The 56,999-nt window shown below is 29.3% G+C and carries 50 protein-coding genes and 1 riboswitch; of the genes, 40 read left to right on the forward strand and 10 right to left on the reverse strand.

Annotated elements, in window-relative coordinates:
* Window positions 1–113: 113 nt before the first annotated feature.
* Entirely contained in the window at window positions 114–932 is an 819-nt protein-coding gene (locus I6E15_RS03045) for a transporter substrate-binding domain-containing protein (protein WP_235244159.1), read from the reverse strand.
* A 295-nt stretch (window positions 933–1,227) separates the two neighbouring features.
* On the opposite strand from I6E15_RS03045, the gene rimP reads away from it, so the two are divergent.
* The 14 genes from rimP to I6E15_RS03115 all read left to right on the forward strand — a co-directional run bounded on the left by rimP (window position 1,228) and on the right by I6E15_RS03115 (window position 19,380).
* On the forward strand, window positions 1,228–1,704 hold the full coding sequence (gene rimP / locus I6E15_RS03050; protein ID WP_177161943.1) for a ribosome maturation factor RimP: 477 nt from the start codon (window positions 1,228–1,230) through the stop codon (window positions 1,702–1,704).
* A gap of 26 nt (window positions 1,705–1,730) precedes the next feature.
* The gene (nusA, locus tag I6E15_RS03055; protein ID WP_177161942.1) at window positions 1,731–2,783 is read left to right on the forward strand and encodes a transcription termination factor NusA; all 1,053 of its coding nucleotides are present in this window, start codon (window positions 1,731–1,733) and stop codon (window positions 2,781–2,783) included.
* Window positions 2,776–3,300, forward strand: coding sequence for a DUF448 domain-containing protein (locus I6E15_RS03060; RefSeq protein WP_235244160.1), 525 nt, complete (start codon window positions 2,776–2,778; stop codon window positions 3,298–3,300). Before nusA ends, I6E15_RS03060 begins: the two co-directional genes overlap by 8 nt.
* 14 nt (window positions 3,301–3,314) lie before the next feature.
* Complete coding sequence (gene infB / locus I6E15_RS03065; protein WP_235244161.1) at window positions 3,315–5,435, forward strand: translation initiation factor IF-2; 2,121 nt, start codon at window positions 3,315–3,317, stop codon at window positions 5,433–5,435.
* Window positions 5,436–5,465: 30 nt separating this feature from the next.
* The gene (gene rbfA, locus I6E15_RS03070; RefSeq protein WP_235244163.1) at window positions 5,466–5,828 is read left to right on the forward strand and encodes a 30S ribosome-binding factor RbfA; all 363 of its coding nucleotides are present in this window, start codon (window positions 5,466–5,468) and stop codon (window positions 5,826–5,828) included.
* Between the two features lie 12 nt (window positions 5,829–5,840).
* Window positions 5,841–7,529: a single-stranded-DNA-specific exonuclease RecJ gene (gene recJ, locus I6E15_RS03075; protein WP_235244223.1), complete on the forward strand. Its 1,689-nt coding sequence runs from the start codon at window positions 5,841–5,843 to the stop codon at window positions 7,527–7,529.
* Window positions 7,530–7,597: 68 nt separating this feature from the next.
* A complete protein-coding gene (gene tig / locus I6E15_RS03080; protein ID WP_235244169.1) occupies window positions 7,598–8,884 on the forward strand; it encodes a trigger factor in 1,287 nt (428 codons plus the stop codon).
* Between the two features lie 97 nt (window positions 8,885–8,981).
* The gene (gene clpP, locus I6E15_RS03085; protein WP_177161936.1) at window positions 8,982–9,563 is read left to right on the forward strand and encodes an ATP-dependent Clp endopeptidase proteolytic subunit ClpP; all 582 of its coding nucleotides are present in this window, start codon (window positions 8,982–8,984) and stop codon (window positions 9,561–9,563) included.
* A 14-nt stretch (window positions 9,564–9,577) separates the two neighbouring features.
* The gene (clpX, locus tag I6E15_RS03090; RefSeq protein WP_235244171.1) at window positions 9,578–10,846 is read left to right on the forward strand and encodes an ATP-dependent Clp protease ATP-binding subunit ClpX; all 1,269 of its coding nucleotides are present in this window, start codon (window positions 9,578–9,580) and stop codon (window positions 10,844–10,846) included.
* On the forward strand, window positions 10,836–13,151 hold the full coding sequence (gene lon / locus I6E15_RS03095; protein ID WP_235244173.1) for an endopeptidase La: 2,316 nt from the start codon (window positions 10,836–10,838) through the stop codon (window positions 13,149–13,151). Before clpX ends, lon begins: the two co-directional genes overlap by 11 nt.
* Window positions 13,152–13,175: 24 nt before the next feature.
* Window positions 13,176–13,793, forward strand: a complete 618-nt coding sequence (yihA, locus tag I6E15_RS03100) for a ribosome biogenesis GTP-binding protein YihA/YsxC (protein ID WP_235244175.1) — start codon at window positions 13,176–13,178, stop codon at window positions 13,791–13,793.
* Between the two features lie 33 nt (window positions 13,794–13,826).
* Window positions 13,827–16,484 (forward strand): valine--tRNA ligase, encoded by a 2,658-nt coding sequence (locus tag I6E15_RS03105; protein ID WP_235244177.1) that lies wholly within the window; start codon window positions 13,827–13,829, stop codon window positions 16,482–16,484.
* A 71-nt stretch (window positions 16,485–16,555) separates the two neighbouring features.
* Window positions 16,556–18,190: a Na/Pi cotransporter family protein gene (locus I6E15_RS03110; protein WP_235244179.1), complete on the forward strand. Its 1,635-nt coding sequence runs from the start codon at window positions 16,556–16,558 to the stop codon at window positions 18,188–18,190.
* 83 nt (window positions 18,191–18,273) lie between these two features.
* The gene (locus I6E15_RS03115) at window positions 18,274–19,380 is read left to right on the forward strand and encodes a Gfo/Idh/MocA family protein (RefSeq protein WP_235244181.1); all 1,107 of its coding nucleotides are present in this window, start codon (window positions 18,274–18,276) and stop codon (window positions 19,378–19,380) included.
* A 41-nt stretch (window positions 19,381–19,421) separates the two neighbouring features.
* Here I6E15_RS03115 and I6E15_RS03120 read toward each other — a convergent pair whose 3' ends face one another.
* Complete coding sequence (locus I6E15_RS03120; RefSeq protein ID WP_235244182.1) at window positions 19,422–19,607, reverse strand: DUF4250 domain-containing protein; 186 nt, start codon at window positions 19,605–19,607, stop codon at window positions 19,422–19,424.
* A 185-nt stretch (window positions 19,608–19,792) separates the two neighbouring features.
* Here I6E15_RS03120 and I6E15_RS03125 point away from each other — a divergent pair, with 185 nt between their 5' ends.
* The 12 genes from I6E15_RS03125 (at window position 19,793) to deoC (ending at window position 30,303) form a co-directional block, all read left to right on the forward strand.
* The gene (locus I6E15_RS03125) at window positions 19,793–21,142 is read left to right on the forward strand and encodes a butyryl-CoA:acetate CoA-transferase (protein WP_235244184.1); all 1,350 of its coding nucleotides are present in this window, start codon (window positions 19,793–19,795) and stop codon (window positions 21,140–21,142) included.
* Between the two features lie 220 nt (window positions 21,143–21,362).
* Window positions 21,363–22,220: a cobalt ECF transporter T component CbiQ gene (gene cbiQ, locus I6E15_RS03130; RefSeq protein WP_235244186.1), complete on the forward strand. Its 858-nt coding sequence runs from the start codon at window positions 21,363–21,365 to the stop codon at window positions 22,218–22,220.
* Between the two features lie 22 nt (window positions 22,221–22,242).
* Window positions 22,243–23,070, forward strand: a complete 828-nt coding sequence (locus tag I6E15_RS03135) for an energy-coupling factor ABC transporter ATP-binding protein (protein ID WP_235244187.1) — start codon at window positions 22,243–22,245, stop codon at window positions 23,068–23,070.
* Window positions 23,071–23,113: 43 nt separating this feature from the next.
* Window positions 23,114–23,836, forward strand: a complete 723-nt coding sequence (locus I6E15_RS03140) for an energy-coupling factor ABC transporter permease (RefSeq protein WP_235244189.1) — start codon at window positions 23,114–23,116, stop codon at window positions 23,834–23,836.
* A gap of 9 nt (window positions 23,837–23,845) precedes the next feature.
* Window positions 23,846–24,163, forward strand: a complete 318-nt coding sequence (locus tag I6E15_RS03145; RefSeq protein WP_235244191.1) for an energy-coupling factor ABC transporter substrate-binding protein — start codon at window positions 23,846–23,848, stop codon at window positions 24,161–24,163.
* Between the two features lie 109 nt (window positions 24,164–24,272).
* The gene (locus I6E15_RS03150) at window positions 24,273–25,016 is read left to right on the forward strand and encodes a GntR family transcriptional regulator (protein ID WP_235244192.1); all 744 of its coding nucleotides are present in this window, start codon (window positions 24,273–24,275) and stop codon (window positions 25,014–25,016) included.
* Window positions 25,017–25,219: 203 nt separating this feature from the next.
* The gene (gene udp / locus I6E15_RS03155) at window positions 25,220–25,999 is read left to right on the forward strand and encodes a uridine phosphorylase (protein ID WP_177161617.1); all 780 of its coding nucleotides are present in this window, start codon (window positions 25,220–25,222) and stop codon (window positions 25,997–25,999) included.
* A gap of 33 nt (window positions 26,000–26,032) precedes the next feature.
* Window positions 26,033–27,259 (forward strand): NupC/NupG family nucleoside CNT transporter, encoded by a 1,227-nt coding sequence (locus I6E15_RS03160; RefSeq protein ID WP_235244193.1) that lies wholly within the window; start codon window positions 26,033–26,035, stop codon window positions 27,257–27,259.
* Window positions 27,260–27,281: 22 nt separating this feature from the next.
* Window positions 27,282–27,680, forward strand: coding sequence for a cytidine deaminase (gene cdd, locus I6E15_RS03165; RefSeq protein WP_235244195.1), 399 nt, complete (start codon window positions 27,282–27,284; stop codon window positions 27,678–27,680).
* Between the two features lie 11 nt (window positions 27,681–27,691).
* A complete protein-coding gene (deoD, locus tag I6E15_RS03170) occupies window positions 27,692–28,396 on the forward strand; it encodes a purine-nucleoside phosphorylase (protein ID WP_235244197.1) in 705 nt (234 codons plus the stop codon).
* A gap of 24 nt (window positions 28,397–28,420) precedes the next feature.
* Entirely contained in the window at window positions 28,421–29,611 is a 1,191-nt protein-coding gene (locus tag I6E15_RS03175; protein ID WP_235244200.1) for a phosphopentomutase, read from the forward strand.
* 17 nt (window positions 29,612–29,628) lie between these two features.
* Window positions 29,629–30,303, forward strand: coding sequence for a deoxyribose-phosphate aldolase (gene deoC, locus I6E15_RS03180; protein WP_235244201.1), 675 nt, complete (start codon window positions 29,629–29,631; stop codon window positions 30,301–30,303).
* A gap of 50 nt (window positions 30,304–30,353) precedes the next feature.
* On the opposite strand, the gene I6E15_RS03185 is transcribed toward deoC, so the two are convergent.
* Entirely contained in the window at window positions 30,354–31,541 is a 1,188-nt protein-coding gene (locus I6E15_RS03185) for a M20 metallopeptidase family protein (RefSeq protein WP_235244203.1), read from the reverse strand.
* Between the two features lie 223 nt (window positions 31,542–31,764).
* Window positions 31,765–31,936, forward strand: a riboswitch (Lysine riboswitch).
* A 110-nt stretch (window positions 31,937–32,046) separates the two neighbouring features.
* On the opposite strand from I6E15_RS03185, the gene I6E15_RS03190 reads away from it, so the two are divergent.
* From I6E15_RS03190 to I6E15_RS03215, 6 genes are read left to right on the forward strand one after another with little or no spacing between them, the layout of a single operon-like run.
* Window positions 32,047–33,249: an aspartate kinase gene (locus I6E15_RS03190; protein WP_177161595.1), complete on the forward strand. Its 1,203-nt coding sequence runs from the start codon at window positions 32,047–32,049 to the stop codon at window positions 33,247–33,249.
* A 19-nt stretch (window positions 33,250–33,268) separates the two neighbouring features.
* The gene (locus I6E15_RS03195; protein ID WP_235244204.1) at window positions 33,269–34,264 is read left to right on the forward strand and encodes an aspartate-semialdehyde dehydrogenase; all 996 of its coding nucleotides are present in this window, start codon (window positions 33,269–33,271) and stop codon (window positions 34,262–34,264) included.
* Between the two features lie 9 nt (window positions 34,265–34,273).
* A complete protein-coding gene (gene dapA / locus I6E15_RS03200) occupies window positions 34,274–35,161 on the forward strand; it encodes a 4-hydroxy-tetrahydrodipicolinate synthase (protein ID WP_235244205.1) in 888 nt (295 codons plus the stop codon).
* Window positions 35,152–35,856, forward strand: coding sequence for a 4-hydroxy-tetrahydrodipicolinate reductase (dapB, locus tag I6E15_RS03205; protein ID WP_235244206.1), 705 nt, complete (start codon window positions 35,152–35,154; stop codon window positions 35,854–35,856). Before dapA ends, dapB begins: the two co-directional genes overlap by 10 nt.
* 10 nt (window positions 35,857–35,866) lie before the next feature.
* The gene (dapD, locus tag I6E15_RS03210) at window positions 35,867–36,571 is read left to right on the forward strand and encodes a 2,3,4,5-tetrahydropyridine-2,6-dicarboxylate N-acetyltransferase (protein WP_235244207.1); all 705 of its coding nucleotides are present in this window, start codon (window positions 35,867–35,869) and stop codon (window positions 36,569–36,571) included.
* A gap of 27 nt (window positions 36,572–36,598) precedes the next feature.
* Complete coding sequence (locus I6E15_RS03215) at window positions 36,599–37,741, forward strand: pyridoxal phosphate-dependent aminotransferase (RefSeq protein WP_235244208.1); 1,143 nt, start codon at window positions 36,599–36,601, stop codon at window positions 37,739–37,741.
* A 71-nt stretch (window positions 37,742–37,812) separates the two neighbouring features.
* On the opposite strand, the gene I6E15_RS03220 is transcribed toward I6E15_RS03215, so the two are convergent.
* Window positions 37,813–39,462: an FAD-binding protein gene (locus I6E15_RS03220; protein ID WP_235244209.1), complete on the reverse strand. Its 1,650-nt coding sequence runs from the start codon at window positions 39,460–39,462 to the stop codon at window positions 37,813–37,815.
* Window positions 39,463–39,488: 26 nt separating this feature from the next.
* Window positions 39,489–40,403: an ROK family protein gene (locus I6E15_RS03225; RefSeq protein ID WP_268827917.1), complete on the reverse strand. Its 915-nt coding sequence runs from the start codon at window positions 40,401–40,403 to the stop codon at window positions 39,489–39,491.
* Between the two features lie 413 nt (window positions 40,404–40,816).
* Here I6E15_RS03225 and I6E15_RS03230 point away from each other — a divergent pair, with 413 nt between their 5' ends.
* The gene (locus tag I6E15_RS03230; protein WP_177160243.1) at window positions 40,817–42,352 is read left to right on the forward strand and encodes a sodium:solute symporter; all 1,536 of its coding nucleotides are present in this window, start codon (window positions 40,817–40,819) and stop codon (window positions 42,350–42,352) included.
* A gap of 142 nt (window positions 42,353–42,494) precedes the next feature.
* The gene (locus tag I6E15_RS03235) at window positions 42,495–43,460 is read left to right on the forward strand and encodes a P1 family peptidase (RefSeq protein WP_235244210.1); all 966 of its coding nucleotides are present in this window, start codon (window positions 42,495–42,497) and stop codon (window positions 43,458–43,460) included.
* A gap of 37 nt (window positions 43,461–43,497) precedes the next feature.
* Here I6E15_RS03235 and I6E15_RS03240 read toward each other — a convergent pair whose 3' ends face one another.
* Window positions 43,498–44,865, reverse strand: coding sequence for an MATE family efflux transporter (locus I6E15_RS03240; RefSeq protein WP_235244211.1), 1,368 nt, complete (start codon window positions 44,863–44,865; stop codon window positions 43,498–43,500).
* A gap of 228 nt (window positions 44,866–45,093) precedes the next feature.
* Between I6E15_RS03240 and I6E15_RS03245 the strand changes: the two genes are divergently transcribed.
* Genes I6E15_RS03245 through aroF form a run of 4 tightly spaced genes read left to right on the forward strand, consistent with a single transcriptional unit; the run spans window position 45,094 to window position 51,225 of the window.
* Window positions 45,094–46,011 (forward strand): AEC family transporter, encoded by a 918-nt coding sequence (locus I6E15_RS03245; protein WP_235244212.1) that lies wholly within the window; start codon window positions 45,094–45,096, stop codon window positions 46,009–46,011.
* Window positions 46,012–46,023: 12 nt separating this feature from the next.
* Window positions 46,024–47,352: a Na+/H+ antiporter NhaC family protein gene (locus I6E15_RS03250; protein ID WP_235244213.1), complete on the forward strand. Its 1,329-nt coding sequence runs from the start codon at window positions 46,024–46,026 to the stop codon at window positions 47,350–47,352.
* A 19-nt stretch (window positions 47,353–47,371) separates the two neighbouring features.
* The gene (locus I6E15_RS03255) at window positions 47,372–50,146 is read left to right on the forward strand and encodes an ATP-dependent DNA helicase (RefSeq protein ID WP_235244214.1); all 2,775 of its coding nucleotides are present in this window, start codon (window positions 47,372–47,374) and stop codon (window positions 50,144–50,146) included.
* A gap of 56 nt (window positions 50,147–50,202) precedes the next feature.
* Window positions 50,203–51,225: a 3-deoxy-7-phosphoheptulonate synthase gene (gene aroF / locus I6E15_RS03260; protein ID WP_235244216.1), complete on the forward strand. Its 1,023-nt coding sequence runs from the start codon at window positions 50,203–50,205 to the stop codon at window positions 51,223–51,225.
* A gap of 45 nt (window positions 51,226–51,270) precedes the next feature.
* Here aroF and I6E15_RS03265 read toward each other — a convergent pair whose 3' ends face one another.
* Window positions 51,271–51,804 (reverse strand): helix-turn-helix domain-containing protein, encoded by a 534-nt coding sequence (locus I6E15_RS03265; RefSeq protein WP_177160249.1) that lies wholly within the window; start codon window positions 51,802–51,804, stop codon window positions 51,271–51,273.
* A gap of 359 nt (window positions 51,805–52,163) precedes the next feature.
* On the opposite strand from I6E15_RS03265, the gene I6E15_RS03270 reads away from it, so the two are divergent.
* Both I6E15_RS03270 and I6E15_RS03275 read left to right on the forward strand, forming a co-directional pair.
* On the forward strand, window positions 52,164–53,183 hold the full coding sequence (locus tag I6E15_RS03270; protein ID WP_177160250.1) for a PTS sugar transporter subunit IIC: 1,020 nt from the start codon (window positions 52,164–52,166) through the stop codon (window positions 53,181–53,183).
* On the forward strand, window positions 53,183–54,391 hold the full coding sequence (locus tag I6E15_RS03275; RefSeq protein ID WP_235244218.1) for an L-serine ammonia-lyase, iron-sulfur-dependent, subunit alpha: 1,209 nt from the start codon (window positions 53,183–53,185) through the stop codon (window positions 54,389–54,391). The genes I6E15_RS03270 and I6E15_RS03275 overlap by 1 nt, the downstream gene beginning before the upstream one ends.
* A gap of 53 nt (window positions 54,392–54,444) precedes the next feature.
* Here the strand turns inward: I6E15_RS03275 and I6E15_RS03280 are convergent, their stop codons facing one another.
* From I6E15_RS03280 to I6E15_RS03290, 3 genes are read right to left on the reverse strand one after another with little or no spacing between them, the layout of a single operon-like run.
* Window positions 54,445–54,846 (reverse strand): hypothetical protein, encoded by a 402-nt coding sequence (locus I6E15_RS03280; RefSeq protein WP_235244221.1) that lies wholly within the window; start codon window positions 54,844–54,846, stop codon window positions 54,445–54,447.
* Window positions 54,843–56,177, reverse strand: coding sequence for a sensor histidine kinase (locus I6E15_RS03285; RefSeq protein ID WP_177161486.1), 1,335 nt, complete (start codon window positions 56,175–56,177; stop codon window positions 54,843–54,845). The genes I6E15_RS03280 and I6E15_RS03285 overlap by 4 nt, the downstream gene beginning before the upstream one ends.
* Window positions 56,178–56,180: 3 nt before the next feature.
* Window positions 56,181–56,840, reverse strand: coding sequence for a response regulator transcription factor (locus I6E15_RS03290; RefSeq protein ID WP_177161485.1), 660 nt, complete (start codon window positions 56,838–56,840; stop codon window positions 56,181–56,183).
* Window positions 56,841–56,999 lie beyond the last annotated feature (159 nt).

The raw sequence follows: 56,999 nt of genomic DNA on the forward strand, positions 1-56,999 counted from the left end.
CTTTAAAAGAAAAATATAATATAGTACAAATTATTCCTATTAAAATACAACTATTAATTAAAAATTTAGAGAAAGATATTTTATTATCTGTAACTAAAAATAAATTTTTTATTTTAATCATCTCCTAAGTAATTTAAATCAAAAAACCACTTAAAACCAAGTTTATCAAAATTTTCTTTTTCTTTTGATAAATATTTTTCTGTTAATTTATCAAATCCCTTTTCTTTGTTAAATTTATCTATAAATTCATTCATTTTTTCAACTAACTCAATGTCATTTTTTCTAAAGGCAACACCCCACTTTTCAGGATTTTGAAAAGGAATAAAAATAGCTTTTGTAGTATCTTGATTTTTTTGCCAATTACGATATATAGTAAGTTGATCATATAAAAATACATCGGCTTTTCCTTGAACAACTTCTGTGACGCAAGCACTTTCATCAGTAAAAGAACTTATTTTTGAATTGGTTAAATTATTTTTTGCATAGATAAAACCAGTAGAACCTGTTTTTACAGCTATAGTGATATTAGGATTATTCAGGTCTTTAGCAGTTTTTATATCTGAACTTTTATTTACTAACATACCAAGTAGGGAATTTGCATAAGGTTTAGAAAATTCTACTACTTTTTTTCTATCATCAGTAATTGTCATAGAAGATACAATCATATCTATTTTTTTTGTTTGGAGTGAAGGGATAAGACCGTCCCAAGCTATATTTTCTACTTTTACCTCTTTACCGATAAATTTCCCAAATTCTTTTGCAAAATCAACACTTATTCCAACTGGATTTCCATTAGAATCTTTTGTCTCAAAAGGTGGATACGCAAGTTCCATACCAACGATTAAAATATTATTATTTTCTTTTTGATTGCAACTTATAAAGAAAGCTCCAAAAATCAAAGTTATAAATAAAAAAAATAATTTTCTTCTCATATTTTTTCCTCCTGTATTACACTGTTGAAATTAAAAAATGTTACAAGAATATTTTATCATTTAGAAGTTAAGTTATCAACAAAATACTTTGAAATAAAATTTTTTCTAAAAAGCAAATAAAAAGTTAAAAATAATAGATAAAAATATTGAAAAATATAAAAAAACTATAGGAATAGTTTGATTTTTTTGATGAAATATGTTATAATAACGATGAATTAGATTATACTGGCTTGTGGAGAGAGTGGGGCGACCCACTCTTTATTTATGGCTAAAAATGAAAGTGAGGTGACGGCTTTTGTCAAAAGAAAATACAAACGAAATAATAGGAAAAATTGAGAAGATAGTTCTACCGGTGTTAAAAGATTTAGGTTTAGAATTGGTTGATGTTGAATATCTTCAAGAGGGTGGATACTTTTATGTAAGAGTTTACATAGAGTTTTTAGACAAAGAGGTTTCATTAGATGATTGTGCAAAAGTAAGCACATTAGTTGAAGATGATATTGATAAGATTATTGATGAAAAGTTTTTCTTAGAAATTTCTTCTCCTGGAGTGGAAAGGCCATTAAAGAAAGAAAAAGATTACATAAGATTTACTGGGAATAAAATAAAAGTTAGTTTAAAACATAAATTAAATGATAACAAAAATTTTGAAGGAATTTTAGAAAAATTTGAAAATGAAACTGTAACGTTAGATACAGGAAAAGAAAAATTAGAGATACCATTTAAAGAAATTAGAAAAGCTAATTTAGTTTATGAATTTAAAAATATTTAAATTGAGTCTACTTTAGGAGGAAAAAAATGAAAGGAAAAGATGGAAAAATATTTCTTGATGCGTTAACTGCTTTAGAAAAAGAAAAAGGAATAAGCAAAGAAAGTTTATTAGAAACAGTTGAGCAAGCATTACTTGCTGCTTATAAAAAACACTTCGGAGAAGAAGAAAATGTTGAAGTAGAAATCAACAGAGAAAGTGGAGAAATAAACGTTTACGAAGTAAAAACAGTAGTAGATGACGTTTATGACGCAGCACTTGAAGTAACACCAGCTGATGCAAAAGAAGCTACTAAGAAAAATTATAAAATTGGAGATATAGCAAGAATCCCTGTTAACTGTGAAGAGTTCAGAAGAAATGCTATCCAAAATGGAAAACAAATAGTTATTCAAAAAGTAAGAGAAGCTGAAAGAACAAATATCTATGATAAATTTAAAGCTAGAGAATTTGATATTATGACTGGTATCATCAGAAGAATAGATGAAAAAAGAAGTATCTTTATCGAATTTGATGGAACAGAAGCTTTCTTACCAACATCAGAACAATCACCAGCAGATGTTTACAGAGTTGGAGATAGAATAAAAGTTTATGTAGCTGAAGTTGAAAAAACAAATAAATTCCCTAAAGTTGTGATTTCAAGAAAAAATGAAGGATTATTAAAAAAATTATTTGAGTTAGAAATACCAGAAATTGCTGAAGGGTTAATTGAGATAAAATCAGTGGCTAGAGAAGCTGGTTCAAGAGCTAAAATAGCTGTATATTCTCAAGATAAAAACATAGATACAATCGGAGCTTGTATAGGACAAAAAGGTCTAAGAATAAAAAATATAGTTGATGAATTAAACGGAGAAAAAATAGATATCGTTGAGTGGAAAGAATCTATGGAAGAATTTGTATCAGCAGTTCTTAGCCCAGCAAAAGTAAATAGCGTAGAATTGTTAGAAGATGGAACTACTGCAAGAGTAATAGTTGACCCATCACAACTTTCTTTAGCTATTGGTAAAAATGGACAAAACGCAAGACTAGCAGCAAAACTTACAGGAATGAGAGTAGACATAAAGGTTGCTGAAAAAAATGACTAATCACCCAGAAAGAACTTGCATAATATGTAAATCTAAAAAAATGAAATCAGAACTTTTTAGAATTGCAGAAAAAGATGGAAGCTATATCTTTGATGAAAAACAAGTTGTGCAAACTAGAGGACAGTATATTTGTAAAGAACATAATTGTATAGAAAGACTTTCTAAGCATAAAAAAATAAAAGTTCCAGTAGAGGAGCTTTTAAAGATGCTTAATTTATTAAAAAAAGAGTCCAAAGATTACCTGAACATTTTAAAAGCAATGAAAAATTCAAAAGAACTTGTTTTTGGAATAAATATGATATTAGATGAGATTGATAAGATACATTTTATAGTGATAGCTAGTGATATAAGTGATAAAAATAATACAAAACTTATAGACAAAGCCAGAGAAAAAAATATTCCTTTTGTTCATTATGGAAAGAAAGAGCAGTTAGGAGAGATTTTTGGCAAGAATGAAGTAAATGTTATCGCCATAAAAAATAAAAAGGTAGCCCGAGGACTTATTGAGAGATCGTAAGTAGGGAGGTATAAATGGTAGGAAAAGTAAGAGTACACGAATTAGCTAAAAAATATGAGATGGGAAATAAAGATTTCTTAAGCTTACTTCAAGAATTAGGGATAGAGGTTTCATCTCATTTAGCAGGACTTACAGAAGAACAAGTTGATAAGATAAAAAACCACTTTGTTAAAGAAGAACCAGAAGATGATGATGAAGAGGTTGCTGATCATAAGAAAAAGAAAAAATCTAAAAATAAATTAAAAACTAAAAAAAATGACGATTCTGAAGATAAAAAAGAAAAAAATAAGAAAAAGAAAAAAGGTAGAAGGACAGACTTTGTAGTTAAAAAAGTTGAGTCTGAAGCTGGAAAAGTTATCGAAGAAGACGGAATTAAAATAATAAAAATGAAAGGTGAAATGACTTTAGGTGATTTTGCTGAAAAATTAAATGTAAACAGTTCTGAAATCATAAAAAAATTATTTATGAAAGGAAAAATGTTTACTATAAACAGTCCTTTAGGAATCGAATTAGCTGAAGAGATTGCAGCTGATTATGATGTATTAGTAGAGGAAGAAGTAGAAGAAGAATTAGCATTTGGAGATAAATTTGCTCTTGAAATAGAAGATAAAGAATCTGACCTTGAAGAGAGAGCTCCAGTTATAACAATAATGGGACACGTTGACCACGGTAAAACTTCATTACTTGACGCCATAAGAAGTACACAAGTAGTTGAGGGAGAAGCTGGAGGAATTACACAAAAAATTGGTGCTTATCAAGTAGTAAAAAATGGAAAGAAAATAACTTTTGTTGATACTCCAGGTCACGAAGCTTTTACAGATATGAGAGCTAGAGGAGCACAAGTAACAGATATAGCTATATTAGTAGTAGCTGCTGATGACGGAGTAATGCCTCAAACAATAGAAGCAATATCTCACGCAAAAGCTGCCAATGTACCAATTATAGTTGCTATCAACAAAATTGATAAACCTGAAGCAAACCCAATGAGAGTAAAACAAGAACTTATGGAACACGAACTTGTTTCTGTTGAGTGGGGAGGAGACGTAGAGTTTGTTGAAGTATCAGCAAAAGCTAAAATAAATCTAGATGTATTACTAGAAACAATTCTACTTACAGCGGAGATCTTAGAATTAAAAGCTAACCCTAAAAAAAGAGGAAAAGCTGTTGTTCTTGAATCAAAACTTGATTCAAAAGTTGGACCAGTTGCTGACATTTTAATTCAAGAGGGAAATATCAAAATCGGTGACGTTGTAGTTGCTGGAGAATCTTATGGAAAAGTAAGAGCAATCATCGACGACAAAGGAAATAAAATAAACAGAGGGGAGATGTCTCAACCAGTTGAGATAATCGGATTCAACAGCGTTCCAGATGCTGGAAATACTGTTTATGTAATTCAAAATGAGCAACACGCAAAAAGAATAGTTGAAGAGATGGCAAAAGAAAGAAGACTTGGAGAACAATCTAAGAGAACTATAACTCTTGAGTCATTATCTGAAAGTTTAGAAAATCAAGAAGTAAGAGAACTTAACTTAGTAGTAAGAGCAGACTCTAAAGGTTCAGCTCAAGCGTTAAAAGATTCATTAATGAAACTTAATAACAACGAAGTTGCAGTTAATATTATCCAATCAGCTCCAGGAGCTATCACAGAAAGTGATATTAAACTTGCAGAAGTATCTCAAGCTATCATCATTGGATTTAACGTAAGACCTACAACAAAAGCTATAAAAGAAGCTGAAACTTCTGGAATAGAAATCAGAACTTCTTCAATAATTTACGAAATTATAGAAGACGTTGAAAAAGCTTTAACGGGTATGTTAAAACCAGAATTTAAAGAACAATACTTAGGAAGAATAGAGATAAAACAAATATTCAGAGTGGCAAAAGTTGGAAACGTTGCTGGTTGTGTTGTTGTTGACGGAAAAGTTAGAAGAGATTCTAATATAAGAATAGTAAGAAATGGTACAATCATATATGAAGGAAAACTTGCATCACTTAAGAGATTTAAAGATGACGCAAAAGAGGTTGTAGCAGGACAAGAGTGTGGACTTGGTATTGAAAACTTTAATGATATTAAAGATGGAGATATAGTAGAAGCATTCGATATGGTAGAAGTAAAAAGAACTCTATCAAAATAATAAAAAAACTAGTAAAGGAGGTTAGCTTAAATGAGAAAACAAAGATTAGCTGCCATAGAGAAAGAAGTAATGAGAGTTATATCTAAAACTTTACTAGAAGATGTAAAGAACCCTAAGGTAAAGGGACTAGTTTCTTTAGTAAAAGTTAGAGTAACTGAAGATTTAAAATTTGCAGACCTATATTTTACAATCTATTCTGGAGAAAATAATCAAGTGAATAGAGATAGAGTTGAAGAGGGTCTTAATGAGATAAAAGGATTTTTAAGAAAAAGAATATCTGAGGAGTTATCACTTAGATATGTTCCTGAAGTTAGAGTAAAAATAGATGATTCTATTGAGTATGCTGTAAAAATTTCAAAATTACTAGATGATCTAAAAAGTCAACAAGAGTAGGTTGATGTGAAGATGATATGGAAGGTAAGTGAAGTATCAGATTCTATCATAGAAGAAAAATCAAAGGAATGGGAAACATCAAAGATTTTGACAAAACTTTTACTGAATAAAAAGATTTTGGAGAAAGAGGAAGTAGAGAAATTTATTAATTCAGATATGTCACTACTAAGAGATCCTTTTGATTTTGAAAAAATGGAAGAAGCTGTTGAGAAAATCATAGATAAAAGAAATAAGAAACAAAAAGTATATATCTATGGAGATTATGATGTAGATGGAATAAGCGCAGCCTCTTTTCTGGTAAAAGTTTTTAGAGAAATAGGAATAGATACAGGATATTATATTCCTAGTAGAATGGAAGAAACTTATGGTTTTGATAAAAAATCAGCTGATTATATAAAAAGAAGAAATGGGAGGTTGGCTATAACTGTTGATACAGGAGCCAACTCCATTGAAGATATAAGATATGCAAAAAGTATTGGGATAGACCTTATAGTCACAGATCATCACAAATCTATCAAAGAAAAATTTGACGAAGAGTATGTGATGATAAACCCCAAACTGAGTGAGAACTATAAGTTCAAATATCTTTCTGGTGCTGGAGTGGCTTTGAAACTAGCACAAGCTCTACTAAAAAAACTAGGAAAGTCAGAAGATATATTGTACAAATATCTTGATATAGTAATGATAGGGACTGTGGCAGATGTAGTACCTATGATTGATGAAAATAGAATAATCATAAGCAACGGATTAAAAGTTTTAAAAGATACAAATGTAAAAGGTCTTACTTATCTTTTAAAGTATCTTAAGTTTCAAAATAAAAATATCACAACAACAGATGTAAGTTATTTTATATCGCCTCTTATAAATTCATTGGGAAGAATAGGAGTTTCAAAAGTTGGAGCAGATTTTTTTATTGAAGATGATGAATTTAAGATATATAATATAATCGAAGAAATGAAAAAGATGAATAAGATAAGAAGAAAGCTTGAGAAAAAAATATATGATGAGGCTTTGGAGTTTTTAGAAAAAAGAGATAAAACAAAGGAGCTTGAATATATTTTCCTATCTTCAAAAGAGTGGCACCCTGGTGTAATTGGAGTAGTTTCTTCAAGACTTTCTATAAAATATGAAGTTCCTGTTGTGTTAGTTGCTACTAGTAAAGGGGTAGGAAAAGCCTCTTGTAGAAGTGTAGCAGGGATAAATATTTTTAATATTTTTACAAAGATAAAGGATAGATTAATAAGATATGGAGGTCACGATTTAGCAGCTGGATTTATAGCAAAAGCTGATGAACTTCATAATATAGAGAGATTATTTTCGGAAGAAGTAAAGAAAATAGACAAAGAAAAAGAGGATAAAATAATAAACGTAGATATGGAACTTCCAATCACTTCAATAGATGAGGAACTTATAAATGATATGAAAAGTTTATCCCCTTATGGTTTAGAAAATTTACAACCTTTATTTGTTGATAAAGATATAAAAATCAAATGGATAGAAAAATTTGGTGTAGAGGATAGACACTTTAACGGAATGTTAGAAAAAGATGGAAAGGATTTTTCATTTATAGCATTTAATCTATCAAATGAGATAAAGAAAATAGATTTAGATAAAAAAGTAGATATAGTTTATTATCCTGAAAAGATAAATATCAAAGGTAGAGATAGATATAATATCAGAATAAAAAGTATTAAGCAGTAAAACTCAAAATTTTTTTGAGAGAAAAATATAAAAATAAATTTTTCATATAAAATAATTAAGGAGGAAAAATGAAACACGAAATCAAAAAACTTGAAAAATCAGCTTTAGAAGTTACTATGACTTTAACTAAAGAAGAGTACAACCCTATCGAAAGAGCAGTATTAGCAAAAGCTCAAAAAGAGGTAGAATTACCAGGATTCAGAAAAGGACACGCTCCAGTAGAGCAAATAAAAGCTAAATATGCTAAAGAAACAGAAGATGAAATCTGTGATGAAATCATAAAAAAATATTTTGGTGATGTTATAAAAGCAGAAAACCTAAGACCAGTTAGCCCATTATACAATGGAAAATTAGTTGAAGGAGAAGAAACTACTTTAACAGTTCACGTTGATATCTTCCCTGAATTTGAATTAGGACAATACAAAGGATTAGAAGCTGAAAAAGTTGAATTCCAAATGAACGATGAAAAATTAGAAGAAGAAATCCAAACTATCTTAAAAAGAAAATCTACTTTAACTGACTGTGAAGAAGGACATAAAGCAGAAATGGGAGATACAGTAGAATTAGCATTTGAAGGATTCATCGACGGTGTTCCATTTGAAGGTGGAAAAGCTGACACTCATATGTTACAATTAGGAAGCCACTCTTTCATCGATACTTTTGAAGATCAATTAGTAGGATATGTAGCAGGACAAGAAGGAGAAGTAAACGTTACTTTCCCTGAACAATACCATTCTCAAGAATTAGCTGGAAAACCTGCTGTATTCAAAGTAAAAGTAAAAGCTATCAAATATGATAAAACTCCAGAATTAAACGACGAATTTGCAAAAACTTTAGGATTTGAAAACGTAGAAGATATGAGAGTAAAAACTAGAGAAACTGTTGAAGCTAGAGAAACTGAAAGAGCTAGAAATCAATACAGAGGAGAATTACTTAAAAAAGTAGTTGAAGGAACTGAAATCGAAGTACCTAGATCTTTAGTTTACAGAGAAGTTGAAGGAAGATTAGCAGAACTTGAACAACAATTAATGGCTCAAGGAATGGATTTAAAATCTTACTTAGCTATGACAGGAATGACTCAAGAAGCTATATTTAATCAATTAGCACCAATGAGCGAAAGCAAAGTTAAAATGGATATAATCCTAGACAAAATAGCTGAAATCGAAAAAATTGAAGCTAGCGAAGAAGAATTTACAGCTAAAATGGAAGAAATCGCTAAAATGTATGGAATGACAGCTGAAGCATTAAAAGAAGAATTAGTAAAAAATAAAAACTTTGAAAACTTTGAAATCAACGTTAAAAACGAAATAATCTTAAATAAAGCTATAGATTTCATCGTTGCTAACGCAAAATAATTTTTTTAGGACATTGGACTTCCTCCAATGTCCCTTTAAGTGGAATCTGTTAAAAAATAACAGGTTCTTCCTAAAGCTAAAAAGGAGGTTAAAAAAGATGTATAATCCAATAGTTATAGAGAATACAAGTTATGGAGAAAGATCCTATGATATATATTCAAGACTTCTTAAAGATAGAATAATATTTTTAGGTACAGAGATAAATGATAATGTAGCCAACGCAATAGTAGCTCAACTTTTATTTTTGGAAGCTGAAGACCCTGAAAAAGATATCACTATGTATATAAATAGTCCTGGAGGAGTAGTTACTTCTGGAATGGCTATCTACGATACTATGAACTATATAAAACCAGATGTGCAAACTGTTTGTATAGGTCAAGCTGCTAGTATGGGAGCATTTTTACTTTCAGCAGGAGCTAAAGGAAAAAGATTTGCCCTACCAAATTCAAGAGTGATGATTCATCAACCTTTAGGTGGAGCTCAAGGACAAGCAACAGATATTGAGATACAAGCTAAAGAGATATTAAAAATAAAAGATAAATTAAGTGAAATATTGGCTCAAAATTGTGGAAAAACAAAAGAAGAAGTATTGAGAGATACTGAAAGAGATAATTTTATGACAGCTCAAGAGGCTTTAGATTATGGAATTATCGACAAAGTTTTTGTTAAAAGAGATTAGAAAGAGGTGATATAATGAACGAGGTAGTTTGTTCTTTTTGTGGAAGACCTCAGGATAAAGTTGAACAGATGTTTTCTGGAAAAAATGGTGTGTATATTTGTGATAGATGTGTAGAAACTTGCTATGATCTGCTTTTCCCAGAAGACGACTTAGATGATATAGATGAGGGTGTAAAAAATATTCAATCTCCTAAAGGAGAGGTAGAAATTTTAACACCAAAAGAGATAAAAGCAAAATTAGACGAGTATGTAATCGGACAAGAGGAAACAAAAAAAGTTTTATCAGTGGCTGTTTATAACCACTATAAAAGAATTAAAAATTTGGAAAATCAAGACAGTGGAGATATTGAGTTACAAAAATCAAATGTATTAATAATCGGACCTACTGGTTCTGGTAAAACTTTGATGGCTCAAACTCTTGCAAAAATTTTAAATCTACCATTTGCCATAGCAGATGCCACAACTTTAACAGAGGCTGGATATGTGGGAGATGATGTAGAAAATGTTTTAGTAAGACTTTTACAAGCTGCAGATTATAACGTTGAAGCAGCTGAAAAAGGAATAATTTTTATAGATGAGATAGACAAAATAGCTAGAAAATCAGAAAATATGTCTATCACAAGAGATGTATCTGGAGAGGGGGTTCAACAAGCTCTACTTAAAATAATCGAAGGAACAAAATCTCAAGTGCCTCCACAAGGAGGAAGAAAACACCCTAACCAACCACTTATAGAGATAGATACAAAAAATATTTTATTTATAGTGGGAGGAGCTTTTGAGGGACTTGAAAAAGTTATCAATAAAAGAACTCTTAATAAAAATATGGGATTTGGCGGAGATGTAACAAAGGAAAAAGCTGGAGAAGAGGGAAAAGTATTTGCTAAAGTTACTCCAGAAGATTTAGTAAAAAGAGGAATAATTCCAGAATTAGTAGGAAGATTACCACTTATTACAACTTTAGAAAATTTAAGCGAAGAAATTTTACTTAAAATCTTAGTTGAACCTAAAAATGCCATAGTAAAACAATATAAAAAATTCTTTGAGATGGAAAATATAGAGCTTGAAATTACAGAAAATGCTTTGAAAGAAGTGGCAAAAAGAGCTTTAGCAAGAAAAATTGGAGCTAGAGGTCTAAGAGCTATTTTAGAAAATACAATGATGGAGCTTATGTTTGAAATACCATCTATGAAAGATATAGAGAAAGTTATTGTAGATGTAGAGGGACTTGACGACTACAAAAAAGTAAAATTAGTAAAAAGAGGAGGAGAAACTATTGAGCAATAGATTACCATTTTTACCGACTAGGGATTTAGTTATCTTCCCAGGTGTGGTAACTCCTGTATATGTAGGGAGAGATAAAAGTATAAAAACTCTTGAGAGAGTTATGGATAACGAAGATAGTAAAATGTTGTTTGGTATGCAAAAGGATTCTTTAATAGAAAATCCAGAGTTACCAAAAGACGTTTACGAAATAGGAGTAATAGTAAATATATTACAAACTGTAAAAATGCCAAATAATACAATAAAATTATTGGTAGAGGCTGAAAATAGAGTAACAATCATAGATCCAAGAGAAGTTGATGGGGAATATGATGCTGAATACTCTGTTATTGAATGTATAAATCAAGATAATAAAGAAACAGTGGCTATTTACAGAAAAGTTTTAGAATATTTTGAAAGATATTCAAAACTAGGAGGAAAAGTTTTACCAGAACTTTTAATCAGTCTTAAAACAACAAAAGATATAAATAACGCTTTAGATATTATTGCAAATAATCTTTATGTTGATAATCAAGAAAAGCAAAAAATTCTTGAAACTTTTGATAGTAAAGAAAGAGGGTATTTAATTCTTGATATATTATCAAAAGAGATTGAAATAAATGAAATAGAAAAAAAAGTTGAAGATAAAGTCAGAACAAAGATGAATGATGCTCAAAAAGCTTATTACATCAGAGAAAAAATAAATGCGATGAAAGATGAAATACAAGATTATACTCCAGAAGATGATAATTCTGACTTAAAAGAAAAAATAGAAAAAGCAAAACTTCCAGCAGAGGTTAAGAAAAAAGTAGATGAAGAATTAAGAAAAATGAGTAAAATGCCAGCATTCTCAGCTGAAGCATCAGTTTCAAGAAACTATATTGATGTACTTTTAGACTTACCTTGGAAAAAAATGACAAAAGATGATCTTGATATAGAAAAAGCTAGTAAAATATTAGAAAGAGATCACTATGGATTAAAAGAAGTAAAAGATAGAATACTTGATTACTTAGCAGTTAAAAAACTTAATCCAAAAATGAGAGGAACTATAATATGTCTAGTAGGACCTCCAGGGGTTGGAAAAACATCAATAGCTAGATCAATAGCAGATGCTATGGGAAGAAAATTTGTAAGAGTTTCTCTTGGTGGAGTAAGAGACGAAGCTGAAATAAGAGGACACAGAAGAACTTATATTGGATCTATGCCTGGTAGAATAATGAAAGCAATGAAACTTGCTGGAACTAAAAATCCATTTATATTATTAGACGAGCTTGATAAAATGGCTAGTGATTTTAAAGGAGATCCAGCATCAGCAATGCTAGAAGTATTAGATCCAGAGCAAAATATACATTTTGAAGATCATTATGTAGATGTGCCATTTGATTTATCAGAAGTATTTTTCTTAGGAACAGCTAATGATCTTAGAAATATTCCAGAACCATTAATTGATAGAATGGAAATAATTCACTTGTCTTCTTATACAGAATATGAAAAATTACATATTGCAAAACAGTATTTAATTAAACAAATTCAAGAAGAAAATGGATTAAAAGATATAAAAGTATCTATTTCAGATAAAGTTATACTAAAAATAATAAACGAATACACAAGAGAAGCTGGAGTTAGAAACTTAAAAAGAGAAATAAATAATCTATTTAGAAAAATAGCTAGAAAAGTAGTCAAAGAAAATGTAGAAAAAATTACAATCAGCACTACTAACTTAGAAAAATATTTAGGAAAACCTAAATTTAGACCAGAAAAATTAAAAGAAAGAGAATATAAAGTTGGTATAGTTAACGGACTTGCTTGGACAGCAGTTGGTGGAGTTACATTGGAAGTACAAGGAGTTCTTATCCCAGGAAAAGGACAATTAAGTCTAACTGGTACTCTTGGAAATGTAATGAAAGAGTCTGGAGAAGTAGCATTTACTTATGTAAAATCTAATTTCCAAAAATATAATATTAACGAAAAAGATTTCTTAGAAAATAAAAATATTCACTTACACTTCCCTGAAGGTGCCACTCCAAAAGATGGACCATCAGCAGGAATTACAATAACAACAGCTATATTATCAGTTCTTACTGGTAGAGAAATAAGACAAGATATAGCTATGACAGGAGAGATAACAATCACTGGTGAAGTTTTAGCAATCGGTGGAGTAAAAGAAAAAGTAATAGGAGCTTATAGAGCAGGAATAAGAGAGGTAATTTTACCTGAAGATAATAGAGTAGATACTGATGATATTCCAGCAGAAGTTAAAAAAGATATTACTATCCACTATGCAAAAACTTATGATGATGTAGAAAAATTAGTTTTTAAACAAGATTAATTTTAGTTTAGTATAGGAGAAAAGATGATAGTAAAACAAGCAGAATTTGTAAAATCAGCTGTATATGAAAAAGATTATCCAGAAGAGCTTGGAAATATAGAATTTGCTTTTGTTGGAAGATCAAATGTTGGAAAATCTTCTCTTATAAATAGTATCACTGGAAGAAATAAACTTGCTAGAACAAGTAAAACTCCAGGGAGAACACAACTTATAAATTATTTTCTTATCAATAGGGAGGTCTTTTTTGTGGACCTTCCTGGATATGGATTTGCAAAAGTTCCAAAATCTATGAAAGCTGAATGGGGACAAACAATGGAAAGATACCTTGCAAGCAATAGAAAGAAAATGGTTTTTGTACTTTTAGATATCAGAAGAGTACCAAGTGGAGAAGATATAGAGATGTTAGAATGGCTTGACCATTTTAATGTTCCTTTCAAAATTATATTTACAAAAATAGATAAAGTATCAAATAATGAAAAATTTAAATGTCTAAAAGACATCAGAACAAAATTAGATTTTGCTAACGAAGATGTATTTTTCCATTCTTCACTAAAAAATACAGGAAAACAAGATATTTTAGATTTTATAGATGAAGTTTTGGAAGAATCAAAACCAAAAGAATTAGCAGAAGAAAATAAATAATATACAAAAACTTTTAATATAGGAGGCTATTGAATGAAGGAGTTAGAGAAGATATATTCTCCCAGTGAAATAGAAAAAAAATGGTATAAACATTGGGAAGAATCAAAGTATTTTAGAGCTACAATGGACGAGGGAAAAGAGAATTACTCTATAATGATCCCACCACCAAACGTAACAGGAATACTACATATGGGACACATATTAAATAATAGTATTCAAGATACTTTAATTAGATACAAAAGAATGTCTGGGTTTAATACTTTATGGATGCCTGGAATGGACCACGCTGGAATAGCTACTCAAAACAAAGTTGAGAAAAAATTAGCTGAAGAGGGATTAACTAAAGAAGATTTAGGAAGAGAAAAATTTATCGAAGAAACTTGGAGATGGAAAGAAAAACACGGTGGAATTATCACATCTCAACTTAGAAAATTAGGAGCATCTCTTGACTGGGATAGAGAAAGATTTACAATGGACGAAGGACTTTCTCAAGCAGTTAGAGATATATTTGTAAGATTATATAATGATGGATTAATTTACCAAGGTGAATATATGGTAAACTGGTGTCCAAGATGTGGTACAGCTCTTGCAGATGATGAAGTTGAATTTGAAGATCAAGCAGGAGGATTCTGGCATGTTAGATACCAAATAAAAGATAGCGATGATTATTTAATAATTGCTACGACAAGACCAGAAACAATGTTAGGTGACGTTGCTATAGCTGTTCATCCAGATGATGAAAGATATAAAAAATTTGTTGGTAAAAAAGCAATACTTCCATTAGTAGGAAGAGAAATTGAAATAGTTGCTGATAAATATGTTGATATGGAATTTGGAACAGGAGCTTTAAAAATTACTCCAGCTCATGACCCTAACGACTTTGAAATAGGAAATAAATTCCATTTACCAATAATCAATATTTTCACACCTGATGCAAAAATAGTCGAAGGATATGGAAAATATTCTGGACTTGATAGAGTAGAAGCAAGAAAAGCTATTGCTGAAGATTTAAAAGAACAAGGTTACCTTGTAAAATTTGAACCATACTCTCACAATGTTGGTACTTGTTATAGATGCCACACTGTAATTGAACCAAGGGTATCAAAACAATGGTTTGTAAGAATGAAACCATTAGCTGAAAAAGCTCTTGAAGTAGTAAGAAACGGTGAAGTAAAAATAATGCCTAAGAGATGGGAAAAAGTTTACTATAACTGGTTAGAAAATATAAGAGATTGGTGTATCTCAAGACAAATTTGGTGGGGACATAGAATACCAGCTTGGTATGGACCAGATAAAAAAATGTTCGTAGCTCACAATGAAGAAGAAGCTCATCAACAAGCAAGAGAATTTTATGGAAAAGATATTGAACTAGAACAAGAACAAGATGTACTTGATACTTGGTTCTCATCAGCACTTTGGCCTTTCTCAACTTTAGGTTGGCCACAAAAAACTAAAGAACTTGAAATGTTCTATCCAACATCAACTCTAGTAACTGGAGCAGATATATTATTCTTCTGGGTAGCTAGAATGATAATGTTTGGAGAATACACTCAAGGAGAAAAACCATTCAGTAATGTATATTTACACGGAATAGTAAGAGATGAAATCGGAAGAAAAATGTCAAAATCTTTAGGAAACTCTCCAAATCCATTAGATTTAATAGATAAATATGGAGCAGACGCAATAAGATTTACAATGCTTTATAACACATCTCAAGGACAAGACGTTCACTTCTCTGAAAAATTACTAGAAATGGGAAGAAACTTTGCTAACAAAATATGGAACGTGTCAAGATTTGTTATAATGAACCTTGATGGATTTGATGTTACAAAAGTAGATAGATCAAAATTAAAATATGAACTAGTAGATAAATGGATATTCTCAAGACTTAATGAAACTGCAAAAAATGTAGCTAGCGAATTAGATAAATTCCAATTAGACGAAGCTGCAAAATCAGTTTATGAGTTCTTAAGAGGAGATTTCTGTGACTGGTATGTAGAGTTAGCAAAAATTAGACTTTACAATTCAGAAGATGAAGATTCTAAAATGACAGCTCAATATGTTTTATGGACAATACTTGAAGCTGGAATGAGACTTTTACATCCATTTATGCCATTCTTAACAGAAGAAATTTGGCAAATAATCAAAACATCAGGAGAAACAGTAATGCTTGAAAAATATCCTGTATGTGATGAGAAAGAATTAGATTTAGAAGTTGAAAAATCTTTTGAATATATTCAAGAGATAGTATCATCTCTAAGAAATATAAGAGCAGAAGCTGGAATATCACCAGCAAAATTTGCAAAAGTAGTAATAAAAACTGCAAATGAAAAAGAACTTGAAACAATAAAAGACAACTACAAATTTATAACAAAACTTTGTAACCTAGAAGAGATTACTTATGGAAAAGATGTAGAAAAACCTTCACAAAGTGGATTTAGAGTTGCAAAAGATTCTGAAGTATATATGGTACTTACTGGACTTCTAGATATTGAAGCTGAAGTTAAAAAATTAGAAGCTCAACTAGAAAAAGTATCAAAAGAATTAGAAAAAATGAATGCAAAACTATCTAATGAGAAATTTACATCAAAAGCACCTGCACACATCTTAGAAAGAGATAGAAGAATTCAAAAAGAGTATCAAGATAAATACGACAAAATATTGGAAAACATAAAAGAGTTAAGAGGATAAAATTTAATTTTGGTATAGTTGATAATTTTCTAAATAAATAGGGATAAATGCAAAATAACTTGGGAGGATAAATGTTAGAAATTTTAATGAAGGTTGTAGGTGGATTGGGGCTGTTCCTGTATGGAATGGATAATATGTCTAGTGGAATGCAAAAGATAGCTGGAAAAAGACTAAAAAAAGTTTTGACAGTTATAACTAAAAATAGATTCCTTGCTATAGGGGCAGGAATTTTTACCACAATGCTTGTTCAATCATCATCAGTAAGTACAGTTATGGCAATAGGGTTTGTTAACGCATCTCTTTTGACATTAAACCAAGCTTTAGGATTGATTTTAGGAGCTAATATAGGGACAACAGTTACTGGTTGGTTACTTGCTTTAGATATGGGAAAATTTGGTTTACCAATAGCAGGAGTTGGAGCAATAGCTTATATGTTTTCTAAAAATGAAAAATTAAAAATAAAAGCTTCAACACTTTTAGGACTTGGACTTATTTTCTTTGGATTACAGTTAATGAGTGATGGATTAAAACCAATAAGATCTATGCCAGAATTTATAGAATTATTTAGTCTATTTACAGCTGATTCATATTTTGGAGCATTAAAAGCAGCACTTGTTGGGGCTTTAATTACTTCAATAGTTCAGTCATCAGCAGCAACTTTAGGGATTACAATAACTTTAGCAACACAAGGACTTATTAGTTATCCAACAGCAGTAGCACTAGTTTTAGGAGAGAACGTAGGTACTACAATAACAGCTTTCTTAGCTTCTTTTGGTGCTAATTCAAATGCTAAAAGAGCTGCGTATGCACATACAATAATTAATATTGTAGGAGTATGTTGGGCAATATCAATATTTCCATTTTATTTAAAATTTTTAAATTTTGTGGCAAATCCAGAAGTTAATATAAATCTTGCAATAGCCACAGCTCATACAATGTTTAATATAATAAACGTAATTTTGTTTATACCATTTGTAAACCAATTGGGAAGATTCTTATGTAAAATAGTAAAAGATGATGGAAAAGAAGTTATAAAAGTAACTAAACTAGATAAATTAATGGTAAAAACTCCATCAGTTGTAATAGGTCAATCAACTCAAGAAGTTATAAATATGAATACTGAGATAAAAGGTATGCTTGATATTTTATCAGCATTCTTTGATGATAATAATAAAAATCATTTGACAGCAGATAAATTACAGGAATTACAAGTTATCGAAGAAAGAATGGATCTGTATCAAAAAGAGATAACAGACATCAACTATATGATATTATCAACAGATATGAGTGATGATATGAAAGATGATACTAGAAAAAATATAGAAATATGTGATGAGTATGAAACTATCAGTGACTATGGAGTTAGAATTGGTAAAGTATTAAATAAATTTGAGGAGTCTGAGATAAAACTTACTGAAAATGAAAGAACAAGACTTAGAAAATTAAATAGAGATATTGTTAATCTTTATGAATTAATAAATGTAGGTTATAAAAATAAAGATAAAACAATATTTGCTATCGCTAACGAAAAAGCTAACATTATTCTTAAAGAGTTTAGAAAAGGAAGAGAAACTCACTTAGAAAATGTTTCTAAAATAGGAATATCAGTTACTCAAAGTATAGGTTATATGGATATATTAAACTACTATAGAAGACTTAGAGATCATATAGTAAATATTATAGAATTATATTTAATAGAAGGTTAATACAATAAAGAAAGTTATCGGGATTTTATCTCGGTAACTTTTTCAAAAAATAGAAAATTTTTATTATTTAAAAAAGGAGAATTATGGTAAATATAGGAATTGCAGGAATCGGAGCTATTGCTGAACAATATATAAAACTTATAACTTCTAATAAAATAAAAAATTGTAAAATAACAAGTTTTTCAAGCAGAAATAGACAACATATGGAAGGGATTTGTGAAAAATACAATCTCAAAGAAGTAAAGCTTTTTACTGACTATGAAGAAATGTTAAAAAGTAAAGAAATTGATATGGTTATGATATGTACTCCTCATTTTTTACATCCTTCAATGGCAATAAAAGCAGTTGAAAATGGAATACATACATTAGTTGAAAAACCAGTAGGAGTTTTTTCTGATGAAGTTGAAACTTTATTAAAAAAATTAGATGAAAATCCAAATATAAAAAATGGGGTTTTATATTGTAGAAGAACAAGCAAAGCATTTAACAAAATAAAAAAAATTATAGATTGTGGAAAAATAGGAGATTTAAAAAGAGTTTGTTGGATAATAACAAATCTTTATAGAACAGATAGTTATCATAAATTTCAATCTTGGAAAGGAACCTACAAGCAAGAAGGAGGAGGACTTTTAATGACTCAAGCTTCCCATCAATTAGATTTATTAGTTTGGTTATGTTCTATGCCCAAAAAAATAAATGCTTTTTGTTATTGTGGAAGAGAAAGAGATATTGAAGTTGAGAATGATGTTACAATTCAAATGGAATTTGAAAATGGAGCAACAGGACAATTTATAAGTTCTTCAAGAGAGTTTCCTGGTACAAATAGACTGGAAATAATAGGAAGTAAAGGTCAAATTATTTTGAATAATGATTCAGAACTTATAATAAGAGAACTTTCCCAAGATGAAAAAATATATTCTAAAACAACAAAAGAATTATACGGAACTATTCCTTATACAGAAAAAACATTATATTTTGATGATGCAGATAACTCAATTCAACAATCTGAAATTGTAAATAATTTTATAAATGGGATAGAAAATAATGAGAAAATATTATGTTCTGTTAAAGATGCTTTAGAATCTCTTTATTTGATAAATGGAGCTTATCTTTCTAGTTGGGAGAAAAAAGAGATAGAATTTCCAATGAATAACAAAGAATTTAGAAAAAAATTAGAAGAAAAATTTTAAATTAAAAAGACCTAAGTATTTTAACTACTTAGGCTTTTTTACTATTTTTGAATAAATTGGTTTGTATTTTCATTGTAGATAAAACCATTTTTTTCAAAATGTTCTAAAATATCAGATTTGCTTATATCCATATCATCACACATATCATCAAGAGATGAATAAAAATCTCTTAGTTTCATATTTATCATACTGTAAGCTATATTTATGTCCATACTTAAAAAATTCATTTTTCTGTTTCCTTTTTCAAAAAATATAAATTATTTATATTTTAAAATATATAATTTTATTTGTCAAATATATAAAAAATGATAAGATATAAACCTTAAATAAAATTGTATTATTGATTATTTTATGCTAAAATATTATTTAAGGAATTAAAAATATACATTAGATATTTAAGGAGGGTACTATCTTGTTAACAAATTATGAAAATGAATACAAAAGCAAATTAGTTTCTGCTGAAGAAGCTGCTAAAGTTATCAAATCAGGAGATTTCGTTGATTATAGCTGGTGTGGAACTACAACAGATGCAGTAGATAGAGCTTTTGCTAAAAGACTTACAGAAGTAGAAGATGTTAATATCTTTGGAGGAGTTTTATTAAAACAACCTGAAATATTTAAAGTTGAAGGTGGAGAAAAACATTTCACTTGGAATACTTGGCACGCAAGTGGAATTGAAAGAAAAAGAATAGCTGCTGGAAATGCTTATTATTCTCCAATGAGATACTCTGAATTACCAAGATTTTACAGAGATGGAGCTCAAAAAATAGATGTAGCTATATTACAAGTTACACCAATGGATAAATTTGGATATTTCAACTTCAGCGTAAGTCCAAGCCACTCTATGGCAGTTTGTGAAACAGCTAAAGTTGTAATAGTTGAAGTAAATAAAAACTTACCACTTTGTTTAGGTGGATTTGAAAATGGAATCCATATCTCTCAAGTAGATATGATAGTTGAAGGAGATAATCCAGAAACTTCTATTCTTCCAGGACCAGGAGCAGCTACAGATGTAGACAACGCAGTTGCAAACTTAATTGTTGAAGAATTAAATGACGGTTGCTGTATTCAATTGGGAATTGGTGGAATGCCAACAGCAGTAGGTTCTTTAATCGCTAAATCAGATTTAAAAGATTTAGGAGTTCACTCAGAAATGTACGTTGACTCTTTTGTTGAAATGGCGCAAGCTGGAAAAATCACAGGAGCTCACAAAACAATAGATAGATTTAGACAAACATTTGCATTCGCTGCTGGTGGAAAAGATCTATACGATTACTTAAATAACAACCCAGAAATAATGGCAGCACCAGTTGATTATGTAAATGATGTAAGAGTTGTTTCTCAAATAGATAATTTTATATCAATAAACAATGCTGTTGACTTAGACTTATTTGGTCAAGTAAATGCTGAGTCAGCTGGGGTAAAACATATAAGTGGAGCTGGAGGACAATTAGACTTTGTACTTGGAGCTTACTTATCAAAAGGTGGAAAATCTTTCATCTGTTGTTCATCTTCATTTATAGGAAAAGATGGAAAATTACAATCAAGAATCCGTCCTACATTAACTGAAGGTTCAATAGTTACAGATACAAGAGCAAATACTAACTATGTAGTTACTGAATATGGAAAAGCTAACTTAAAAGGAAAAACTACTTGGCAAAGAGCAGAAGCTTTAATTAATATTGCTCACCCAGATTTTAGAGAAGAATTAATAAGAGAAGCTGAAAAAATGAAAATCTGGAGAAAATCAAACAAAAAATAATAAGATTAAAGAAATGTGGAAACTGGTGAAAATCCAGTACAGGCTTACCCCTACTGTGTTTATAGATTTTTCTATATTAAGTCAGGTCGCATAATATTAACCATATTTTTGGGTGGGGAAATATGGGAATTATCATATTTAGAGAATTATTTTAGATATGAAATTTTTATAATGCACACAATTCTTATGGGTTGTGTGCTTTTATTTTGGAGATAGTTGAATGAAAATATCTGTATTTATATTAATAATAATTTTTTTATCTATTTTTTTTGTAAGAAGAAAAAAGAAAGAATTTTATAAAAAAGATGATGAAAAAACATTAGAATATTATAGCTATAATTCAAAAATAAATAGTTGGAATCCCCACTTAAAATTTTGGTATTCAATGGTGTTGATAGTTTTAGGAATAATTTTATCAAATATTTATATATCAATTTCAATTGTTTTTATCTGTGGTTTTATTATAATATTTCTTGGGAAAATCTCTTTAAAAAAATATATAGATTTTTTTAAAGTTCCAATAATTTTTTTATTAATTAGTGTGGCTGTAATAAATATAAATTTTTCAAAAAATATAACTGGCTTTTATTATTTTAATATTGGAGATTTATATATTTATACAACTGATGAAAATATCAAGAAAAGTTGTATTTTATTTTGGAGAGCTTTAAGTGGAGTGAGTTCAATGTATATGTTGGCACTTTCAACACCTCTGAATGAGATTATCTATGTGATGAAAAAAGTAAGAACTCCCAAAATAATTATAGAACTTATGTATTTGGTATATAGATTTATTTTTATTATGAGAGATAGTTATAAAAGTATGAGAAAATCTATTGAATCTAGACTTGGATTTAGAGATTATAGAATATCTTTATTATCTTTTGGAAAAATCATATCAAATATTTTGATTGTATCTTTGAGAAAGTCAAACTTTTTTTATGATTCTATGGAGTCGAGATGCTATAGAGGGGAGATAATATTTTTTATAAAAGAAAAAAGAATAAATAAAAAAGTTATTATTGGAATGGGACTATCCATTATTTATTTGATAGTTTTATATATTTTTATTAAATAAAATTTTGATTGGAATGGTATCTATGGAAGAAAAAATTATAAAAATAGAGGGATTAAAATTTTCTTATGAAAAGGGAAAAGAGATATTAAAAGGGATAGATGTTGAAATAAAAAAAGGGGAAAAAATAGCGGTTTTAGGAAATAACGGCTCTGGAAAAACTACTTTTTTTATGAATCTAAATGGAGTTTATCTATTTGATGAGGGAAATATTTATCTAAAAGGCAGAAAAATAGAAAAAAATAAAAAAGATTTGAATTATTTGAGAGAAAATATTGGGATAGTTTTCCAAAATCCTGATAATCAAATAATAGGATCTACTGTGTATGAAGAGTTATCCTTTGGACTTATAAATCTAGGACTTTCTAAAAAAGAAATAGGAGAGAGAATAGAAGAAATATCTCAAAAATTAAATTTAAAAAAATACTTAGACACTCCTCCTCATTATTTAAGTGGTGGAGAGAAAAAAAGAGTATGTATAGGAGATATTGTGGCTATGAATCCAGAAATAATAATCTTTGATGAGCCTACTGCTGAACTTGATCAATTAAATGTAAAAATTTTAGAAGAGATTTTAAATGATTTATCTATAGAGAAAAAAACGATAATCCTATCAACTCATGATATAGATTTTGCTTTTAGATTTGCAGATAGGATTTTGGTATTTTCAGATGGAGAGATAATAGGAGATGGAACATCAGAGGAGATATTTAAAAATACAGAACTTTTAAAAAAGGCTAATCTAAAAAAACCAATTGTATTTGAAATCTATGAAGAACTTTTGAAAAAAAATATTATAAAGAATTGTGGAAATATCCCAAGGACTGTTGATCACTTGAAAAAAATTATATAAAAAACTGAAGTATTTTATTTTAAATCTAAAAAAGGAGAAAAAAATGAAAAAAATAAAAATGATGAAGTTATTACCAATATTTATGGTAATGATGTTTTCAACTGCTAATGCAATGCACATTATGGAAGGATATTTACCTGTAAAATTTAGTATAGGTTGGATAGTTGCTTCACTACCATTTGTATTATTAGGAATGAAATCAATAAAAACAAAGCTTAATGAAAATCCAAGAAATATAACTTTAATAGCTATGGCAGGAGCTTTTATCTTTGTTATTTCATCACTTAAAATACCATCAGTGACAGGAAGTTGTTCTCATATGACAGGGACAGGGCTTGGAGCAATTTTATTTGGACCACTAGCTGTAAGTGTTTTAGGATTAATAGTTTTACTTTTCCAAGCTCTTTTATTAGCTCATGGAGGAATCACAAGCATAGGAGCAAATACTTTTTCAATGTGTATAGCAGGACCAATTGTTAGTTTTTTAATTTATAAACTTTGTATAAAAATGAAATTAAGTAGAAGAGTTGGAATATTTTTGGGAGCCATGCTTGGAGATATAATTACTTACTGTGTAACAAGCATACAACTTGCAATGGCTTTTCCATCTCAAGATGGTGGAGTAATGGTATCAGCTGTTAAATTTTTAGGAGTTTTTGCACCAACACAACTTCCACTAGCAATAATTGAGGGAATATTAACCGTTATTATTATGATTGGTTTAGAAAAATATGCAAGAAAAGAATTAAGAAATATAGGATTTTAGGAGGAAAAAATGAGTAAGGATAAAAAATTAGTTATTAGTTTATTAATAGTTGTAATGCTTATGGCAATAACACCGATATTTGTTTTAAAAGATGCAGAGTTTGGTGGTTCTGATGATGCTGGAAGTGTTATGATAGAAAGTATTCAAGAAGGATATGAACCTTGGTTTACTCCAGTTTTAGAAAATTCTATAGGGGGAGAATTACCAGGGGAAGTTGAAAGTTTATTTTTCTGCTTACAAACTGCCATTGGTGTAGGAGTACTTGCTTTTTGTATGGGACGTATGTATGAAAGAAAAAAACTAGGAAAAGAGGAAGAAGATTTATAAGAAATATTTTATTAATTTTAGACAACTGAAAAGTTTTCTTCTTGAAATAACCTTTTAATTGATGTATAATAGAACTTGTACTAAAAAATATGTAAAAGGTGTGTTATTTATGGAAGAAAAATTAGATGTATTTAATAGTGGAAATAAAAAGTTGCCAAGATGTGTAGCTGTTTATGATAAACTTTTTGAGATGATAAAAGAGGGGGAGTTTTCAAGAATAACTCAACTGCCATCTGAACCAGAGCTAGCAAAAATAATGGGAGTTAGTAGAATGACTCTTAGACAAGCTCTATCACTTTTGCAAGAAGATGGAATAGTAAAAAATATCAGAGGAAAAGGAAATTTTATAACAAGAACAGAAGTCTTTAGTGAAAAGGGTTTAGAAATTTTAGACCACCCTCTTTATACAAGTATTACTGAAAAAATAGATAGTGTTGAACTTGAATTTAAATTAGAGCCATCAACAGAATATACAAATAAAATATTAGAGAGAAAATCTCCTGTCGTAGTTTTTGTAGATAGATGGTACAAATCTCAAGATAAGATTGTAGCTTATACATTATCTATTATTCCAATAGAAACTATTGTAGAAAAATCAATTGACTTAAATGAAAAAGAAAATCTTATAAAATTTTTAGAAAAAGAAGTTTATGAAGAGGCTACTCATTCATCTATAAAACTTAATTTCTCATCTGCAGGGAACTTTTCTTCTATGAAAAATATATCAGACAGTAAGAAATTTTATCTTTTGGGAGAAACTTTATATTATAAAAATAAATATCCAGTTCTTCATAACAAACATTATATTCCAATAGAATATGGAAATATAATAATAGAGAGAAAAAGAAAATAAAAAATTAGGAAAGAAGATTTGAAAAAATCTTCTTTTTTGTTTGTAAACTCAGAATATAATTTAAAATCAGTACAAAAACTTCTGTAAAGACAATAAGAAATCAAAAAAAATATTGACATATAAAGGTTTCTTATGCTATTATTAAAATATAGACAAGTTATTAGACAAGAATAAAAATAATAAACAAGTAGATGGAGGTTTTTATGAAATACGCAGAAGAAGGATTACAATATCACATAGGTTTAAGAAATGGAGATGTAGGAAAATATGTAATATTACCTGGAGATCCAAAACGTTGTGCAAAAATAGCAAAATATTTTGATGATGCAAAATTAGTAGCAGATAACAGAGAATATGTAACATACACAGGATATTTAGACGGAGTAAAAGTAAGCGTTACTTCAACTGGAATTGGAGGACCTTCTGCGTCAATAGCTCTTGAAGAATTAGTAAACTGTGGAGCAGATACTTTCTTAAGAGTTGGTACTTGTGGAGGAATGCAAACTGAAATAATGGGTGGAGACTTAGTAATTGCAACTGGTGCCATAAGAATGGAAGGAACTAGTAAAGAATATGCGCCAATAGAATATCCAGCAGTAGCAAATTTAGATATAACAAATGCTTTAGTACAAGCAGCTAAAACTTTAAAAGAAACTTATCATGTTGGAGTTGTTCAATGTAAAGATGCTTTCTATGGTCAACACGCACCTTCAACAAAACCAGTAAGTTATGAATTAGAAAATAAATGGGAAGCTTGGATAAGAATGGGTTGTAAAGCTTCTGAAATGGAATCAGCAGCACTATTTATAGTTGGAGATTATTTAAAAGTTCGTGTAGGTTCATCATTCTTAGTAGTGGCAAACCAAGAAAGAGAAAAATTAGGTCTTGATAACCCAGTTGTTCACGACACAGATAAAGCTATAAGACTAACAATAGAAGCAATTCGTAATTTAATAAAAGCTGACCAAGCGGAAGCTAAATAATTTTGAGATTAGATTTAGGAGAAGATAAGATAGATGAAAACTGTTATAATAAGTATTTTAGGTATAGTTATTGTTTTAGCAGCAATGGTATTAATATCAAAAGATAGAAAGGCTATAAAAAAAGAGATAGTAATAAAAGCTTTAATAGGACAATTTATAATTGCATTTTTATTAGTAAAGTTTCCATTAGGAAAATTTGTAGTATCAAAAGTTTCTGACGTAGTAACACAAGTTTTAGACTATGGAAAAAATGGAATAGGATTTGTATTTGGTAGTCTTGGAATGGCTTCAGCTCCAACAGGATTTATATTTGCAACACAAGTTTTAGGAAATATTATATTCCTATCATCTTTAGTTGGTGGATTATATTATCTTGGAGTTTTAGGTTGTATAGTAAAAGTTATAGGAAAAGGAGTTGGAAAAGTTTTAGGAACTTCTCACGTTGAAAGTTTTGTTGCAGTGGCAAATATGTTCCTTGGACAAACTGACAGTCCAATCCTTGTTAGTAAATATCTAAGACTTATGACTGATAGCGAAGTAATGGTTGTTTTAGTTTCAGGAATGGGAAGTATGTCAGCAACAATTATTGGTGGATATGTAGCTCTTGGTATTCCGATGGAACATCTTTTAATAGCTTGTACTCTTGTACCATTAGGAAGTATAGCTGTATCAAAAATAATTTATCCAGAAACAGAAGTTGCAAAAGAAATATCAGAAGTAAAAATGGATAATAAAGCTGGAAATGAAAATCTTATAGAAGCAGTTACCGAGGGAGCTATGAATGGAATGAGCTCAGCTTTAGCAATAGGAGCATCTTTAATTGCTATAATAGGTCTTGTGGCTTTACTTAATGGAATTCTTTCAGGAATTGGAGCAATGTTTGGATTTAATGGACTTACTCTTGAGAAAGTATTCGCCTATGTATTTTCACCGTTAGGATTTATAATGGGACTTTCAGGAGATGAGGTTTTACTAGCAGGTCAACTTTTAGGAAGTAAATTAGTTTTAAATGAGTTTGTTGCTTTCCAAGAGCTTGGAAATGTAATCCAAACTTTAAATCCAAGAACAGCTTTACTTCTATCAATCTCTCTTGCAGGATTTGCTAATATCTCTAGTATGGGAATTTGTATAGCAGGTATATCAGCTCTTTGTCCTGAAAAGAAAAATGTATTATCAAGACTTGTATTTAAAGCAATGATAGGTGGATTTGTAGTAAGTCTTTTAAGTGCTATTATTGTAGGAGTTATTACAGCTTTTTAATAAAAAATATAAAGGTGATAAAATGGAAAAATATAAAGATATTTTAGATAAAGCTTATGAAGCAATGGATAACGCTTACGCTCCATATTCAAACTTTCACGTTGGAGCTTGCGTCAAAACAAAAGATGGAAAATATTTTATAGGCGCTAATATAGAAAATGCTTCTTATGGACTTACAAATTGTGCTGAAAGGAATGCTATTTTCCAAACATATTCACAAGGTTATCGTCAAGATGATATAGAAGCTCTTGCAATAGTAGGACAAGGAAATACTTTAATAACACCTTGTGGAGCTTGTAGACAAGTTTTAGTAGAACTTTTAAAAAGAGATACTCCAATTGTTCTTGGAACTGGAGAAAAAGTATTAGTAACAAATATTGAAGAATTAATGCCAATGGCTTTTACAAACGAAGCGTTATAGGAGGAAAAAATATGCCAACACCACATAATCAAGCAAAAGTAGGAGATATTGCAAAAAATGTTTTAATGCCTGGAGATCCATTAAGAGCAAAATTTATAGCAGAAACATTCTTAACTAATGTAAGACTTGTTAACTCTGTAAGAAATATGCTTGCTTTTACAGGAGAGTATAAAGGAAAAGAAATAACAGTTATGGCATCAGGAATGGGAATGCCATCAATAGGAATTTATTCATATGAATTATATTCACAATATGGAGTTGAAAATATAGTTCGTGTTGGTTCAGCAGGAGCTTATGCAGCTGATTTAGATATTTATGATGTTGTTTTAGCTGATAGTGCTTGGAGTCAATCAACATTTGCAAAAACTCAAAATGGATATTCAGAAGATAAAACTTATCCAAGTGAAGAGCTAAATAATAAAATAATTGAAACAGCTAAAAGATTAGAGATGCCACTTCATGTTAGAACTATTCATTCAAGTGATGTTTTCTATACAGAAGAAAGTGTTTATGAAGAAATAAGAGATAAACATAATTGTGCTTGTGTAGAGATGGAAAGCTTTGCACTTTTCCACAATGCAAAAGTTTTAGGAAAAAATGCAGCTTGTCTTCTTACAATCTCTGATTCATTTACATCTAGTAAACAAACTACACCAGAAGAAAGACAGACAGCTTTTGTTAATATGATGAAAATTGCCCTTGAAACTTTCTGTTAATTTTGAAAGAGAAGGAGAATTAAAATGAAAAAATATAAAAGAATATTTACAATAGTAGTAGATTCTTTAGGAATTGGAGCTATGGAAGATTCTTATAAATTTGGAGATATTGGTGTTGATACTTTAGGACATATATCAGAGTCAGTTGAGAATTTTAATATACCAAATCTTCAAAAACTTGGCCTTGCTAATCTTCATCCAATGAAAAATGTAAATTCTATTGAAAAACCATTAGGTTATTATATGGAAATGGAAGAAACAAGTGTTGGGAAAGATACAATGACAGGACATTGGGAAATGATGGGACTTAATATTGATAAACCTTTTCAAACTTTTACAGATACAGGTTTCCCAAAAGAGTTGATTGAGGAACTTGAAAAAAGGACAGGTCATAAAGTTATAGGAAATAAAAGTGCCAGTGGTACAGAGATTTTAGATGAGTTAGCTGAAGAAGAAATTAGAACTGGGAATATGATAGTTTATACTTCTGCTGATTCTGTTCTTCAAATCTGTGGAAATGAGGAAACTTTTGGACTTGATGAACTTTATAGATGTTGTGAAATTGCTAGAGAACTTACATTGAAAGATGAATGGAAAGTTGGAAGAATTATTGCAAGACCTTATGTAGGAAAGAAAAAAGGTGAATTTAAAAGAACAAGTAATCGTCATGACTATGCACTAAAACCTTATGGAAGAACAGCTTTAAATGCCTTAAAAGATAATGGATTTGATGTCATCTCTGTTGGAAAAATAAATGATATTTTTGATACAGAGGGAATAACAGAGGCTCATAAATCAAAAAGTTCTGTTCATGGAATGGAACAAACTATTGAGATAGCAGAGAAAGATTTTACAGGACTTTGCTACGTAAACTTAGTTGACTTTGATGCTCTTTGGGGGCACAGAAGAGATCCTATCGGTTATGCTAATGAATTAGAAAAATTTGACAAAAATCTTGGAGTATTACTTGAAAAACTAAAGGAAGATGATCTTTTAATAATTACAGCTGACCATGGAAATGATCCTACTTATACAGGAACAGATCATACAAGAGAAAAAGTTCCATTTATTGCTTATTCTCCATCAATGAAAAATAGTGGAGAATTAGAGAGTGTTTCTACTTTTGCAGTAATTGGGGCTACAATAGCTGATAACTTTGATGTAAAAATGCCAGAAAATACAATAGGAACATCAGTTCTTAATAAATTAATATAGGTTTAAGGAGATAAAAAATGGATAGAGAAAAAATACTTTCTGCTGTTGACCATACATTACTAGGACAAACAGCTACTTGGGAAGATATAAAAGAAATATTAGACGATTCTATAAAATATAACGCAGCTTCAGCTTGTATACCTACTTATTATGTAAAACCAGCTAAAGAATATGTAGGAGATAAACTACCTATTTGTACAGTAATTGGTTTCCCAAATGGATATAGCACAACAGCAACAAAAGTTTTTGAAACTAAAGATGCTATTGAAAATGGAGCTAGCGAAATTGATATGGTTATCAATGTAGGAATGTTAAAAGATAAAAAATATGATTTAATAGAAGATGAAATCAGACAAATACACAAAGCTTGTAATGGAAATATATTAAAAGTAATAATTGAAACTTGTCTTTTAACTGAAGACGAAAAAATAAAAATGTGTGAAATTGTTACTAAATCAGGAGCTGAATATATAAAAACTTCAACAGGATTTTCAACAGGAGGAGCTACTTTTGACGATATAGCTCTTATGAAAAAATATGTTGGAGAAAATGTAAAAATAAAAGCAGCTGGAGGAATTTCATCTTTTGATGATGCTGAAAAATTTATGGAACTTGGAGCAGATAGACTTGGAACAAGCAGACTTGTAAAAATAGCAAAAACAAATGCTCCAGTAAATGACAACTCATATTAATAAACAAAAGGGGATATTGTAATTTTTATTACATATCCCCTATTTTAGATCTATCTATTTTTTAAGAATTCATAAGCTTTAAAAATATTTAAAACTTGCATTTTTATTCCAAGAGGAATAGAAGTTTCATCTATTTTAAACTTATCATTATGAAGAGGTTCACAAGCATTTAATTCTTCATTACCAGTTCCTAATAAGAAAAATGCTCCAGGAACTTTTTCTAAATAATATGCAAAATCTTCAGCTCCCATTTCAGATTTAGGTATATTTATGACATTTTCTTTAGAAAGCAATTCTTCTCCAGAAGATTTGATTATATCAACAAAGGAGTCGTGGTTAATAAGAGCGTCATAACTATCTCTAAAATTAACTTCTGCACAAGCTCCATAACCTTTTGCAACGAACTCAGCCATCTCTTTAATTCTTGTTTTGGCAAAAACTCTCATATCTTGTGAAAGAGTACGAATAGTTCCTGTAAGAGTAACTTCATTAGCTACAATATTTTCTTTGGTTCCTCCATTTATAGTTCCAAAAGTAATAACCAAAGAATCTCTAGAATCTGTATTTCTTGAAACAATAGATTGAATAGAACTAACTACTTGGCAAGCAGTAACAATGGCATCTACTCCATCACTTGGAAAAGCTCCATGAGTGCTTTTTCCAATAATTTTTATATTTACAGTGGTAGAAGCAGCAAACATTGGTCCGTATTTTACACCAATTTTTCCAACATGAAGAGAAGGATGAACGTGAAGTCCAAATATTGCATCAACATTATCTAAAACTCCATCATTGATCATAGGTAAAGCTCCTCCAGTGGTTTCCTCTGCTGGTTGGAAAATAAGTCTTACATTACAAGGCAGCTTTTCTTTTATTGTTGATAAGACTTTTACTACTCCAAGTAGAACAGAACAATGTACATCGTGTCCACAAGCGTGCATTTTTCCAATATGTTCTGACTTAAAAGGGCAATCTGAATTTTCAAGAATAGGTAAAGCATCAATATCAGCTCTTAAGGCGATAGTTTTAGTTGTATCTTTTCCAATAAAATCAGCAACTATTCCACTTTTTCCGATATTTGTCTTATAATTGACACCAAGTTCATCTAGAATAGTTGTAATGTATTTTGTAGTTTTAGGTAAATCAAAATCAAGTTCAGGAATTTTGTGAAGTTCTCTTCTATTATTTATGAACCATTCGCTATTTATATCTATATTTTTTAAAATATTTTCTATCATAAGAGTCCTCCTAAATAATTTATTTATTAAAAATTATAACAAAAAAATTTTTTTAAAACAAATAAAAAATTAGGAAAGAAAAATATTTTTTAGAAATAAAGTTAATAAAAGATAAAGAATAAAAAGAAATTATCCGTAAGTATATATAAATTAAACATATAGTATATAAAATATATATTTTTATTTTTTTAGTTTTTGTTATAAAATGACCGCAATAAAATAAAAAACGGATTGAGGAGCGATTGACAATAGTAATTATATGGAGTTACCTAACGCTGATATATAATGAAAGGGGAGATTGCCGAAACCTAAAAGTAAGGGTGGTGCTTTTTGGTTGGGTTTATGGATAATATCTGTAAAACTGTCATTGGTAACAATGTTGTGCTTTCTGTTGAGTAATTTATTCATTCTTTACATATTCTTAAATGGAAATTATGAAAATATTAACCAACAGATAGGTCTGTTGGCTTTTTTATTTTAAAAATTAAAAAGGAGAGATATTTTTATGAGAGTAGTATTAAAATATGGTGGTTCAAGTGTTGCCACTATTGAAAAAATCAAAGCGATTGCAGAATATGTAGTGAATCTTAAAAAAACAAAATATGATGATGTAATAGTAGTTGCCTCTGCAATGGGAAAAACAACAAATGCTCTTATAGCTATGGCAAAAGAGATAACTTCTTCTCCAAGTCAAAGAGAGTTAGACTCACTTCTTTCTACTGGAGAACAACAAACAGTATCTTTACTTTCAATGGCTATAAATTCTATGGGACAAAAAGCTGTATCACTTACAGGATATCAAGCTAATGTAAAAACAGTGGGAGTTCATACAAAAAGTAAAATTAAAAGGATAGATACAGAAAGAATAGAAGAATATCTAAAAGATGATAATGTAGTTATTGTAGCTGGATTCCAAGGAATAAATGATCATGGAGATATCACAACTTTAGGAAGAGGGGGATCAGATACAAGTGCTGTGGCTTTAGCTGCATCTTTAAATTGTGAATGTAGAATTTATACAGATGTTGAGGGAATATATAGTGTAGACCCAAGACTTTATAAAAATGCAAAATTTTTAGATAAAATCTCTTATGAAGAGATGATGGAAATGGCAAACTTAGGTGCTGGAGTAATGGAAACAAGAGCAGTAGAAATTGGAAAAAAATATAATATTCCTATATTTGTTGGAAAAACTTTAAGCGAAACAGGGGGGACTTGGATAATGGATATGAACGATATTTTAGAAGATAAATTAGTAACAGGAATAAGTGTAACAAGGGAGATAATAGTAACAACACTATCTCAAATAGAATATTCTAGTGAAAGAATAGCAAAAATATTTACAATAATAAATGAAGTTGGATTAAATATAAATATGATTTCTCAAAATGTAACTAATGATGGAAAAGCAAAAATATCATTTAGTTGTGTAGAGGGAGAAAGATATTTACTAGAACAAGCAATTACAAAAATAAAACAAGATATAGAATGTGAATTAGATTATAAAGATGATATGGCAATGCTTTCAATAGTTGGAGTTGGAATGATAAATAACTCTGGAGTTTCTGGAAAATTTTTCTCTGCTCTAAGCAAAGCAGGTGTAAATTTTTATCAAGTAACAACATCAGAAATAAGTGTTTCTTGTAGTATAGGAAGAAATGATATAAATAAAGCTGTTGATGTAGTAGCAAGAGAATTTAATCTATAATTTTTGGAGAGGAAATAAAATGAGAGTAGCAATAGTAGGAGCAACAGGATTAGTAGGAAGTACATTTTTAAAAGTTTTAGAAGAAAGAGATTTAGGAATAACTGAGTTATACCTTTTTGCATCAGCTAGAAGTGCTGGTAAAAAAATAAATTTTAGAGGAAATGAATATACAGTAGAAGAATTAACTGAAACAAGTTTTGATAGAGGAATAGATGTAGCATTATTCTCAGCAGGTGGAGATATAAGTAAAAAATTTGCACCAATTGCAGCATCAAAAGGGTGTCTAGTAGTAGATAACTCTTCAGCTTGGAGAATGGATCCAGAAGTTCCTTTAGTAGTTCCTGAAGTAAATAAAGACGCAGCTTTTGGAAATCATGGAATAATAGCAAATCCAAACTGTTCAACAATTCAATGTATGGCACCACTTAAAGCGTTAGCTAATAAATATGGTTTAAGAAGAGTAATATATAATACTTATCAAGCTGTATCTGGTACAGGTCAAAAAGGTGTAGAGGATTTACAAAATGGTTTAAAAGGGTTAGAACCAAAAGTATATCCACATCAAATAGTAAACAACTGTTTACCACATATAGATTCTTTCTTAGATAATGGATATACAAAAGAAGAGATAAAAATGATAAACGAAACTAGAAAAATATTAGAATTACCAGAACTTCCAGTAACAGCTACTTGTGTAAGAGTACCAGTTATAAACTCTCACTCAGTATCAATTACAGCAGAACTTGCAAGTCCATTTGATATAGAAGATGTAAAAAAAGTTATTGGAGAATTTGAGGGAGTAGTTTTAGTAGATAATCCTAAAAATAATGAATATCCATTAGCAACAGATGCAACAGGACAAGATAAAGTATTTGTAGGAAGAATTAGAAGAGATTTTAGTACAGAAAATAGTGTAAACCTTTGGACAGTTGCTGATAATATAAGAAAGGGAGCAGCAACAAACGCAGTTCAAATAGCTGAACTTTTTAGAGATATAAAAAATAAATTGGCTTAAGGAGGAAATATGTCAATATTTGTTGGTTCAGGAGTAGCTCTTGTAACTCCTTTTGATAAAAGTGGAAATGTAGATTATGAAAAATTAGGTGAACTTTTAGAGTTTCATGTAGAAAATAAAACAGATGCAATCGTTATAGTTGGTACAACTGGTGAAGCATCTACAATGACTGAATCTGAAAAATTATCTGTTATAAAATATACAGTTGAGAAAATAGATAAAAGGATACCAGTTATTGCAGGAACAGGTTCTAATTGTACAGCAGGAGCTTTAGATTTTAGTAAAAAAGTAGAAAAACTAGGAGTTGACGGATTTTTAGTAGTAACTCCATATTATAATAAAGGAAATGAAAGAGGAATCTATGAACATTATAAAATGATAGCTGAAAATGTAAATCTTCCAATTATTTTATACAATGTTCCCGGAAGAACAGGAGTAAATCTTTCAGTGTCACTTGTAAAAAAATTAGCACAACTTAAAAATGTAGTGGCTATAAAAGAGGCAAGTGGAAATATCTCTTATGCAGCAGAGATAGCTAGACTTGTGCCAGAACTTGATATATATTCTGGAAATGATGATATGACAGTGCCAATTTTATCCCTTGGTGGAAAAGGTGTAATATCTGTATCAGCAAATATTATCCCAGAAGTTATTCATAATATGGTAATGGCTTTCTTAAATGATAATCCAAAAGAAGCTTGTAGATTACAACTTGGATATAATGAACTTTCTAACGGAATGTTTATAGAAACAAATCCAGTACCAGTAAAAGAAGCTATGAACTATCTTGGATATGAAGTTGGAGGTTGCAGATTACCATTAGGAGAGATGTATGAGGAAAATATTTCAAAATTACACTCAATTATTGATAGACATGAGGTAAAAAGATGGAAATAATTATACATGGAACAGGAGCTATGGGAAATGTTGTAAAAAATCTAGCTTCTGAAGATGAAAATTTAAAAGTAACAGGATTTGCTGATGAATTAACTAATGAAACTGGAGATGTGATAATAGATTTTTCACATTTTTCAAGGTTAGATACATTACTTGATTATGCAAATTCAAAAAAAATACCATTAGTTATAGCAACTACTGGATATTCAGATAAGATTTATGATAAAATAGTAAAGGTTTCAAAAAATATTCCAATACTTCTATCATCTAATATGTCTTTAGGTGTAAATCTTATGCAAGATATCTTAGAAAAAATAGTTCCTATTCTTTATGGAAATTATGATATAGAACTTATAGAAAAACATCATAATAAAAAAGTTGATTCTCCGAGCGGAACAGCAAAAACTATCTTAGATGTAATCGAAAAAGGTTGCGATGAAAAAATGGAAAGAGTTTATGGTAGAGAGGGAATCAAGAAAAGAGAGAAAAATGAAATAGGAGTTCATGTTGTTAGAGGTGGAACAATAGTTGGAGAACATTCTGTAATGTTCTGTGGAAATGATGAAATTATAGAGATAAAACATACAGCTCTTTCTAAAAAAATATTTGGAATGGGAGCTTTGCAAGCTGGAAAATTTTTAGCAAAACAAAAGCCAGGACTTTACGGAATGAAAGATATATTTAATAATTTATAGTGGAGGAAAAATGAACGGAGTAAATACAGCAGAAGAGATAATAGCTTTTATAAAAAATTCTACAAAAAAAACACCAGTGAAAGCATATATAAATGGAGTTTTAAATAATTTAGAAACTAGTGCAAAAGTTTTTAAAGGAGATGGTTCATATATAATCATTGGTGAATCAACAGAAATAGAAAAAATATTAGAAAATAATAAAGAAACTATAACAGATGTTTATTTAGAAAATGATAGAAGAAATTCTGGTGTACCTATGCTAGATATAAGAAATATCAATGCTAGAATAGAACCAGGAGCAATCATAAGAGATAAAGTAACTATTGGAGATAATGCTGTTATAATGATGGGAGCTGTAATAAATATAGGTTCAGTTATTGGGGACGGAACTATGATAGATATGGGAGCAGTTCTTGGAGGAAGAGCAACAGTTGGTAAAAATTGTCACATTGGAGCAGGAGCAGTTTTAGCAGGTGTTGTAGAGCCACCTTCAGCAACTCCAGTTATAGTAGAAGATGGAGTTTTAATAGGAGCTAATGCTGTTGTTATCGAAGGAGTAAGAATCGGTAAAGGAGCAGTAGTTGGAGCAGGAGCAGTAGTTACTCAAGATGTTCCAGCAGGAGCGGTTGTAACAGGAAATCCTGCAAAAATAATAAAAATGGTAGATGAAAAAACTTTAGGTAAGACACAGCTGGTGGACGACTTAAGGAAATAGTTTTTTAGAAATAAATAGGAGGAATTTATGGAGATTAACCAAAATATAGCAAAAGTTCAATATTCTTTAATAAGACTTTTGAACGAGGAGGCTAGAAAATTTGAAGATTCAATAGACTTAACTATTGGAGAACCTGACATTGCTACAGAAAAGGGGATAGTAGAAGATGCTTGTGAATATGCTATGACTCACAAACTTGGATATCCACCAACAGGGGGAGGACCAAAATTAAGAGGAATATTAGCAGATTATTATAACGATAAATATGGGTCTTCTTACCAAGCTGATAATGTAATAGTAAATGTTGGAGCCTCTGAGGCTATTTGTTCTTGTTTTAGAGCTTTACTTAATATTGATGATGAGGTAATAGTATTCACACCATTTTATGCTGGGTATCTTCCAATGATACAAATGGCTTATGCTAAACCAGTATTTGTGGATATTTCTAAAACAGATTTTACAGTTACTCCAGAACTACTTGAAAAATATATTACTGATAAAACAAAGATAATTTTATTCTGTAACCCTTGTAACCCATCTGGGAATGTAATGGGAAGAGAGGAAATAGAAAATATAGCAAACTATTTAGCTAATAAAGATATATTTATCGTATCAGACGAAATATATAGTGAACTTTCATTTGGAGAATTTACTTCATTTGCAAGTTTCCCACAAATTCAAGATAAATTAATAATTATAAACGGATTTTCAAAATCTCACTCAATGACTGGTTGGAGGGTTGGATATACTATATTCCCTCTTGAATATAGAAAACCACTTCTTAATACAACTCTTTTCACATTGAGCTCACCAATGGCTGTATCTCTTGCTGCTGCAGAATCAGCTATAACAAAATATAGAGATAGATCTCATGTAAGAAAAATCTATCAAGAAAGAGCTGAGTTCATGTATGAAAAACTTGTAGAACTTGGATTCAAAGTTGTAAAACCTAAAGGAGCTTTCTATATTTTTGCAGATTACACAGATATATCTGACTTAAACTCTTTTGATTTTGCAATGGACGTATTAAAAGAAGTACAAGTTGCTTTAGTGCCAGGAATTTCTTTTGGAAGTGAGGGATATTTTAGAATATCTTTAGTTTCTGATATTCCAAGACTTGCTGAGGCAGCTGAAAGACTAAAAAAATATGTAGAAAATCATAAAAAATAAATATAATTAAAATAAAAAGGATTGATATCTTGTAGTGAGATTTCAATCCTTTTTTGTAGGGTATTTTAAATTTATTTTAGGTATTCTTTTTCTAAAATAAATTCATTATTTTTTCTTGAAATTATAATTTTGTAAGTTTTATCTAAAGTATATGGAAAATCCTCTCTATAATGAGCTCCACGGCTTTCCTCTCTTGTCAACATACTTTTTATAAGCATTTTACTTAATTGAAGCCTTAAATATGTTTCTATGGAATTAGAATCTAAATTTTCTTTTATATTATATTGATTTCTTAAAAGTTCAATTGATTTTAATCCATCTTCAAGAGAAGTTTTAGTTCTTTTTATACCAGCACATTTTGTTGTTATAGATTTTAAATTTTCTAAAACTTTAGAAGTTGAAAGTTTATTAACTTTATCATTTAAAGAAATTTCTTCTAGCCAACTGTTAAACTTTTCTTCAAAATCTTCTTTTGAATAAATTTTATTTTTATAATTTTCTAGATAAATATTTGCATCATCAACAGCTCTTTTTCCAAAAACTAAAGCTCCACCAACAGAGTTTCCTCCAAGTCTATTTGCCCCCTCAATAGCTGAAGAAAGTTCTCCTATAGCATATAATCCATCAACATCAGTTTTTCCATTTTCATTGACTTTTATACCACCATTACAGCTATGAGCAAAAGGAGAAATAACAACTTCATCACGACACATATCTATTCCCATTGTATTTTTTAACCAATCAAGATAAACTCTATAAAATTCCCCCTCATCTTTATATAAATCTTCAGAATATTTTAAAATCACTCCTTGATTTTTTTCATCATCGAACTCAACCATTTTTAAATCAATAAGATGACTTTTAAAATCAAAACTGAAAGGAGCATAACCACTTCTCTCTATCCAAAGATCTTTATATTCTGGTGAGTTCACTCCGTCTAAAATAAGTTTTTTATCAAGAGAATACATACCTAAGCAATATTTTGCTGTATGTTCTCCAAATAGAGTATTATATTTAGGTTTTAAAAATGCTGGGATAAATTGGATAAACTCCATATTTTGAGCTTTTGCACCAGCATCTAATGCCACTATATGTCCAGTTCCAGTTATCTCTTCAGGATATAATTTATGTTTAAAATTCCCTGCCACTCCACCAGTTGCCATTATAACAACTGGTGAATTTATAGCAAAGAACTTTTTATCTTTTTGGAAGACAGCTCCCATAATTTTATCATTATCTTTTAAAATTTTTAAGATAGATGAATCTTCAATAATCTCTAAATTTTCTAATTTTCCAAATATTTCTTTTGCCTTTTGACGAGCTTTATCCCAATCTTTTATAAGATAGATATTTCTTGGATATTTAGCAAAACAAGCTGGTCTTTTATCATTTCTTAACCAAGGTTCAAAACCGATTTCTTCAAGAGAAGAGATTGAATCACAAATATCTTCAATATATGTGTTTATCATATGAGGATTTTCCATTTTATTTCCAATTTTTGAAATATCTTCATAAAATAATTCTTTGTCTTTTTCTCCGTCTGTTCCTTGTATACCCAAAGTTCCTTTTAATGGAAAATAACTAGCTCCACCACAAAATTTACCATTTGTAACAAGGCAAACTTTTTTTCCTTTAGAGATAGCTTTTTTTGTTGCAACGAGACCTCCAATACCAGTTCCCACTACTAAAATATCGCAGTTTAAAACAAAATCTAAATTCATTTTTCCTCCCAAAACTATCTTAGATTTTAATTAAAATGTTTTATTTTTTTTAATAATAAATATTCAGCCCCAAGCATACCTGCATTATTTCCAAGTTCAGCAAATTTTATTTGAAGATTTTTCTTGTAATTTATTCCAACTTTTGATTCAAAGCTTTCTTTTATCTTATCTAAAAGATAGTCACCTTGTTTTGTAACTCCTCCACCAATAACAACAAGAGGTGGATTGAAAATATATGTAATAGTGCTAAGTCCATCAGTGAAATAATCTACCCACTCTTTTATAATATTTACAAAAACTTCCTCTCCAGCTTTCTCTCTATCAAAAATTTCTTTTCCATTAAGAGTTTCTCCAGTTCTTTCTTTTGCCATATTTACAAGAGCAGTAGCAGAGGCATATCTTTCATAACAACCTTTTTTACCACAAAGACATTCTTTACCATTTTTTTCTATTTGTATATGTCCAAATTCTCCAGCTACACAAGTATCTCCTCTAAAGATATCTCCATTAAGGACGACTCCTCCACCAATACCAGTTCCTATAGTAACACAAACAAAATTATCTTGTCCTTTTCCAGCTCCTAGCCATTTTTCTCCAAGAGCAGCACAATTTACATCATTTTCTAAAACTGCAGGAATATTAAATTTATTTTCAAGTTTTTCTACAAGGTTTGTTCCTATCCAACCAGGAATTATTGGATTTCCTCCTATAACTTTACCAATACTTCCATCTATTTGACCTGTACCAGAAACAGCAATTCCTAAAATTTCATTATCTTTAGAAAAATTATCTACAATGTTACATAATTTCTCAAATAAAATATCTATTCCTTTAGAAGCTTCTGTATCAACTTCTCCACTTTCAAGAATTTTTCCCTCTAAAGTTAGAAGCCCAAACTTAATCATTGTTCCACCAATATCAATTCCAACTACTTTTTTCAATTTATTCTCCTTTATAAAATTATAACTGTAATAAAAAATTATATGCAAAAAATTGTTCTCGTGTACATAAATAATATAACTTTTTACATAATTTTGTCAATACCTAAAATTTTTTTATAAAAAATAATCTTATGAAATCATATAAGTATAATTTAAATATATTATTATTGTATACAAAAAAAGCATAGATAAAAATATTTTTTTAAAAAATTCCCAAATTTTTTATAGTGTTATGAACGCGTTATTATTAGGGATAGCAAGTATTTTTTAAACTGTTATTCCTAAAAAAGTACAAGTGTTTAGAAAAAAAATATTGACAAAATCTGAAAAATAAATTATGATACAGAAAAAATAATGTTCTCGAGAACAGAAAAACACAAAATATTTTTTAGATTTTTAGGAGGTTTAATTTAATGAATTGGCATTGGGTCAACTGGGCTGTTATTGTACTTTATTTCTTTGGAATGTTTATGGTTGGAGTTTATTTCTCAAAAAGAACTACTTCAACAGAAGATTATTTTAAAGCTGGTGGAAGAGTTCCATCTTGGGTAACAGCTTGTAGTATATATGCAACAGCACTTTCTTCAATTTCTTTTATAGCTATACCAGCATCTGTATTTAGTAAAGGTTGGTTACTTGGAATGGCACCTTTAGGAATTATTCCTATCGTTTGGGTAGCTGCTGTTATATTTGTTCCTTTCTTCAGAAGAGTTAATGTAACTACTGCTTATGAGTATTTAGGAAAAAGATTTGATAACAAATTTAGATTAATAGGAAGTTTAGCATTTATTTTATTCCACGTTGTTAGAATGGCGATAGTATTATATCTTCCAACTCTTGCTTTACAACAAGCTTTACCATCACTTAATCCTGTTATCTTAACAGTTGGAGTAGCAGTATTCTGTGTTGCTTATACATCAATGGGTGGAATTGAAGCTGTTTTATGGTCTGACGCAATTCAAACTATAGTTTTATTATTTGGAGCTATGTTAATTATAATAGTTGGATTTACTTCTGCACCAGAAGGAATTGGACAAGGATTCCAAGCTTTACATGATGGAGGATTAGTATTAAACTCTGACTTCTTATCACTTGATTTTGCAAAAATCAGTTTATGGACAATGTTAATAGGAGGATTTGTAAACTCAATCTACTCTTATGTAGGAAGCCAAGATATCGTTCAAAGATACAATACAACTAAAAATGAAACTGAAGCTAAGAAAAGTTTATTTATGAATATTCCACTATTATTAACAAGTATATTTATCTTTGTTGGAATGGGTTCAGCTCTATATATTTTCTTCAAATATAATTCAAAATTACCTGAAGGAATCAACGGAAACGCAATATTACCATATTTCGTAATTAAATATATACCAACTGGGGTTTCTGGATTAGTTCTTGCTGCTATATTTGCTGCTGCACAATCAACAGTTTCTTCATCTTTAAACTCTGTATCAACTTGTATGACAGCAGACGTTTTAGAACATTTAAGACCAGATATGACAGACGCTCAAAAATTAACTTTTGCTAAAGGTGTAAGCTGGGTAGTTGGAATCACAAGTACAATACTTGCAGTACATTTCTTATACGCAGGTCAGGGAGATATGTTCTTATACTTCCAAGCTATAACAGGACTTTTAGGAGGACCAATAGCAGGAGTATTCTTAGTAGGAATCTTCTTTGATAAAGTTAATACAAAAGCTGTTTGGGTTGGATTTATAGCATCTATATTAATCGCTCTTTATTTAACTAACCCAATGGGAATGGCCGCTGCAGTAATTCCTAATTATGTAAGACCTCAAGTATTTGAGTTTATGATATCTGTTTTAATAATCGGAGGAAGCGTAGTATTCTCTCTACTAGCATCTTTAGTAACTGGAAAAGAAGATCCAGCTAAAGTAAAAGGTCTAACTTACTCAACAGTAAAAGATATGGAAGCTAGATAATAAATATATTAACAACAGTTTTAGTAAAATGTCGGAAGGATTTAATTCTTTTCGGCATTTTTTATTTTGTAAAAATTAATGGCAAAAAATATAAATAAGGGCTATAATAGAAAAAAGTCACAAAATGATTAGGAGAGATTAGATGAAAGAGATAAAAATAACTGATATAGAAGGAATAAAAATAGGAAATTCTGAAAATAAAATAACTGGGACAGGTTGTACTGTTATAATTTGTGAAAAAGGTGGAGTAGCTGGAGTAGATGTAAGAGGAGGAGGTCCAGCATCTCATGAGACAGAACTTTTAAATCCAATAAATACAGTTGATAGAGTTCATGGAATATGTTTATCTGGAGGAAGTGCTTTTGGGCTTGAAGCAACAGCTGGGGTAATGAAATATCTTGAAGAAAAAGAAATAGGATTTAAAGTAGGAGACATAACTGTACCAATAGTTTGTGGAGCATCACTTTTTGATTTAGCTGTGGGAGATTCAAAAATCCGTCCTGATAAAGAGATGGGATACTTGGCATCACAAAATAGTGAAAAAAATATTGTATGTGAGGGAAATTTTGGAGCAGGAACAGGAGCATCTGTTGGAAAATACAGAGGAATGGAAAGAGCTATGAAATCAGGTTTGGGAACATATGCAGTCCAAGTTGGAGATTTAAAAGTTGGAGCAATAGTGGCTGTCAATGCTGTTGGAGATGTAATAGATATAGAAAATAATAAACCTCTTGCAGGAATTTTAAATGAGGAAAAAACTAAAATATTAAGTACAAGAGAGGAAATTTGGGAAGATTTTGAAAAAATTGGTGGAAAATTTACAGGAAATACAACAATAGCTTGCCTTGTAACAAATGGAAATTTTACAAAAGCTCAAGCTACTAAGATAGCAGGAATGACACATAATGGATTTGCAAGAGCAATATGTCCAGTTCATACATCTTTAGATGGAGATACAATTTTTGTATTGGTAACAGGAGAAGTTGAAACTAATGTAGATACTGTTGGAACTTTAGGAGCCTATGTAATGGCAAAAGCTATCAATAGAGCAGTGAGAGAAACAGAGGGAGCTTATGGGCTTATTTCTTTAAAAGATTTAGAAAAATAAATTTTATAATTAAAGTAAGGGGTGAAAAAAATCACCCCTAATTTTTTATATTTTTATCTAAAATTTTTCTGAAAACAAATAAGAAAATAAATATAGTTGCACAAGCAGAGAGAACATCAGAGATAAGCTCTGCATAAAATACTCCCATTACCCCAATATATTTTGGTAAGATTATTGCAAGAGGGATAAGAAGTAATATTTTTCTAAATAGAGCAAGAAAAATAGAAGTTTTTGCAAGTCCAATTCCTAAAAATACAGGTTGTCCACTTGATTGAACTCCAAAGATTAACATTCCTCCAATAAATATAGGAAGCGTTTTATCTAAAAGATTAAGTAAAGCCATATCCTGTGTAAATATAGATGAAACTAAAATTGGGAACTTCATAATAAATAGAGTAACTAAAAATAAAATAGATGTAGAGTATCCAACAATTATTTTTGTAGCTTTTAAAACTCTAGGTTTATTTTTTGCTCCATAGTTGTAACTGATAATTGGTTGAGAGCCATATGTAAATCCTCTTATTGGAATAGAGATAAGTTGCATGATACTTTGGCTGATTGCCATAGCTCCAACATACAGATCTCCTCCATAAATTTGTAAATTTTTATTTAGAGTAACTCCGAGCATACTTTCTGTTATTTGCATAGTGAAAGATGAAGTTCCAAGAAATAGAATACTTTTTATTATTTTTTTATCAGGAATTAAATTTTTTAATCTTATTTTCAAAAAAGATTTGTTTGAGGTTAAAAAATAAACTATCCAACAAGCACTTATAGCTTGAGAAATAACTGTAGCAATAGCAGCTCCCTTAATTCCCATAAAAAATTTGAAAATAAAAACATAATCAAGAATAATATTTAAAATAGCTCCAATCAAAATAGAAAGCATTGCCTCTTTTGCAAAACCTTGTCCAGAAATAAAAGGATTAAGTCCAAGAGCTAAAAGAACAAACACTGTACCAAAAAGATAAATATTAAGATAATCTAAAGAGTAAGGCATAATAGTTTCACTTGCTCCAAAGTTTAATAAAAGTTTTTCTCGAAAAATATATATTATAACAGGAATAGTGAATGAGAAAAAAAGAGTTAGAAAAACACTATTACCAAGTATTTTTTCAGCCTTTTTAAAATCTTTTCTTCCAAGCTCAATAGATGATAAAGGAGCTCCTGCATAACCAGAAAAAGCACTAAAAGATGAAATTCCCACAATCAATGGAAAAGTAACTCCAATTCCAGTAAGTGCTAAAGTTCCAATATTTTCTAAATGTCCAAGAAAAATTCTATCTATAATATTATAAAGTACATTTACGATTTGAGCTATAATAGCTGGTGTAGAAAGTTTAACAATGAGTCTTCCTATTGGTTCTTTTCTTAATTTTTCATTTAATTTTTGTTTATCGTCCATAAAATCACAACCTTATAAAATCAGAAGAAAAGCTCTCAAAATTCTGAGAGCTTTAATAAACTAAAATATTTTTCATTGGTATTTTAACATTTTTTTTATAAAAAGTCAAAAAGATGGAACGAAACAAAATAAAAGTTTTTAAAATTTTATTAGAATAAACTTTTAATTGTTTTAATTCTTTTATTGTAGTAAAATATTATTGAAATATTATTTTAAAGGGGAAAGATTATGGGATTTCAAAAAGTTATGACTTTGCAAGGAATGTTGTTTTTACTTATAATGATGGGAGTTTTTGCAAAAAGAAAAAAGATACTGCCAGATAATGCCAACGGAGTTTTGACAGATTTTTTAATAAATATAATTTTGCCGTGCAATATTATAAACTCTTTTAGAGCAGAACTTCAGATAGATGTATTGATAAATTTTATAAAAATATTTTTATTGGCTTTTGGGATACAATTTTTTGCAATAGGTCTAAATTTTTTCTTATATAAAAATCAACCTGTGGAAAGGCAAAAAGTTTTAAGATATGCAACTGTAATCTCTAATGCTGGTTTTATGGGAATGGCAGTTGTAGAGGGAGTTTTTGGAATGGAAGGGGCAATGTATGCCTCAATCTCTTTAATTTCTCAAAGAGCTTTGCTGTGGTCAGCGGGACTTGCTTATTTTACAAAGGCTGATACTAAAAAAGAGTTGTTAAAAAAAATTCTCACTCACCCTTGTTTAGTAAGTGTTTATATAGGGCTTATTATTATGATTTTCCAAATCCCTCTTCCAGAATTTTTAGGAAGAACAATAAGAAGTGTGGGAAATACTACAACTCCTGTTTCAATGATTTTAATAGGATTAATTCTTGGAGAGATAAAAGAGCTTAAAAATTTCCTAACAAAAACAGTTATGTTTTATACTACAATGAGACTTTTAATTCTTCCATTGATAGTATTTTTAGTGGGAAGTTTCTTTGGATTTGATAAAATTTTAATTGGGGTGCAAGTTTTAATAACAGGAATGCCAGCAGCAAGTACAACAGCTATACTTGCTGGAAAATATAATGGAGATGTTGAGTTTGCCACAAAATGTATCTTAGTTAGCTCGGCACTTTCTATGGTTTCTATACCGATTTGGTGTTTATTCTTAAAAATTTAGTGGGGAAAAATTATGAAGAAATCAATATTTTTAATGTTAGTTTTAGTTGTAATAATCTATGTGGCAAATACAAAATTTTTATTGGGAGCTGGAGTTTTAGGAGTTTATGCTATCTCTTTTTTGATTGCTTTATCTCGGAAAAAAACTTTTGGAGAGCTTTTAGAAACTTCAATAAAATATAGTCAAAAATCTAAAATAGTTATATTTGTATTTGTTTTTGTGGGAGCTTTGACTTCAAGTTGGATAGCCTCTGGGACAATTCCCGGGATAATATATTATGGAATAAAATTTATAAATCCAAAAATATTTATTTTGTTTTCTTTTTTAATAAGTAGTCTTGTGGCATTTTTCTTAGGAAGTTCATTTGGCTCTGCTAGTACAATCGGAGTATCATTGATGGCAATAGCAAGAAGTGGAAATATTGATTTGGATATTGTAGGAGCAAGTATAATCTGTGGAATATATTTTGGTGATAGATGGTCCCCTCTTTCTTCAAGTGCTAATTTAGTGGCAAGTCTTACAGAAGTTGATATTTATTCAAATCTAAAAAATATGATAAAGTCAATGATAGTTCCATATCTTTTGACAGCTGTATTTTATTTTTTCTTGTCAAAAAATTATATTTTAAATACAAGTGAAAGTAATCTTACAAATCTTATTTTAGAAAATTATAATTTAGATATAAGATTTATATTTATACCTGTTATCTCTATAATTATTTTTTCAATTTTTAGGATAAATATAAAAATATCTATGGGAGTTAGTATTTTTATTGCATCAGTGGTCGCTATATTTGTTCAACAGGAAAAATTTATAGATATTATTAATTATTTGATTAAAGGATTTTATAAATTCGATGGAACTGCTCTTGAAAAAATTATAAAAGGTGGTGGAGTAGCCTCAATGCTTAATGCCACATCATTGGTTTTTATCTCCTGTGCTTTAGTTGGGATTTTTGAAGAATTAAATATTTTAAATTTCATAAAACAAAAAATAATAGATGTAAAAACAAGAGCAGAACTTTTTAGAAATACAGTAATCGTAAGTATTGTGGCTGGAATGGTAGGAGCAAATCAAACAATCGCTGTTGTAATGACAGAACAGATTATAGAAAATATCTATGATGAGAAAAAAATAAAAAGAATAGATTTGGCAAAGGATATAGAAAATAGTGCTATAGTTTTACCGAGTATCACCCCTTGGAATATAGCTTGTTATATTCCTTGTACAATGTTTGGAATAACAGGTGTAAAATTTATTCCTTATGCTACATATATTTGGCTTATTCCACTTTGTACATACATATATTATAGATTTTTCTTAAAAGAAAAAAATATTTAAAAGTTTGGAGGGACTTTGTATGGAAAATTTAAACGAAAGACAATTAGAGGCAGTAAAACAGATAGACGGACCTCTTTTAATCCTTGCAGGTCCCGGTTCTGGAAAAACAAAAACTATAATAGAAAGAACAGCATATATTCTAAATCAAAAGGGAGTTTTGCCAGAAAATATTTTTCTTTCTACTTTTACAGAAAAAGCTTCTAATGAGCTTATAAGTAGAATTTCTAAAAAAATAAAAAATAGTCTTGATATTAGTCAGATGTATATTGGGACAATTCACTCTCTTTGTCATAGAATAATAGACGAGAATTTAGAATATTCTTTTTTGGAGAAAAATTATAGAATTTTTGATGATTTGGAGCAAAGATTTTTTATCTATTCAAAGCTAAAACATTTTGAAAAAATAGATGGTTATAAAGATTTTATGATGAAAATGGAAGGCGGAAATAGTTGGCAAAAAGCTGGACGTTTACAAAAATGGATAGATAGAATAAATGAGGAAAAAATCTCTAATACAAAAATTTTTGAAACAGATAATATAGATATACTTTTTTTGAAAGAATTAAATAAAAAATATTTAGAGCTTTTGTATGAAGAAAACGGTGTGGATTTTTCAAATCTTCAGCTTGAATGTTATAATATCTTAGCCACTAACAAAAATATTTTAAAAAAATACCAAGAAAAAATAAAATATATAATGATAGATGAGTATCAAGATACAAACTCTATCCAAGAAAAGATTTTTTTCTTACTAGCAGGAGATAGAAAAAATATCTGTGTAGTGGGAGATGACGACCAAGGACTTTATCGTTTTAGGGGAGCCACTGTAAAAAATATTTTAGATTTTCAGAAAAATTTTTCTGAAGGACAGTGTAAAAAAATAGAATTAAATATAAATTACCGCTCCAATGAAGATATAGTTAGGTTTTGTAATGATTGGCTAAAAACTATTGAATGGAATGGTTGGCGTTATGATAAAAATATGATTTCTGGTAGAGTTGATGATAATAATTCATTGGGAGTTGTAAAAATATCCTATCAAGGGTCTGATAAAAAATGGCAGGAGAAAATCTATAGATTTTTATCATATCTAAAAAGTACTCAAAAAATAAAGGATTTTAATCAAATCGCTTTTTTATTTAAAAGTTTAAAAGATAAGAAAGCAAAATATCTAGCAGAATATTTGGAGGAAAAAGGGATAGATATTTATTCTCCGCGTTCTGGAAAATTCTTTGAACGTGATGAAATAAGGTTTGTTCTGGGGATTTTTCTTTGTATATTTCATCAAGATAAAAATTATCAAAAATATGATTATTACAATGAGTGTTATGAGTTTGCCAAAAAAGAGATAAGGGAAGATTTAGAAATAAGAGATTATATAGTAGAAAAAAGAGAAAATATTCAAAAAATATTAGGGGGAAATGAAGAAGTAGAACTTGGAAATATGCTAACAATTTTTTATGAGCTTTTTAATTTTGAAAGTTTTAGAAAATATATAGATATTTCAGAAAATCATATTTTAAAAAATAGAAAAACATATAATCTAGGGATTTTTTCTAGTTTGCTTTTAAAATTTGATACTCTTTGTAAAGTAAAAAGATTAAATAGTAAAAATTATAAAAAAACTATAGATTATTTTTTTGAAAATCACTTTAATTTTTTACAAATGCACAATATAAACGAATATGAAAGTAAAGATATATCTCCAAGTGGAGCTGTATCATTTTTGACAATTCATCAATCAAAAGGTTTAGAGTTTCCTTTTGTGGTTATAGGCTCTTTGAACAAGGGAGTTGAAATAAAAAATACAACTGAAAGACAGTTAGAACTTGAAATTTCCCAAGAATATGAACCTAAAGATCGAAGAGAGGAGTTTGATTTCTTTAGACTTTTTTATACAGGTTTTTCAAGGGCAAAAAATCTTTTAGCACTGGCTTGTGTAGAGAATAACTATGTTCCAACACCTATTTTTAAAAAGGTATATAAAGATTTAAAAGATATAAAAAGTGAAGAGTTTAATTATAAAGATTTGAGTTTTGATGATGTGGAAGAATCAAAAGTAAAAAAAATAATTTCTTTTACTTCTCATGTGGCACTTTTTGAAAGATGCCCTATTCTTTATAAATTTTTTAGAAAATATGAATTTTCAAGAGAAAATAATTTTGGAGAGTTTGTAGGAACTTTAATTCACGAAACTTTGGAAGATATAAATAAAAAATTAAAGGATAAAAATCCTATAGACATAGAAAATATAAGAGAGATTTATAATAAAAATTATAAAAATCTTTTGAAAAAAATAGATATAATCCCTAATGAAGATTATATTGAGTATGGTTTTGAGAGTATAGTTGACTATTTTAAAAATTATAAAGAGATTTATCAAAATATAAAAGATTGTGAGATAAAAGTTTCATTTATAAGAGATGAATATATAATTGAGGGGATAGCTGACTTAGTTATTGAAAAAAATGGTGAGCTTGAGATAATAGATTTTAAGACAGGAAAATTAGGAAAAAATATAGAGGAGTATAAATCTCAACTTAGAATTTATGCAATGCTTTTAAGTGAAAAATATCAAAGAAAGATAAAAAAAGTTAAACTTTTTTATATAACAGAAAAAAGAGAGAATAAAATAATTGAGGTATCTATTAATGAAGATGAGATAGAAAATACAATTAAAAATTTTGATATTGTTGCTAAAAAAATAGTAAACAATGATTTTGAAGTAGAGTATACACCTAAAAAACTTTGCGAAAATTGTATTTTAAAAAAATATTGTGAAAAAATTTTGTGATTTTTTAGAAAAAGTTATATAATATTGTGGAGATTAAAAATAGAAAGAGGAAAAAAATGTATATTAAGTTTAAGAAAAATATTACAAATGAGGTAGTTGAAAAGGCTAAAAAAATAATCGAGAGTTGTGGGCTAGGAACTTTAGATATTTTTGATGAAGAGATAAGAAAAGTAGGGATATTAGGAAATAATAAAAAAAATCTGGTGGAGCTTTTGGAAGATGACAAAGAAGTTTCACAAGGGATAGATAAAATAATGGAGATAAGTGTTCCTTATAAATTTTCTAGTCGTGAATTTAAAAAATCAGATACAATTATAAAAATAAAAGATGTTGAGATAGGTGGAGATGATTTTATTCTTATTGCTGGACCTTGCTCTGTTGAAAATAGAGAAATGGTAATGAAAATCGCCAAAGAAGTAAAAGAAAATGGCGGAAAAATCCTAAGAGGTGGGGCTTTTAAACCAAGAACTTCTCCTTATGATTTCCAAGGTCTTGAAGAAGAGGGACTTATTTATTTGAGAGAGGCTTGTGATAAATATGGTTTACTTCTTTGTACAGAGATAATGGACGGAAAAAATATAGATAAAGTATGTAAGTACGCTGATATTTTACAAGTTGGAACAAGAAATATGCAAAACTTTTCTTTATTAAAAGATTTGGGAAAAGCCGATAAACCTATTTTTTTAAAAAGAGGTATGAGTGCTACTATAACAGAATTTTTAATGGCTGTTGAATATTTGATTGCCTATGGAAATAAAAATATAATTCTTTGTGAAAGAGGTATCAGAACTTTTGAGAGAATGACAAGAAATACAATAGATATAAATGCTATTGCTATGATAAAAGAGATTTGTCATTTTCCAATACTTATTGATGCAAGTCACGGAACAGGAATAAGAACTCTTGTTGAGCCAATAACTCTTTCAGGCATTATGGCAGGGGCTAGTGGTTGTATGATAGAAGTTCACGAAAATCCTTGTTGTGCTTTATCAGATGGTGACCAAACTTTAAATTTTGAAGATTTTTCAAAAACTTGTAAAAAAATCTTTAAAACTTATGAATTTAAAAAAAGTTTATAAAAATAAAATCCAAGTGACTGAAATTTCAGAAACTTGGATTTTTTATTATTTTTTACTAGAGAACCAGTAAACTACAGATTGACAATCTTGAGGATTTCTATATCTATGAGGAGTATTTTCTTTTATAAAAATAGAATCTCCCTCATAAAGATGGTATAGAGTTTTGTCAAGTTCTATTTCAAGCTCGCCTTTTATAACTACACCGATTTCATCATAACCATGTCCCCAAGAAAGATCATGAAAAGCTCCTTTTTCATCAATGGTGATTGCAATTCCGTTAAGGCTCTCTTTACCACTTAAAAGACGTTCAACTTTTAAAGAAGTTTTGTTGTTGTTAAATATTTCTTCCCTTTCTTTAGTACGAGTTACAGGTTTTTCTTCTTGTTCTTCACTTAAAATTTCCATTAAATTTATTCCTAAAGCTTGGCAGATTTGTTGAAGATTACTGATAGATGGACTGTTTAGATCTCTTTCTACATTGCTAAGAAATCCTAAAGAAAGTCCAGTCATATCTGACAAATCTTTTAAAGTATACTCTTTGCTTTTTCTAATATTTTTTATTTTCTCCCCCAAATTCATAGATTATTCCCTCCCGTCAAATATCTATAAAATTATATCACAAAAAAAGATTAATGTAAATTTAAGAATAACAGGTATATTTTAAAATTCATAATACTGAAAAAATATAAAAAATACTAAATTCAAAATAATGAAAAATATTTCAGAAATTATATCTTAAAAATAGTAAATATATTAAAAATAATACTAAAAAAATAAAAAATAAAATAAAAAAATTCATTTTAATAAAAAAGTTGTTGCAAGAAAATGAAATTCATGGTATACTTTTTCACGTATGTGAAAAAATAAAGTTTTGTCAATAGATAATACACTATGTTAATTTTTATTGAACAAATAGAAAAAAATAAGGAGAAAAAGAAATGGACGTAATTAAAGGAGTAGTATTATTATTTTTAGTTTTAGGAGGATTTTCATTCTTTAGTATGAAAATGCCAAAGGGAATGAAAGCAATGGGAGCTTTAGCAGGAGCAGCGACAGCTAGTTTTTTAGTTGAGGCTTTTCAATTATATGTTGGTGGAGATCTTTTTGGGATACCATTTTTAGGAGAAGTTGGAAAAGCAGCTGGAGGTTTAGGAGGAACTGCCGCAGCGATTCTTGTACCAATAGCTTTAGGAGTTAATCCAACTTATGCAGTTTTAATTGGAGTTTCTGTTTCAGGATTTGGAATATTACCAGGATTTTTAGCAGGATATATTTTATCTTTCTTAATTCCAAAATTAGAAGAGAAAATACCTCAAGGTTTAGATTTAATAGTTGTAATTTGTTTTATCGCACCACTTGCAAGACTTATAGCATCAATATCAAACCCAATAGTTAACTCTACTCTTTTAAATATAGGAAGAATTTTAGAAAGTGCATCTCACTCAAGTCCTATTTTAATGGGAATTATTTTAGGAGGAGTAATCACAGTTGTAGCAACAGCACCTTTATCATCAATGGCTCTTACAGCTATGATGGGATTAACTGGAGTGCCTATGGCAATAGGAGCTTTATCTGTAATGGGATCATCTTTTATGAATGGAGTTTTCTTCCACAGAATGGGATTTGGAGATAGAAAAACAACAATAGCAGTTGCGATTGAGCCATTAACACAAGCGGATATAATTTCAGCAAACCCAATTCCAGTTTATATAACTAACTTTATCGGTGGAGCTTTAGCAGGAGTTGTAGTATCTTTATTTGGTCTTGTAAATAATGCAACAGGAACAGCTACACCAATAGCAGGTTTAATGGTAATGTACGGTTTCAATGATGCAATCACAGTTACAAAAGTTGCTTTAATGTGTGCTGGGTCAGGAATTTTAGCAGGATTTTTAGGTTCAGTAATATTTAAAAATTATAAAATAAAAACTGTAAATGAGATAAGAGGTGTTAACTAATGGATAGTTTAAGAGAATTATTTAAAATTGGTTGTGGACCATCAAGTTCTCACACAATGGGACCAGAGAGAGCAGCTAAAAAATTTAAAAGTGAAACACCTGAGGCATTTTCTTATAAAGTTGAACTTTATGGAAGTTTGGCAGCTACTGGAAAAGGACATTTAACAGACTGGATAATAGAAGAAACTTTAAAACCAAAATATACAGAGATAGTTTGGATGCCTGAATTTGTTCATGAATATCATACTAATGGAATGAAATTTATGGCTCTTGATGAGAATGAAAATGTTATAAAAGATTGGTTAGTTTTCTCTGTTGGTGGAGGAACTATAAAAGAATTAACAGACAAAAGAAGTGGAGCTGGAGAATGTTATAACCTAAAAAAAATGGACGACATTATGGCTTGGTGTAAAGAAAATAATAAAGAGCTTTGGGAATATGTTGAGTTTTGTGAAGGAAAAGAGATTTGGGATTATTTAAAAACAATTCTTGATGCAATGAATCAAGCTGTTGATAGAGGAATAAAAAAAGATGGAGTTCTTCCTGGAAAATTAAGATACCCAAGAAGAGCAAAAGAGATTTATGATAAAATCGACAAAAGAAGAAATTATTTAGTTTTAACTAAAAAAATATTTGCTTATGCACTAGCAGTTTCTGAAGAAAATAGTAGTGCAGGAACAATAGTTACAGCTCCAACTTGTGGTTCAGCAGGAGTAATTCCAGGACTTTTAAGAGCTTTAATTGAAGAGTGGGAGTTAGATGAAACAACATCTTTAAGAGCTTTAGCAATAGCTGGACTTATAGGAAATCTTATAAAAGAAAATGCAACAATCTCTGGAGCAGAGGGAGGTTGTCAAGCTGAGATTGGTTCTGCTTGTTCGATGGCAGCTGGAATGGCAGTTTATATTTTAGGTGGAACAACAGAGCAAATCGAATACGCAGCTGAAATGGGAATGGAACATCATCTTGGAATGACTTGTGACCCTGTTGGAGGGTATGTTCAAATCCCTTGTATAGAAAGAAATGCTATTGTGGCAGTAAGATCTTTAAATACAGCTGATTATGCACTTTCAACAGATGGAGCTCATACAATAAGTTTTGACCAAGTAGTTGTAACAATGAAAGAAACTGGTTGTGATATGTGTTCTTCTTATAAAGAAACATCTACTGGTGGGCTTGCAAAATACTATGATAAATTTTTAAAATAATATAGAAATAAAAAATCCAAGTTACTAAGCTTAGTTTCTTGGATTTTTATTTATTATATTAAATTTAGATAATCAAACATAGTTTCATCGTTATAAAAATATGGAATTTCAGTTCCAAGGATATTTTCTATCTCTTGAAGTCTATAAAACCTTATAAATTCCATCTCATCTTTTAAAAGACCAATCTCTTCCATAAGAGTTTTATATTTATTTTCATTATTTTCTTTTAAAGCTATGTTTGAGAGAGAACGAAGTTCAATAAAACGATTTCTAAAATTAATCTCATCATTTAATATATTTTTTTTAACATTGATAAGAGCTTTTATTTTATCTTGTGGAAGTTCAGATAAAATTTTTTTAGTTTTGTAAACATCTACCTCTTTTTGAGAAGCGACTTCTTCAGCTAAAGAGATAGTTGAAAAAGCTATTAAAAAACTAAATATTAAATTTTTCATTTATCTCCTCCTTTAAGCCAAAAAATAATATACTCTTTCTCTTTATAAGTACCAAAAACAAATTTTTGTTTTTCAAGTAGATCTTTTACAATAGCAAGCCCTAAACCTGTTCCATTTTTTCTTTCACGAGCTGTATCAGCTCTATAAAATGGAATCCATAAATTTTTTAAATTTTCTTCTGGGATAGAAGAACGATTTTTTATAGCAAAATAGTTATCACTAGTAGTGATTTCAATATTATCATCTTCTGAATATTTACAAGCATTATCCAAAAAGTTTTTTATTATCATAGAAAATTGATCCACATCACCAAAGAAACGATGTCCTTTAAAAATTAATCTAAACTTTTTCTCCGGATAGATTTTGTTTAATCTTTTTATTTCGCTTTTTATAATTTCACGAATATCAAAGTTAACTAAATTAAATTCTAAAAAATTTCTCTCAGAACGTGATAAAAACAATAAGGAATTAACAAAATCATTCATATTTGCCGTTTCTTCCAAAATAGTATCAAGATAAAAATTACGAGATTCTTCATCATCAGCAATTCCCTCTTTTAATCCCTCTGCATAATTGTTAATTATCGCAATAGGAGTTTTTAGCTCATGACTTATATTTGAGATAAACTCTTTTCTCATTTTGTCGTTTTCTTTTTCAAGCTCAATATCTTTTTTTAAAATATCGAAGTTTCTTTTTAGATTCATCTCCATTATATTAAGATTTCTACCAAGCTCACCAATCTCATCGTTTGATGAAAAATTAAATTTTTCAGAGAAATCCATATCAGCAACTTTTTTAGCTGTATTTCCCATTGAAATAATTGGCTCACTTAATATTCTAGATAATATTAGCGATAAAAGATACCCAAAAGCTAGAGCTATCAAAATAATTCTTATATAGATTCTATTTATTGCCTCAACAGGTTCAATAACAGAAGTAAGAGAGGCAACCATAACTAAAAGAAGTTCTTTATCATATTTTGTAACAAGAAGAAGTTTTCTATCTGGAGAATACTCTTCGTTGGTAATTTTATAAATAACACTTTTTTTTGTTAAAATATCATTGATTTCTGTTTTGTTAAGAGGGAAGTTTGATTCATCTAAAAATTCATGTTTTGTAAGAAATATTTTTATATTATTTTCTTCCTCTACCTTAGCAAAATCAATATAGATATTTGGATTTTTTAATTTTTCTGCCACAGTTAAAAGATTTTTTTTCTTAACACTAAGATAGTATTTTTCAAAAGTAAAATGGTTAAATCCTAAAATTCCTATTAGAATAACTGTTATAACTGAAGAAACTAATAAAAGAATTTTATTTTTGATTTTCATTAATTATTCCTCCTCAATTTTATAACCAGCTCCTCTAACAGTAACAATGTACTTACTATTTAATTTTTTTCTAAGTCTTTTTATTTGAGAATCAACAGCTCTTAAATCTCCTTCGTAGTCGTATCCCCAAAGAGATGTTATAATTTTATCTCTAGATAAAACTTGACCTCTATTTTTAATAAGTAGCATAAGAAGCTCAAACTCTTTTGATGATAGATCAAGAGTTTCATCGTTCATTGTAACTTCCATACTTCCTTGATTTATTTTTAGCTCTCCAAACTCAATAGTTTCAAGACCATTTTTATTTCTTAAAAAAGCTTTTATTTTAGCAACTAATATTTTTAAACTTACAGGCTTTATAATATATTCGTCGACATTTAGATCATATCCCTTTAAAATATCCTCTTCATTTGCACGAGCAGTGAGCATAATAACAGGGATAGTTTTATCAAATTCTCTTATTTCTTTAAGAACTTCAAATCCATCTAATTTTGGCAACATAACATCTAAAACTATTAGATTTGGTTTTTCAGAGAAAAACAGATCACAAGCTTCTTCTCCATCACTTGCCTCAATAACTTTATAATTTTCTTTTAGAAGAAAATCTTTCATAATTCTTCTTAATTTGTATTCATCTTCAACTATTAAAATTTTATTTTCCATAAATTTGCTCCTTCAAAAAAACTAGTTTCTACCTATATTGTAACAAAAAAAATAGAAGAAATCTATTATCTCCTATTCTTATTTTAAAACTTTTATAAATAATTTTTTTGAAAAATTTGAAAATAAAAAAATAAAGAGAAAAGACAACAAAAATAATAT

The organism is Fusobacterium perfoetens, from assembly GCF_021531475.1.
Taxonomy (GTDB): domain Bacteria; phylum Fusobacteriota; class Fusobacteriia; order Fusobacteriales; family Fusobacteriaceae; genus Fusobacterium_B.

Coding starts and splice junctions, on each gene's coding strand:
- I6E15_RS03285 (WP_177161486.1), bottom strand. CDS start 56,177: ATGAAAATCAAAAATAAAATTCTTTTATTAGTTTCTTCAGTTATAACA.
- I6E15_RS03280 (WP_235244221.1), bottom strand. CDS start 54,846: ATGAAAAATTTAATATTTAGTTTTTTAATAGCTTTTTCAACTATCTCT.
- clpX (WP_235244171.1), top strand. CDS start 9,578: ATGAACGAGGTAGTTTGTTCTTTTTGTGGAAGACCTCAGGATAAAGTT.
- udp (WP_177161617.1), top strand. CDS start 25,220: ATGAAATACGCAGAAGAAGGATTACAATATCACATAGGTTTAAGAAAT.
- I6E15_RS03150 (WP_235244192.1), top strand. CDS start 24,273: ATGGAAGAAAAATTAGATGTATTTAATAGTGGAAATAAAAAGTTGCCA.
- dapB (WP_235244206.1), top strand. CDS start 35,152: ATGGAAATAATTATACATGGAACAGGAGCTATGGGAAATGTTGTAAAA.
- infB (WP_235244161.1), top strand. CDS start 3,315: ATGGTAGGAAAAGTAAGAGTACACGAATTAGCTAAAAAATATGAGATG.
- I6E15_RS03185 (WP_235244203.1), bottom strand. CDS start 31,541: ATGATAGAAAATATTTTAAAAAATATAGATATAAATAGCGAATGGTTC.
- rbfA (WP_235244163.1), top strand. CDS start 5,466: ATGAGAAAACAAAGATTAGCTGCCATAGAGAAAGAAGTAATGAGAGTT.
- cbiQ (WP_235244186.1), top strand. CDS start 21,363: ATGAAAATATCTGTATTTATATTAATAATAATTTTTTTATCTATTTTT.
- I6E15_RS03275 (WP_235244218.1), top strand. CDS start 53,183: ATGGATAGTTTAAGAGAATTATTTAAAATTGGTTGTGGACCATCAAGT.
- I6E15_RS03045 (WP_235244159.1), bottom strand. CDS start 932: ATGAGAAGAAAATTATTTTTTTTATTTATAACTTTGATTTTTGGAGCT.
- recJ (WP_235244223.1), top strand. CDS start 5,841: ATGATATGGAAGGTAAGTGAAGTATCAGATTCTATCATAGAAGAAAAA.
- I6E15_RS03255 (WP_235244214.1), top strand. CDS start 47,372: ATGGAAAATTTAAACGAAAGACAATTAGAGGCAGTAAAACAGATAGAC.
- I6E15_RS03270 (WP_177160250.1), top strand. CDS start 52,164: ATGGACGTAATTAAAGGAGTAGTATTATTATTTTTAGTTTTAGGAGGA.
- dapA (WP_235244205.1), top strand. CDS start 34,274: ATGTCAATATTTGTTGGTTCAGGAGTAGCTCTTGTAACTCCTTTTGAT.
- deoC (WP_235244201.1), top strand. CDS start 29,629: ATGGATAGAGAAAAAATACTTTCTGCTGTTGACCATACATTACTAGGA.
- I6E15_RS03215 (WP_235244208.1), top strand. CDS start 36,599: ATGGAGATTAACCAAAATATAGCAAAAGTTCAATATTCTTTAATAAGA.
- I6E15_RS03115 (WP_235244181.1), top strand. CDS start 18,274: ATGGTAAATATAGGAATTGCAGGAATCGGAGCTATTGCTGAACAATAT.
- yihA (WP_235244175.1), top strand. CDS start 13,176: ATGATAGTAAAACAAGCAGAATTTGTAAAATCAGCTGTATATGAAAAA.
- I6E15_RS03250 (WP_235244213.1), top strand. CDS start 46,024: ATGAAGAAATCAATATTTTTAATGTTAGTTTTAGTTGTAATAATCTAT.
- I6E15_RS03120 (WP_235244182.1), bottom strand. CDS start 19,607: ATGAATTTTTTAAGTATGGACATAAATATAGCTTACAGTATGATAAAT.
- deoD (WP_235244197.1), top strand. CDS start 27,692: ATGCCAACACCACATAATCAAGCAAAAGTAGGAGATATTGCAAAAAAT.
- I6E15_RS03060 (WP_235244160.1), top strand. CDS start 2,776: ATGACTAATCACCCAGAAAGAACTTGCATAATATGTAAATCTAAAAAA.
- I6E15_RS03190 (WP_177161595.1), top strand. CDS start 32,047: ATGAGAGTAGTATTAAAATATGGTGGTTCAAGTGTTGCCACTATTGAA.
- I6E15_RS03135 (WP_235244187.1), top strand. CDS start 22,243: ATGGAAGAAAAAATTATAAAAATAGAGGGATTAAAATTTTCTTATGAA.
- I6E15_RS03245 (WP_235244212.1), top strand. CDS start 45,094: ATGGGATTTCAAAAAGTTATGACTTTGCAAGGAATGTTGTTTTTACTT.
- I6E15_RS03145 (WP_235244191.1), top strand. CDS start 23,846: ATGAGTAAGGATAAAAAATTAGTTATTAGTTTATTAATAGTTGTAATG.
- tig (WP_235244169.1), top strand. CDS start 7,598: ATGAAACACGAAATCAAAAAACTTGAAAAATCAGCTTTAGAAGTTACT.
- I6E15_RS03220 (WP_235244209.1), bottom strand. CDS start 39,462: ATGAATTTAGATTTTGTTTTAAACTGCGATATTTTAGTAGTGGGAACT.
- I6E15_RS03290 (WP_177161485.1), bottom strand. CDS start 56,840: ATGGAAAATAAAATTTTAATAGTTGAAGATGAATACAAATTAAGAAGA.
- nusA (WP_177161942.1), top strand. CDS start 1,731: ATGAAAGGAAAAGATGGAAAAATATTTCTTGATGCGTTAACTGCTTTA.
- I6E15_RS03105 (WP_235244177.1), top strand. CDS start 13,827: ATGAAGGAGTTAGAGAAGATATATTCTCCCAGTGAAATAGAAAAAAAA.
- I6E15_RS03110 (WP_235244179.1), top strand. CDS start 16,556: ATGTTAGAAATTTTAATGAAGGTTGTAGGTGGATTGGGGCTGTTCCTG.
- dapD (WP_235244207.1), top strand. CDS start 35,867: ATGAACGGAGTAAATACAGCAGAAGAGATAATAGCTTTTATAAAAAAT.
- clpP (WP_177161936.1), top strand. CDS start 8,982: ATGTATAATCCAATAGTTATAGAGAATACAAGTTATGGAGAAAGATCC.
- I6E15_RS03265 (WP_177160249.1), bottom strand. CDS start 51,804: ATGAATTTGGGGGAGAAAATAAAAAATATTAGAAAAAGCAAAGAGTAT.
- I6E15_RS03140 (WP_235244189.1), top strand. CDS start 23,114: ATGAAAAAAATAAAAATGATGAAGTTATTACCAATATTTATGGTAATG.
- cdd (WP_235244195.1), top strand. CDS start 27,282: ATGGAAAAATATAAAGATATTTTAGATAAAGCTTATGAAGCAATGGAT.
- I6E15_RS03160 (WP_235244193.1), top strand. CDS start 26,033: ATGAAAACTGTTATAATAAGTATTTTAGGTATAGTTATTGTTTTAGCA.
- I6E15_RS03175 (WP_235244200.1), top strand. CDS start 28,421: ATGAAAAAATATAAAAGAATATTTACAATAGTAGTAGATTCTTTAGGA.
- I6E15_RS03240 (WP_235244211.1), bottom strand. CDS start 44,865: ATGGACGATAAACAAAAATTAAATGAAAAATTAAGAAAAGAACCAATA.
- I6E15_RS03195 (WP_235244204.1), top strand. CDS start 33,269: ATGAGAGTAGCAATAGTAGGAGCAACAGGATTAGTAGGAAGTACATTT.
- aroF (WP_235244216.1), top strand. CDS start 50,203: ATGTATATTAAGTTTAAGAAAAATATTACAAATGAGGTAGTTGAAAAG.
- I6E15_RS03235 (WP_235244210.1), top strand. CDS start 42,495: ATGAAAGAGATAAAAATAACTGATATAGAAGGAATAAAAATAGGAAAT.
- I6E15_RS03230 (WP_177160243.1), top strand. CDS start 40,817: ATGAATTGGCATTGGGTCAACTGGGCTGTTATTGTACTTTATTTCTTT.